53 protein-coding genes and 2 pseudogenes (2 of these 55 only partly in view) are annotated in these 55,515 nt (G+C 70.1%); 32 read left to right on the top strand and 23 right to left on the bottom strand.

Going from position 1 to position 55,515, the window contains the following annotated elements; all coding sequences use genetic code 11:
• The 3 genes from ilvA to ACIBBH_RS07785 form a co-directional block, all read left to right on the top strand.
• Window positions 1–792, top strand: partial view of a threonine ammonia-lyase gene (ilvA, locus tag ACIBBH_RS07775; protein ID WP_399403027.1) — the 3' portion only. 438 nt of this gene lie to the left of the window's left edge; the window shows 792 of its 1,230 coding nt (coding positions 439–1,230); its start codon lies off the left edge, out of view; the stop codon is at window positions 790–792.
• Between the two features lie 123 nt (window positions 793–915).
• A complete protein-coding gene (locus ACIBBH_RS07780; protein WP_399403029.1) occupies window positions 916–1,914 on the top strand; it encodes an ATP-binding cassette domain-containing protein in 999 nt (332 codons plus the stop codon).
• On the top strand, window positions 1,911–2,768 hold the full coding sequence (locus ACIBBH_RS07785; RefSeq protein WP_399403031.1) for an ABC transporter permease: 858 nt from the start codon (window positions 1,911–1,913) through the stop codon (window positions 2,766–2,768). Before ACIBBH_RS07780 ends, ACIBBH_RS07785 begins: the two co-directional genes overlap by 4 nt.
• A 70-nt stretch (window positions 2,769–2,838) precedes the next feature.
• Here the strand turns inward: ACIBBH_RS07785 and greA are convergent, their stop codons facing one another.
• Both greA and ACIBBH_RS07795 read right to left on the bottom strand, forming a co-directional pair.
• A complete protein-coding gene (gene greA, locus ACIBBH_RS07790) occupies window positions 2,839–3,339 on the bottom strand; it encodes a transcription elongation factor GreA (RefSeq protein WP_399403033.1) in 501 nt (166 codons plus the stop codon).
• Between the two features lie 168 nt (window positions 3,340–3,507).
• Window positions 3,508–3,906, bottom strand: a complete 399-nt coding sequence (locus ACIBBH_RS07795; protein WP_399403035.1) for a DUF4307 domain-containing protein — start codon at window positions 3,904–3,906, stop codon at window positions 3,508–3,510.
• 167 nt (window positions 3,907–4,073) lie between these two features.
• Here ACIBBH_RS07795 and mca point away from each other — a divergent pair, with 167 nt between their 5' ends.
• On the top strand, window positions 4,074–4,934 hold the full coding sequence (mca, locus tag ACIBBH_RS07800; RefSeq protein WP_399403645.1) for a mycothiol conjugate amidase Mca: 861 nt from the start codon (window positions 4,074–4,076) through the stop codon (window positions 4,932–4,934).
• Entirely contained in the window at window positions 4,927–5,151 is a 225-nt protein-coding gene (locus ACIBBH_RS07805; protein ID WP_399403037.1) for a hypothetical protein, read from the top strand. Before mca ends, ACIBBH_RS07805 begins: the two co-directional genes overlap by 8 nt.
• 45 nt (window positions 5,152–5,196) lie before the next feature.
• On the opposite strand, the pseudogene ACIBBH_RS07810 reads toward ACIBBH_RS07805, so the two are convergent.
• Both ACIBBH_RS07810 and ACIBBH_RS07815 read right to left on the bottom strand, forming a co-directional pair.
• A pseudogene (locus ACIBBH_RS07810) lies at window positions 5,197–5,816 on the bottom strand (tetratricopeptide repeat protein); the annotation flags it as partial.
• A gap of 74 nt (window positions 5,817–5,890) precedes the next feature.
• The gene (locus ACIBBH_RS07815) at window positions 5,891–6,286 is read right to left on the bottom strand and encodes a hypothetical protein (protein WP_399403038.1); all 396 of its coding nucleotides are present in this window, start codon (window positions 6,284–6,286) and stop codon (window positions 5,891–5,893) included.
• Window positions 6,287–6,375: 89 nt separating this feature from the next.
• On the opposite strand from ACIBBH_RS07815, the gene ACIBBH_RS07820 reads away from it, so the two are divergent.
• The 6 genes from ACIBBH_RS07820 to ACIBBH_RS07845 all read left to right on the top strand — a co-directional run bounded on the left by ACIBBH_RS07820 (window position 6,376) and on the right by ACIBBH_RS07845 (window position 15,714).
• Window positions 6,376–6,978, top strand: a complete 603-nt coding sequence (locus ACIBBH_RS07820) for an ArsR/SmtB family transcription factor (protein ID WP_399403040.1) — start codon at window positions 6,376–6,378, stop codon at window positions 6,976–6,978.
• Window positions 6,959–8,989 carry a thioredoxin domain-containing protein gene (locus ACIBBH_RS07825; protein ID WP_399403042.1) on the top strand — a complete coding sequence of 677 codons (2,031 nt, stop codon included), beginning with the start codon at window positions 6,959–6,961 and terminating at the stop codon, window positions 8,987–8,989. The genes ACIBBH_RS07820 and ACIBBH_RS07825 overlap by 20 nt, the downstream gene beginning before the upstream one ends.
• A gap of 212 nt (window positions 8,990–9,201) precedes the next feature.
• Window positions 9,202–10,470: a glycosyltransferase gene (locus ACIBBH_RS07830; protein WP_399403044.1), complete on the top strand. Its 1,269-nt coding sequence runs from the start codon at window positions 9,202–9,204 to the stop codon at window positions 10,468–10,470.
• Entirely contained in the window at window positions 10,467–12,119 is a 1,653-nt protein-coding gene (locus ACIBBH_RS07835; protein WP_399403046.1) for an ArnT family glycosyltransferase, read from the top strand. The genes ACIBBH_RS07830 and ACIBBH_RS07835 overlap by 4 nt, the downstream gene beginning before the upstream one ends.
• A complete protein-coding gene (locus tag ACIBBH_RS07840) occupies window positions 12,116–13,312 on the top strand; it encodes a glycosyltransferase (RefSeq protein WP_399403048.1) in 1,197 nt (398 codons plus the stop codon). The genes ACIBBH_RS07835 and ACIBBH_RS07840 overlap by 4 nt, the downstream gene beginning before the upstream one ends.
• Window positions 13,309–15,714 (top strand): galactose oxidase-like domain-containing protein, encoded by a 2,406-nt coding sequence (locus tag ACIBBH_RS07845; protein WP_399403050.1) that lies wholly within the window; start codon window positions 13,309–13,311, stop codon window positions 15,712–15,714. The genes ACIBBH_RS07840 and ACIBBH_RS07845 overlap by 4 nt, the downstream gene beginning before the upstream one ends.
• Here the strand turns inward: ACIBBH_RS07845 and ACIBBH_RS07850 are convergent.
• The 5 genes and pseudogenes from ACIBBH_RS07850 to ACIBBH_RS07870 form a co-directional block, all read right to left on the bottom strand.
• Window positions 15,698–16,021 carry a hypothetical protein gene (locus ACIBBH_RS07850; RefSeq protein WP_399403052.1) on the bottom strand — a complete coding sequence of 108 codons (324 nt, stop codon included), beginning with the start codon at window positions 16,019–16,021 and terminating at the stop codon, window positions 15,698–15,700. The genes ACIBBH_RS07845 and ACIBBH_RS07850 overlap by 17 nt on opposite strands.
• A gap of 47 nt (window positions 16,022–16,068) precedes the next feature.
• On the bottom strand, window positions 16,069–16,800 hold the full coding sequence (locus ACIBBH_RS07855; protein WP_399403054.1) for a Mut7-C RNAse domain-containing protein: 732 nt from the start codon (window positions 16,798–16,800) through the stop codon (window positions 16,069–16,071).
• A 33-nt stretch (window positions 16,801–16,833) separates the two neighbouring features.
• A complete protein-coding gene (locus tag ACIBBH_RS07860) occupies window positions 16,834–17,469 on the bottom strand; it encodes a TetR/AcrR family transcriptional regulator (protein WP_399403056.1) in 636 nt (211 codons plus the stop codon).
• Window positions 17,466–17,954, bottom strand: a pseudogene (locus ACIBBH_RS07865) (MFS transporter); the annotation flags it as partial. The pseudogene ACIBBH_RS07865 and the gene ACIBBH_RS07860, both read right to left, overlap by 4 nt.
• A gap of 41 nt (window positions 17,955–17,995) precedes the next feature.
• A complete protein-coding gene (locus ACIBBH_RS07870; RefSeq protein WP_399403057.1) occupies window positions 17,996–18,709 on the bottom strand; it encodes a hemolysin III family protein in 714 nt (237 codons plus the stop codon).
• A 347-nt stretch (window positions 18,710–19,056) separates the two neighbouring features.
• On the opposite strand from ACIBBH_RS07870, the gene ACIBBH_RS07875 reads away from it, so the two are divergent.
• Window positions 19,057–20,880 (top strand): phosphoenolpyruvate carboxykinase (GTP), encoded by a 1,824-nt coding sequence (locus ACIBBH_RS07875; RefSeq protein WP_399403059.1) that lies wholly within the window; start codon window positions 19,057–19,059, stop codon window positions 20,878–20,880.
• 333 nt (window positions 20,881–21,213) lie between these two features.
• Here the strand turns inward: ACIBBH_RS07875 and ACIBBH_RS07880 are convergent, their stop codons facing one another.
• The 3 genes from ACIBBH_RS07880 to ACIBBH_RS07890 form a co-directional block, all read right to left on the bottom strand.
• Entirely contained in the window at window positions 21,214–21,621 is a 408-nt protein-coding gene (locus ACIBBH_RS07880; RefSeq protein ID WP_399403061.1) for a hypothetical protein, read from the bottom strand.
• A 100-nt stretch (window positions 21,622–21,721) separates the two neighbouring features.
• Entirely contained in the window at window positions 21,722–22,933 is a 1,212-nt protein-coding gene (locus ACIBBH_RS07885) for a pyridoxal phosphate-dependent aminotransferase (protein ID WP_399403063.1), read from the bottom strand.
• Between the two features lie 73 nt (window positions 22,934–23,006).
• Window positions 23,007–23,660 (bottom strand): hypothetical protein, encoded by a 654-nt coding sequence (locus ACIBBH_RS07890; protein WP_399403065.1) that lies wholly within the window; start codon window positions 23,658–23,660, stop codon window positions 23,007–23,009.
• Window positions 23,661–23,892: 232 nt separating this feature from the next.
• On the opposite strand from ACIBBH_RS07890, the gene ACIBBH_RS07895 reads away from it, so the two are divergent.
• Entirely contained in the window at window positions 23,893–24,750 is an 858-nt protein-coding gene (locus ACIBBH_RS07895) for a serine protease (RefSeq protein WP_399403067.1), read from the top strand.
• 22 nt (window positions 24,751–24,772) lie between these two features.
• On the opposite strand, the gene ACIBBH_RS07900 is transcribed toward ACIBBH_RS07895, so the two are convergent.
• Entirely contained in the window at window positions 24,773–26,383 is a 1,611-nt protein-coding gene (locus tag ACIBBH_RS07900; RefSeq protein WP_399403069.1) for an amidohydrolase family protein, read from the bottom strand.
• A gap of 10 nt (window positions 26,384–26,393) precedes the next feature.
• Window positions 26,394–27,665, bottom strand: coding sequence for an amino acid deaminase (locus ACIBBH_RS07905; protein WP_399403071.1), 1,272 nt, complete (start codon window positions 27,663–27,665; stop codon window positions 26,394–26,396).
• 134 nt (window positions 27,666–27,799) lie between these two features.
• On the opposite strand from ACIBBH_RS07905, the gene ACIBBH_RS07910 reads away from it, so the two are divergent.
• The 5 genes from ACIBBH_RS07910 to ACIBBH_RS07930 all read left to right on the top strand — a co-directional run bounded on the left by ACIBBH_RS07910 (window position 27,800) and on the right by ACIBBH_RS07930 (window position 32,523).
• Window positions 27,800–28,948, top strand: a complete 1,149-nt coding sequence (locus ACIBBH_RS07910; protein WP_399403073.1) for a sugar kinase — start codon at window positions 27,800–27,802, stop codon at window positions 28,946–28,948.
• Complete coding sequence (locus tag ACIBBH_RS07915; protein ID WP_399403074.1) at window positions 28,945–29,730, top strand: IclR family transcriptional regulator; 786 nt, start codon at window positions 28,945–28,947, stop codon at window positions 29,728–29,730. Before ACIBBH_RS07910 ends, ACIBBH_RS07915 begins: the two co-directional genes overlap by 4 nt.
• Window positions 29,727–30,137, top strand: a complete 411-nt coding sequence (locus ACIBBH_RS07920) for a RidA family protein (RefSeq protein WP_399403075.1) — start codon at window positions 29,727–29,729, stop codon at window positions 30,135–30,137. The genes ACIBBH_RS07915 and ACIBBH_RS07920 overlap by 4 nt, the downstream gene beginning before the upstream one ends.
• A gap of 114 nt (window positions 30,138–30,251) precedes the next feature.
• On the top strand, window positions 30,252–31,727 hold the full coding sequence (locus tag ACIBBH_RS07925; RefSeq protein WP_399403077.1) for a GntP family permease: 1,476 nt from the start codon (window positions 30,252–30,254) through the stop codon (window positions 31,725–31,727).
• A 271-nt stretch (window positions 31,728–31,998) separates the two neighbouring features.
• Window positions 31,999–32,523, top strand: coding sequence for a hypothetical protein (locus ACIBBH_RS07930; protein ID WP_399403079.1), 525 nt, complete (start codon window positions 31,999–32,001; stop codon window positions 32,521–32,523).
• 15 nt (window positions 32,524–32,538) lie between these two features.
• On the opposite strand, the gene ACIBBH_RS07935 is transcribed toward ACIBBH_RS07930, so the two are convergent.
• From ACIBBH_RS07935 to ACIBBH_RS07950, 4 genes are all read right to left on the bottom strand, one after another.
• Window positions 32,539–33,882 (bottom strand): M14 family metallopeptidase, encoded by a 1,344-nt coding sequence (locus ACIBBH_RS07935; RefSeq protein ID WP_399403081.1) that lies wholly within the window; start codon window positions 33,880–33,882, stop codon window positions 32,539–32,541.
• Between the two features lie 236 nt (window positions 33,883–34,118).
• Window positions 34,119–34,856 carry a hypothetical protein gene (locus ACIBBH_RS07940; protein ID WP_399403083.1) on the bottom strand — a complete coding sequence of 246 codons (738 nt, stop codon included), beginning with the start codon at window positions 34,854–34,856 and terminating at the stop codon, window positions 34,119–34,121.
• Window positions 34,857–34,926: 70 nt separating this feature from the next.
• A complete protein-coding gene (locus ACIBBH_RS07945) occupies window positions 34,927–35,148 on the bottom strand; it encodes a DUF397 domain-containing protein (RefSeq protein ID WP_399403085.1) in 222 nt (73 codons plus the stop codon).
• A 10-nt stretch (window positions 35,149–35,158) separates the two neighbouring features.
• Window positions 35,159–36,010 carry a helix-turn-helix domain-containing protein gene (locus ACIBBH_RS07950; RefSeq protein ID WP_399403087.1) on the bottom strand — a complete coding sequence of 284 codons (852 nt, stop codon included), beginning with the start codon at window positions 36,008–36,010 and terminating at the stop codon, window positions 35,159–35,161.
• 201 nt (window positions 36,011–36,211) lie between these two features.
• On the opposite strand from ACIBBH_RS07950, the gene ACIBBH_RS07955 reads away from it, so the two are divergent.
• Window positions 36,212–36,616 (top strand): ATP-binding protein, encoded by a 405-nt coding sequence (locus ACIBBH_RS07955; protein WP_399403088.1) that lies wholly within the window; start codon window positions 36,212–36,214, stop codon window positions 36,614–36,616.
• 635 nt (window positions 36,617–37,251) lie between these two features.
• On the opposite strand, the gene ACIBBH_RS07960 is transcribed toward ACIBBH_RS07955, so the two are convergent.
• From ACIBBH_RS07960 to ACIBBH_RS07980, 5 genes are all read right to left on the bottom strand, one after another.
• Window positions 37,252–37,551, bottom strand: a complete 300-nt coding sequence (locus ACIBBH_RS07960; protein ID WP_399403090.1) for a DUF6881 domain-containing protein — start codon at window positions 37,549–37,551, stop codon at window positions 37,252–37,254.
• A 3-nt stretch (window positions 37,552–37,554) separates the two neighbouring features.
• Window positions 37,555–42,018, bottom strand: a complete 4,464-nt coding sequence (locus tag ACIBBH_RS07965; protein WP_399403092.1) for an HYD1 signature containing ADP-ribosyltransferase family protein — start codon at window positions 42,016–42,018, stop codon at window positions 37,555–37,557.
• 12 nt (window positions 42,019–42,030) lie between these two features.
• Window positions 42,031–42,522: a hypothetical protein gene (locus ACIBBH_RS07970; RefSeq protein WP_399403094.1), complete on the bottom strand. Its 492-nt coding sequence runs from the start codon at window positions 42,520–42,522 to the stop codon at window positions 42,031–42,033.
• Window positions 42,519–43,001 carry an SseB family protein gene (locus ACIBBH_RS07975; protein ID WP_399403096.1) on the bottom strand — a complete coding sequence of 161 codons (483 nt, stop codon included), beginning with the start codon at window positions 42,999–43,001 and terminating at the stop codon, window positions 42,519–42,521. The genes ACIBBH_RS07970 and ACIBBH_RS07975 overlap by 4 nt, the downstream gene beginning before the upstream one ends.
• A 66-nt stretch (window positions 43,002–43,067) precedes the next feature.
• On the bottom strand, window positions 43,068–44,774 hold the full coding sequence (locus ACIBBH_RS07980) for a chitinase (protein WP_399403098.1): 1,707 nt from the start codon (window positions 44,772–44,774) through the stop codon (window positions 43,068–43,070).
• A 250-nt stretch (window positions 44,775–45,024) separates the two neighbouring features.
• Here ACIBBH_RS07980 and ACIBBH_RS07985 point away from each other — a divergent pair, with 250 nt between their 5' ends.
• From ACIBBH_RS07985 to ACIBBH_RS08045, 13 genes are all read left to right on the top strand, one after another.
• Window positions 45,025–45,888, top strand: coding sequence for a hypothetical protein (locus ACIBBH_RS07985; RefSeq protein WP_399403100.1), 864 nt, complete (start codon window positions 45,025–45,027; stop codon window positions 45,886–45,888).
• 73 nt (window positions 45,889–45,961) lie between these two features.
• Window positions 45,962–46,663 (top strand): Flp pilus assembly protein CpaB, encoded by a 702-nt coding sequence (gene cpaB, locus ACIBBH_RS07990; protein WP_399403102.1) that lies wholly within the window; start codon window positions 45,962–45,964, stop codon window positions 46,661–46,663.
• 12 nt (window positions 46,664–46,675) lie between these two features.
• Complete coding sequence (locus ACIBBH_RS07995; protein WP_399403103.1) at window positions 46,676–47,926, top strand: CpaE family protein; 1,251 nt, start codon at window positions 46,676–46,678, stop codon at window positions 47,924–47,926.
• Complete coding sequence (locus ACIBBH_RS08000) at window positions 47,923–48,303, top strand: TadE family protein (protein WP_399403105.1); 381 nt, start codon at window positions 47,923–47,925, stop codon at window positions 48,301–48,303. The genes ACIBBH_RS07995 and ACIBBH_RS08000 overlap by 4 nt, the downstream gene beginning before the upstream one ends.
• Before the next feature lies 1 nt (window position 48,304).
• The gene (locus ACIBBH_RS08005; RefSeq protein WP_399403107.1) at window positions 48,305–48,652 is read left to right on the top strand and encodes a TadE/TadG family type IV pilus assembly protein; all 348 of its coding nucleotides are present in this window, start codon (window positions 48,305–48,307) and stop codon (window positions 48,650–48,652) included.
• Window positions 48,653–48,669: 17 nt separating this feature from the next.
• Window positions 48,670–50,007 carry a CpaF family protein gene (locus ACIBBH_RS08010; RefSeq protein WP_399403109.1) on the top strand — a complete coding sequence of 446 codons (1,338 nt, stop codon included), beginning with the start codon at window positions 48,670–48,672 and terminating at the stop codon, window positions 50,005–50,007.
• Window positions 50,008–50,015: 8 nt separating this feature from the next.
• The gene (locus ACIBBH_RS08015) at window positions 50,016–50,960 is read left to right on the top strand and encodes a type II secretion system F family protein (protein WP_399403111.1); all 945 of its coding nucleotides are present in this window, start codon (window positions 50,016–50,018) and stop codon (window positions 50,958–50,960) included.
• 16 nt (window positions 50,961–50,976) lie between these two features.
• A complete protein-coding gene (locus ACIBBH_RS08020) occupies window positions 50,977–51,864 on the top strand; it encodes a DUF5936 domain-containing protein (RefSeq protein ID WP_399403647.1) in 888 nt (295 codons plus the stop codon).
• Window positions 51,865–51,877: 13 nt separating this feature from the next.
• Complete coding sequence (locus ACIBBH_RS08025; protein ID WP_399403113.1) at window positions 51,878–53,293, top strand: sensor histidine kinase; 1,416 nt, start codon at window positions 51,878–51,880, stop codon at window positions 53,291–53,293.
• Window positions 53,290–54,030: a response regulator gene (locus ACIBBH_RS08030; RefSeq protein ID WP_399403115.1), complete on the top strand. Its 741-nt coding sequence runs from the start codon at window positions 53,290–53,292 to the stop codon at window positions 54,028–54,030. Before ACIBBH_RS08025 ends, ACIBBH_RS08030 begins: the two co-directional genes overlap by 4 nt.
• A gap of 92 nt (window positions 54,031–54,122) precedes the next feature.
• Entirely contained in the window at window positions 54,123–54,353 is a 231-nt protein-coding gene (locus ACIBBH_RS08035) for a hypothetical protein (protein WP_399403117.1), read from the top strand.
• On the top strand, window positions 54,353–54,961 hold the full coding sequence (locus ACIBBH_RS08040; protein ID WP_399403119.1) for a pilus assembly protein TadG-related protein: 609 nt from the start codon (window positions 54,353–54,355) through the stop codon (window positions 54,959–54,961). The genes ACIBBH_RS08035 and ACIBBH_RS08040 overlap by 1 nt, the downstream gene beginning before the upstream one ends.
• Before the next feature lie 35 nt (window positions 54,962–54,996).
• A protein-coding gene (locus tag ACIBBH_RS08045; RefSeq protein ID WP_399403121.1) for a hypothetical protein crosses the window boundary here: on the top strand, window positions 54,997–55,515 show its 5' portion. It continues 63 nt past the right edge of the window; only the first 519 of its 582 coding nucleotides appear in the window; it begins with the start codon at window positions 54,997–54,999; its stop codon lies off the right edge, out of view.

Consider the following 55,515-nt stretch of genomic DNA (forward strand, 5'->3'; position numbering starts at 1 on the left):
GAGACCGGCGCGGTGTTCATCCACCCCTTCGACCACCCCGACATCATCGCGGGGCAGGGCACGGTCGGCCTGGAGATCCTGGAGCAGTGCCCGGAGGTGCGCACGATCGTCGTCGGTATCGGCGGCGGCGGGCTCGCGGCCGGCATCGCGGTGGCGGTGAAGGCGCTGAGGCCGGACGTACGGATCGTCGGCGTACAGGCGGAGGGCTCGGCGGCGTACCCGCCCTCGCTCGCGGCCGGCCGCCCGGTGGCGATCGAGAACCCGGCGACGATGGCCGACGGCATCAAGGTCGGCCGGCCCGGTGACGTGCCGTTCGGGATCATCGGTGACCTCGTCGACGAGGTCCGCACGGTCACCGAGGACCAGCTGTCGGCCGCGCTGCTGCTGTGCCTGGAGCGGGCCAAGCTGGTCGTCGAGCCGGCGGGCGCGAGCCCGGTCGCCGCGCTGCTGAGCGGGCCGGGCGGTTTCGAGGGCCCCGTCGTCGCGGTGCTGTCCGGCGGCAACGTCGACCCGGTGCTGCTGCAGCGCGTCCTGCGGCACGGCATGGCCGCACAGGGCCGCTACCTGGCCGTTCGCCTGCGTCTCACCGACCGCCCTGGCGCCCTCGCCACGCTCCTCGGGGTGTTGTCAGTGGTGGACGCTAACGTCCTCGACGTGAGCCATGTACGGACCGACCCACGGCTGGGGCTCACGGAGGCGGAGGTGGAGCTGCACCTCGAGACGAAGGGCCCGGCGCACTGCGTCGAGGTCGGCCAGGCGCTGCGCGAGGCGGGCTACACGGTCATCGGCTGACGCGCCGACCGGCTCCCCACCCACGGGCCACTCGTTCGAGAAAATCCATTGAGGGACGCGATACATCGCGTTTACTGTGTGTCTCGCTCCTTCCGAAGCATCCCCAACGACGTGGAGACTCACATGCCAGGCGCCATCTATGCCGAAGGCCTGGTGAAAACCTTCGGCGACGTAAGGGCACTGGACGGCGTCGACCTCGATGTCCCCGAGGGCACGGTCCTCGGCCTGCTCGGGCCGAACGGCGCGGGCAAGACGACGACCGTCCGCTGTCTGACGACCCTGCTGCGCCCCGACAGCGGCCAGGCGGTCGTCGCGGGCATCGACGTGCTCAAACATCCCGACGCCGTACGCCGCTCCATCGGCCTCTCCGGCCAGTTCGCGGCCGTGGACGAATACCTGACCGGCCGCGAGAACCTGCAGATGGTCGGCCGGCTCTACCAGATGAGGGCCGGGGCGGCGAAAGCCCGCGCGGAGGAACTGCTGGAGCAGTTCAACCTCACGGACGCCGCCGACCGCCCCACCAAGACCTACTCCGGGGGCATGCGCCGCAGGCTCGACCTCGCGGCGGCCCTCGTGGTCTCCCCCCCTGTCATGTTCATGGACGAGCCGACGACCGGCCTCGACCCGCGCAACCGGCAGCAGCTCTGGGAGGTCATCAAGCAACTGGTCTCCGGAGGGACGACCCTGCTGCTCACCACCCAGTACCTGGAAGAGGCCGACCACCTCGCCCACGACATCGCGGTCGTCGACCACGGCCGTGTCATCGCCAAGGGCACCTCCGACCAGCTCAAGGCCCGCACCGGCGGTGAGCGTGTCGAGGTCGTGGTGCACGAGCGCGAGCACATACAGACCGCCGCCGAGGTGCTGCGCGGCTTCGGCAAGGGCGACACCACGGTCGAGGACCACACCCGCAAGCTCACCGTGCCCGTCACCGGCGGCGCCAAGCTGCTCGCCGAGGTCATCCGTGAACTGGACACCCGCGGCATCGAGATCGACGACATCGGACTGCGCCGCCCCACCCTCGACGATGTCTTCCTGTCCCTGACGGGACACGTGGCCGAGGCGAAGGACGAGGAGAACGGCGGCAGCGAGACCAAGCAGAGCAAGGAGACCGTGAAATGAGTGCCGTCACCGACGCCGTGCCGGTCGCGGCGCCCCGCAACGCCATCAGCCAGTCCATCCGGGACTCGCTGATCGTCGCCCAGCGGAACCTGATCCGCATGTCCAGAATCCCCGAAATGGTAATTTTCGGGCTCATTCAGCCGATCATGTTCGTGGTGCTGTTCACCTACGTCTTCGGCGGCTCCATGCAGATCGGCGGCAGCACCAGCGCGACCGACTACAAGAACTTCCTCATGGCGGGCATCTTCGCGCAGACCGTCACCTTCGCCACCGCCAGCTCCGGCGCCGGCATCGCCGACGACATGCACAAGGGCCTCATCGACCGCTTCCGCTCGCTGCCCATGGCGCGCGGCGCGGTGCTCACCGGGCGCACGCTCGCCGACCTGGTCCAGACGGCGCTGACCCTGCTCGTCCTCGCCATAGTCGCCCTGCTGGTCGGCTGGCGCGTCGGGTCGGACGGGGACACCAACGCCGCCAAGGTGCTGGCCGCCTTCGGTCTGCTGCTCCTGCTCGGGTACGCGTTCACCTGGATCGGCGCCCTGATCGGCCTGTCCGTGCGCACCCCCGAGGCGGCCACCTCCGGCGGGCTGATCTGGCTCTTCCCGGTGACCTTCATCTCCAACGCGTTCGTCGACACCAGCCACATGACCCCGTGGCTGCGCCACATCGCGGAGTGGAACCCCTTCAGCGCCACGGTCCAGGCCGCCCGCGTCCTGTTCGAAAACCCCGGCCAGTCCACGTCGCACGCATGGCCCATGCAGCACCCGGTGTGGGCCTCGCTGATCTACTCGATCCTGATCGTCCTCATATTCCGGACGCTGGCGGTCCGCAAGTACCGCTCGGCGACGGCATGACGGTGCCCCCGGCGTCGCGTGGACGCCGGGGGCAGGTCAGGGACTGTCGGACGGACCGGGCCGAAGCCTCTCAGCCCGAGTACGGCTCGGCCTTCAGGATCCGCACCGAGGCCTTCTTGCCGTTGGGCAGTTCGTACTCCGCGTCCTCGCCGACCTTGTGGCCGATGACGCCGGAGCCCAGCGGGGACTGCGGCGAGTAGGTCTCGACGTCGGCGCTGGCGTACTCGCGCGAGGCGAGCAGGAACGTCAGGGTGTCGTCCTCGTCGCCGTCGAAGGCGATCGTGACGACCATGCCGGGGGCCACCGCACCGTCCGTCGAGACCGGAGCCTCGCCGACCTTGGCGTTCTCCAGGAGCTGGGTCAGCTGGCGCACACGGAGCTCCTGCTTGCCCTGCTCCTCCTTGGCCGCGTGGTACCCGCCGTTCTCGCGCAGGTCGCCCTCCTCGCGCGCGGCCGCGATCTTGGCGGCGATCTCCGTGCGCGCAGGACCAGTAAGGTACTCAAGCTCATCCTTGAGCTTGTTGTACGCCTCCTGGGTCAGCCAGGTGACGTTCTCGCTGGTCTGGGTCACAGGGTGCTCCTCGTCGGTACTGGGAATACAAGCATCGCCCTACCCAGAAGAATGTTCCTCCATGGATGGGCGAAACCACGAGCCTAACAATTCAAGCGCCGAAGGGGGAGGACATAAGCCATCAGAATCGAGTGAACGCAGGTCAGACCCTACGTATTGCGGATGACGTCAGTCGGCGTGGCACCCGAGCAGCTCGGCCGTCGTGCCCTCGGACGTCGTGCGGAGCGTGACCACCTTGTCGATGCGCGTGGCGGAGCCAGTGAAGCGGAAGTCCGCCCGGCCGACCTCGGTGCCGTCGGCGTCCTGGGAGCGCAGGGTGCAGTAGCCCGAGGCACCGGAGTCCTTGTGGACCTCCAGATGCACCCTGACCGCGTCGTCCGAGGCCTGGAAGGTGATCACCTGCGCGCTGATCTCGTTCTGGCCGACGTAGTGGTAGGCGAAGTAGCCGACCAGGGCCAGCAGGGCCGCACCGAATACCACCGCGGCGACCTTGAGCCCGCGGTCGGCGCGCTCTTCCGAGGAGCGGCCGTAGCGGCCCTCGGGCAGCCGCGTGCTCGCCGTGCTCATGATCGTCCTCTCGGCAGGGGCGGGACAGGGGTCCCGAAGGGGCCTCCGGAGCCGGGCCCCGGAATTATTCGCCCCCCGATTCGGTCACTATAGAAGCCGCCGATCGCACCCGATGACCCGGGCGCCGACTGACTGAGGATTGAGTCTTGACTGACCAACTGCGACTGATGGCCGTCCACGCGCACCCCGACGACGAGTCGAGCAAGGGCGCGGCCACCATGGCGAAGTACGTGTCGGAGGGGGTGGACGTGCTGGTGGTGACCTGCACCGGCGGAGAGCGAGGCTCCATCCTCAACCCGAAGCTGCAGGGCGACAAGTACATCGAGGAGCACATCCACGAGGTCCGCAAGAAGGAGATGGACGAGGCCCGCGAGATCCTCGGCGTCAAGCAGGAGTGGCTCGGCTTCGTCGACTCCGGGCTGCCCGAGGGTGACCCGCTGCCCCCGCTGCCCGAGGGCTGCTTCGCCCTGGAGGACGTCGACAAGGCGGCCGGCGAGCTGGTGAAGCAGATCCGCTCCTTCCGTCCCCAGGTGATCACCACCTACGACGAGAACGGCGGCTACCCGCACCCCGACCACATCATGACCCACAAGATTTCGATGGTGGCGTTCGAGGGTGCGGCGGACACCGAGAAGTACCCGGAGGGGGAGTACGGCCCGGCGTACCAGCCGCTGAAGCTGTACTACAACCAGGGCTTCAACCGCCCGCGCACCGAGGCCCTGCACAAGGCGATGCTCGACCGGGGCCTGGAGTCCCCCTACGGTGAGTGGCTCAAGCGCTGGGACGACTCGGGCCACCGTGGCCGCACGCTCACCACGCATGTCCCGTGCGCCGACTTCTTCGAGATCCGTGACAAGGCGCTGATCGCCCACGCCACGCAGATCGACCCCGACGGCGGCTGGTTCCGGGTCCCGCTGGAGCTCCAGAAGGAGGTCTGGCCGACGGAGGAGTACGAGCTGGCGAAGTCCCTCGTCGATACCTCCCTCCCCGAGGACGACCTCTTTGCGGGCATCCGCGACAATGCCTGATATGAGCGCGAGCCTGGCACTGACGCACCTGATCCCCCTCGCCAAGGAGGTCGACCGGAACAAGGTCACCCCCGGCGTCCTCGGTTTCATCGTCTTCGCGGTGATGGCCCTGGCCGTGTGGGGCCTGATGAAGTCCATGAACAAGCACATGCAGAAGGTCGACTTCAAGGAGCCCGAAGCCCCGGAGCGGGAGGCGAAGCCCGCCGAGAAGGGCTGAGCCCGTGGCGTCGCCGTGACGGCAGCGCGGGGTGCAGCGCAGAAAGTCGCACAAGGCCAGGGCCTGCTGCGTACGTGCGTTGCCCGCGTCGACGACCGCCGGTTCCAGGCAGGTCCAGGCCTCGCCGTGGGCGACACCGATGCGCTGGAAGCCGACGCGGGCGTCGGCCAGGAGCCGGCGGGCGAAGCCGGAGTTGCGCAGGGAGCCGGTCTGGGCGGCGCGCTGGTCGTGGGTGACGCGGGCGGAGTGGTGGCGGGCGCGGGCCAGGCCGTAGACGTCGCGCATGCGGGAGAACATCGTGCGGGAGCGCTCCGGCTCGCGGACCGCCTGGTCCGGGTTGCCGGTCTCCTCCAGCGCCTGCCCCAGGTAGTAGACCGTCCGGGCCTCACCGCGGGCGTCCTCGTTCTCCCGGTGCCGGGCGGCCGCCTGGCGCAGACCCTCCATCGCCGGGGAGGCGTCGCCGTCGACCAGGCGGGCCCGGCCGGCTGGGTGAGGGCGCAGGCCTCGCCGCGGGCGTCGCGGGTGCGGCCGTAGCGGTCGAGGGCGGCCCGCAGCTCCGTCTCCGCGCGCGGTACGTCGCCCATGCGCAGCGCCGACGGGCCGAGCTGGAAGTGGGCCCGGGCCTCGCCGTGCACCGAGCCGCCCCCGCGGTACAGGACCAGGGAGCCCGGCCGCTCTGCCTCCGCTCGATGGCCGTCCCGCATGTCCCGTCCCCCTCCGGCGTCAACTCCTTTGGATATCAGTGTCCTTCGGGGGAGGCGGGAGAGCGGGAGGGGCGACGATCACGGAGTGCCAGGAGTACGCAGGCGGCGGCGAGCGCAGCCTCCGCCACCGCGCAGGCGACGGCCTGGAGCAGAGCCGCGCCCGACGGGGCCGTGGTGATGTCGAACCAGGCGTCGAGCACCGCGACGGTGGCGGTCGCGGAGGCGGTGAGGCGGGCGCGGGAGTCGCCGCGCAGGCCCAGCAGGGCCGTGGCGGCGCAGCCCGTGGCCATGAAGACGTCGAGGCCGATCCAGGCCAGGGACCAGTGCCGGACCTCCGTGTTCGCCGGGAGGGTGAGGCCGAGCACCACCATCCACGGTACGAGCAGGGCCGCGGCCGCGCCGAGCAGGATCGGGATCCGTTTCGTTCGCATGCCTCCACGCTAGACCACAGAGAATATTCTGCAAACAAAATTCTGCAGACGTCGCTCTGCGGAGTGACGCCGCGGGCTACCGTGTTCCCATGTCCGTCCCCGACCCCACCACCGCGCCCGAACTGACCAGCTTCGAACGCACCGCTCTCTACAAGTCCCTCGGCAACCCCCTGCGCCGGCGGATCCTCGACTACCTGGGCCGGCACGGCGAGGCGAACTCCACCGTGCTCGGCCGCGAACTCGGCGAGAGTTCCGGCACCACCAGCTACCACCTGCGCAAACTCGCCGAACAACGGCTCATCGAGGAGATCCCGGAGAAGTCCCGGGGCCGCGAGCGCTGGTGGCGGGCGCTGCCCTTCAGCCACACGACGCCCGACCCGGCCACGATGAACCCGGAGGAGTACGCGGCGGCCGAACACCTCGCCCTGCTGAAGATCGAGGTCGACACGGAACTGTTCCGCCGCGCCCACGAGGAGTACCGGGGTCCGCAGGGCTGGGCCCAGGTCCAGCGGCACGGCAGCTGGATGACCAGGGAGGAGGTGCTCGCCTTCATGCGCGACTACCACGAACTCCTGTCCCGCTACGGCCACACCCGCGAGGACGCCCCCGAGGGGGCGCGCCCGGTCAGTCTCCGTTTCTACGCCGTGCCGGACAGCGTGGGAGAGTGGAAAGGTGAACCGACTGGCCCATGAGACGTCCCCGTACCTGCTCCAGCACGCCGACAACCCCGTCGACTGGTGGCCCTGGTCGGCCGAGGCCTTCGAGGAGGCCCGCAAGACCAACAAACCGGTGCTGCTCAGCGTCGGGTACAGCAGCTGCCACTGGTGCCACGTCATGGCCCACGAGTCGTTCGAGGACCGGGCCACCGCCGACTACCTCAACGAGCACTTCGTCAACATCAAGGTCGACCGCGAGGAACGCCCCGACGTGGACGCCGTCTACATGGAGGCCGTCCAGGCGGCCACCGGGCAGGGCGGCTGGCCCATGACGGTCTTCCTCACTCCGGAGGCCGAGCCCTTCTACTTCGGCACTTACTTCCCGCCGGCGCCCCGGCACGGGATGCCCTCCTTCCGGCAGGTCCTGGAGGGCGTCCGGCACGCCTGGGCCGACCGTCGGGACGAGGTCACCGAGGTCGCCGGGAAGATCGTGCGGGACCTCTCGCAGCGGGAGATCGGCTACCAGACCACGCAGGTCCCCGGCGAACAGGACCTGGCCCATGCCCTTCTCGGCCTCACCCGCGAGTACGACCCGCAGCGCGGCGGCTTCGGCGGCGCCCCCAAGTTCCCGCCGTCGATGGTCCTGGAGTTCCTGCTGCGCCACCACGCCCGCACCGGCGCCGAGGGCGCCCTGCAGATGGCCCAGGACACCTGTGAGCGCATGGCACGCGGCGGCATCTACGACCAGCTCGGCGGCGGCTTCGCCCGCTACTCCGTCGACCGCGACTGGATCGTGCCCCACTTCGAGAAGATGCTGTACGACAACGCCCTGTTGTGCCGCGTCTACGCCCACCTCTGGCGGGCCACCGGCTCGGAGCTGGCCCGCCGGGTAGCCCTGGAGACCGCCGACTTCATGGTCCGCGAGCTGCGCACCGGCGAGGGCGGGTTCGCCTCCGCCCTCGACGCCGACAGCGACGACGGCACCGGCAGGCACGTCGAGGGCGCGTACTACGCGTGGACGCCCCGGCAGCTGGCGGACATCCTCGGCGCCGAGGACGCCGGACTCGCCGCCCAGTACTTCGCGGTGACGGAAGAGGGCACCTTCGAGCACGGACAGTCGGTCCTGCAACTCCCGCAGCGGGAGGGCGTGTCCGACGCCGGGAAAATCGCCTCCATCCGCGAGCGCCTCCTGCGCGCGCGTGCCGAGCGCCCCGCCCCCGGCCGCGACGACAAGGTTGTCGCCGCCTGGAACGGCCTCGCCATCGCCGCCCTCGCCGAGACCGGCGCCTGCTTCGACCGCCCCGACCTGGTCGAGGCCGCGGTCGGCGCCGCCGACCTGCTCGTACGGCTCCACCTGGACGAGCACGCCCATCTGGCCCGCACCAGCCGCGACGGCCGGGCCGGCGCCAACGCGGGTGTGCTGGAGGACTACGCCGACGTCGCCGAGGGCTTCCTCGCGCTGGCGTCCGTGACCGGGGAGGGGGTCTGGCTGGAGTTCGCCGGGCTGCTCCTCGACCATGTGCTCGCCCGCTTCACCGACCCCGGGACCGGCGCCCTGTACGACACCGCCGCCGACGCCGAGAAGCTGATCCGCCGGCCGCAGGACCCCACCGACAACGCCACCCCCTCCGGCTGGACGGCTGCCGCGGGCGCCCTGCTGGGCTATGCCGCCCACACGGGCTCCGAGTCCCATCGCGCGGCGGCGGAGAAGGCGTTGGGCGTCGTGAAGGCGCTCGGGCCGCGCGTCCCGCGGTTCATCGGATGGGGCCTGGCCGTCGCGGAGGCCCTCCTCGACGGGCCCAGGGAAGTGGCGGTCATCGGACCGGCCCTCGACGACCCGGCCACGAAAACCCTGCACCGTACGGCACTTCTGGGCACCGCCCCCGGTGCCGTGGTCGCCGTCGGCACCCCGGGGAGCGACGAGTTCCCCCTCCTCGCCGAGCGGCCCCTCGTCGGCGGTGAACCGGCGGCGTACGTCTGCCGTAACTTCACGTGTGACGCCCCGACGACCGACCCGGAGCGGCTGCGGGCGACGCTGAGCGGCTGAAACGACTGGAACCACTGAAAACCGAGATGTTCACTCTGTCGGGAATTGCGCAGGTGTTCGGGTAGATACCGCTTCCTGTACCACCGTTCCGAAACACACTATTTATAAGAACAGCGCTCCTGATTCACAGATCCCCCCTAACCTCTCCACAGTGACGCGACAGGTGTGACGCACCGTCGCGACAGGGGGACTTGGGATCTGGGGGGATCTGTTTGCTGACGTCTGTCTTCATTGCTGCCGTTTCACTGGCCCTGTTCTGGATGGCGGCCTTCACTCTGTGGTGGCAGATGCACGCGTGGCGTACGCCCGAAGTGCTCGCCTCCACCCGTTTCGGCAGACCGGACGGCGACGAACAACTGTCGTTCTCGCTGCTGTTGCCGGCCCGGCATGAGCAAGCCGTGCTGGACCACACCATTCAGCGGCTGCTGGAGTCGACACACACCGACTTCGAGATCATCGTGATCGTCGGGCACGACGACCCGGAGACCGCGGAGGTGGCCGACCGGGCCGCCGAGCGTGACCCGCGGGTGAGGGTCGTCGTCGACACCCACGAGAAGAAGAACAAGCCGAAGGCCATGAACACGGCGCTGCCGCACTGCCGCGGTGACGTCGTCGGGGTCTTCGACGCCGAGGACCAGGTCCATCCCGAACTGCTCGCCCACGTCGACCACGCGTTCCGGACGACGAAGGCGGATGTCGTCCAGGGCGGCGTCCAGCTCATCAACTTCCACTCCAGCTGGTACAGCCTGCGCAACTGCCTGGAGTACTTCTTCTGGTTCCGCTCCCGGCTGCACCTGCACGCGCAGAAGGGTTTCATCCCGCTCGGCGGCAACACCGTCTTCGTGCGCACCGACGTCCTCAGGGAGGCGGACGGCTGGGACCCGAACTGCCTGGCCGAGGACTGCGACCTGGGTGTGCGCCTGTCCAGCGTCGGCAAGAAGGTGGTCGTCGCGTACGACTCCGACATGGTCACCCGCGAGGAGACGCCCGGAAGCCTCATGTCGCTGCTGAAGCAGCGCACCCGCTGGAACCAGGGCTTCCTGCAGGTCTACCGCAAGAAGGACTGGAAGCAACTGCCGGGCTTCGGCCAGCGGCTGCTCGCCCGGTACACGCTGATGACACCGTTCCTGCAGGCCTTCTCCGGCGTGATCATCCCGCTCAACGCCGCCGTCGCGCTCTTCCTCGACGTGCCCGTCGGGATCGCCTTCCTCACCTTCCTGCCCCTGGTCACCGCCGCCGTCACCTTCGTCTTCGAGGTGGTCGGACTGCACGACTTCGGCATCCAGTACGGCCTGCGCGTCCGCTTCGTCCACTACGCGAAGCTCATCGTGGGCGGGCCCTTCTACCAGGTCCTCCTCGCCGGGGCCGCCGTCCGCGCCGTCTGGCGCGAGCAACGCGGCCGCAACGACTGGGAGCTGACCACTCACGTCGGCGCGCACCTCACCGCGGCCGAGACGATCCGAGAGGACGCTACCGCGTGACCTCCATCCTTCCCGCGGTGACCACTCCCAAGGTCCCCGCGCAACGCCGACCTGCACCTGAAACCCGTTCGACCGGTCGGACCATCCCGCCGGCCCGACTCCGCTCCTCCCGCCCCGACCTGCTCCTGTGCGCCGCCCTGCTCGCCGCGATCCTCGTCGTCCAGGGCTGGAACATCGCCGACTACCCGACCCTCAGCGACGACGAGGGCACCTACCTCGCCCAGGCCTGGGCCGTCCAGCAGGGCAAGGGCCTGGCCCACTACACCTACTGGTACGACCACCCGCCGCTGGGCTGGATCCAGATAGCCCTGCTCACCTGGCTGCCGTCCGCGATCGACCCCGGCGCCATGACCGTCGGCACGATGCGCGTGGCGATGCTGGTCGTCAGCGGGGTCAGCGCGGTGCTGGTCTACGTCCTCGGGCGACGGCTGTCCCTGCCCCGCTGGGCGGCCGGAGTCGGCATGGCCCTCTTCGGGCTCTCCCCGCTGTCCGTCGTCCTCCAGCGGGAGATATTCCTCGACAACATCGCCGTGATGTGGCTGCTGCTGGCGTTCTGCCTCGCCGCCTCGCCCAGCCGGCACCTCTGGCACCACTTCGGCGCGGGGCTCGCCGCCGCCGCGGGCGTGCTCACCAAGGAGACGATGCTTGTCGTCCTGCCCGCCCTGGTCGTCACCATGTGGCGCCACGGCCACCGCGACACCCGCAAGTTCGCCCTCACCGGCGCCGTCACCGCCTGCGTCCTGGTCGGCTTCGCGTACCCCCTCTTCGCCCTCCTCAAGGGCGAGCTGTTCCCCGGCAGCGGGCACGTCTCGCTCTGGGACGGCATCAAGTACCAGGTCTCCAGGCCGGGTTCGGGCTTCATCCTCGACCAGGCCTCCGGCTCGTACGGCGTTCTGCACTCCTGGCTGTACTACGACCGCGTCCTGCCCCTCGGCGGCCTCGCCGGCGCCCTGCTGCTCCTGGCCACCTGGCGCTGGTCGGTCACCGCCCGGGCCCTCGCCGGACCAGCCCTGGCCGTCGCGATCCTGGCCGCCGTGGCCATGCGGCCGGACGGCTACCTGCCCGCGATGTACGTCATCGGCGCCCTGCCCTTCCTCGCCCTCGTCCTCGCCGGTGGCGTCGCTTCCGTCACCCACGCCGTGCTGCGCCGGTGGCGGGCGGAGGGCGAGAAGCGGTACGTCACCGGCGGCCGGTACGTGCTCGCGGCCGTCCTCGCCCTCGCCGCCGGCGCCTACGTCGTACCGCACTGGTACGACGGCGACCGCACCGCCGTCACCGCCGACGCCAACGCCCCCTACCGGCAGGCCTCCCAGTGGCTCGGCAGCAAGGTCGGGGACCCGAAGGACACCCGGGTCCTGGTCGACGACGCGCTCTGGCTGGACCTGGTGCACGACGGATACCGGCCCGGGCTCGGCGCCATCTGGTTCTACAAGGCGGACCTCGACCCGGCGGTGACGAAGACGATGCCGCACGGCTGGCGGGACCTCGACTACGTGGTCGCCTCGCCGACGGTCCGGCGGGATGCCCGCGACCTGCCCAACGTACGGGCCGCCATCCGGCACTCCACCCCGGTCGCCACCTTCGGCACCGGCCCCGACCGCATCGAGATCCGGCAGATCCGGACCGCCGGCCCGGGAGGCGCCCGATGAGCAGCCACGAGTACACCGTCCCCGGCGAGCTGGGCGACCCGGCGGTACGGGCCTCCGAGGTGCCCGAGCCCGGTGCCGTCACCATCGTCGTACCGACCTTCAACGAGTCCGCGAACATCCGCCGGCTCCTCCACCAGATCACCGAGTCGGTGCCGTCCCGGCTGCCCTGCGAGGTGGTCTTCGTGGACGACTCCACCGACGACACACCCGACGTCATCCGGCAGGCCGCGCAGGACTGCCCCTTCCCGGTGACCGTGCTGCACCGCGAGGAGCCGGTGGGCGGGCTCGGCGGGGCGGTCGTGGAGGGGCTGAAGGCGGCCGGCTCGGAGTGGATCGTCGTCATGGACGGCGACTGCCAGCACCCGCCCTCCCTCGTCCCGGAGCTGGTCGCCACCGGCGAGCGGTCGAACGCCGGGCTCGTCGTCGCCTCCCGGTACATCAAGGGCGGCAGCCGGGCCGGGCTCGCGGGCAGCTACCGGGTGGCCGTCTCGCGCGGGGCGACCTGGCTGACCAAGTCCCTCTTCCCGCGCAGACTGCACGGCATCAGCGACCCGATGAGCGGCTTCTTCGCCATCCGGCGCAGCACGGTCACCGCCGACGTCCTCAAGCCGCTCGGCTACAAGATCCTGCTGGAGCTGGCCGTACGGAGCAGGCCGCGGCAGGTCGCCGAGGTGCCGTTCGTCTTCCAGGACCGGTTCGCCGGCGAGTCCAAGTCCACCGCCACAGAGGGCTTCCGTTTCCTGCGTCACCTGGCCGGGCTGCGGACCGCGTCCCCGGTCGCGCGCATGGTCGGCTTCGGCCTGATCGGCGCGAGCGGCTTCGTACCGAACCTGCTCGGCCTGTACCTCCTCACCGTCGCCGGCCTGCACTACGTGCCCGCCGAGATCCTCGCCAACCAGTTCGGCGTCGCCTGGAACTTCCTGCTCATCGAGCATCTGCTGTTCCGCGACCGGCGCGCACATCGCCGCTGGTGGGACCGGCTCGGCCGGTTCGCGCTGCTCGCCAACGCCGACCTGGTGCTGCGCATCCCGCTGATCGCGCTGCTCGTCGACCGGTTCCGGATGGGCGCGCTGCCCGCCACCGCCTTCGCGCTGGTGCTGACGTTCGTCCTGCGCTTCGTGGGGACCGAAGCGCTGGTCTATCTCCCGCGACGACGCCGTGGGAACCGTACGACCGCAAGGAGAGCCGTGTGAGTAGATACCGCAGACGGACCGCGCTGGTCGGGGTGGGCGCCCTGACCGCCGGTCTCCTCCTCACCTCGCCGCAGAGCGCCGAAGCCGCCAACCTCGTCAAGAACCCCGGCTTCGAGACCGCCAGTACCGGCGACATGCCGTACTGCTGGGAGAAGGCGGGCTGGGGCGACAACGACTTCGCCTACGAGACCACCTCCGACGCGCACTCCGGCGCGAAGGCCATGAGGGTCACGCTGACCCGCCGGGTCTCCGGCGACCGCAAGGCGATGCTCACCGAGTCCACCGACTGCGCGCCGGTCGTGAGCGCCGGCAAGCAGTACGACCTCGGGCTCTGGTACAAAACCACGACCCCGGACGCGAACATCACCCTCTTCCGGCACGACGCCATCTCCGGCTGGCAGTACTGGACCGACGTCAAGACCCTGGACATGGCGTCGGCGTGGGCACAGGCCACGGTCCGCACGCCCGAGGTTCCGGCCGGCACCGACCGCATCACCTGGGGTGTCTCCGTCTACGGCACCGGCTCGGCGACCACCGACGACTACACGATGGAGCAGGTACCGGACACGCTCCCGCCGGCCCGGTGCACCGGCACGAACGCCCAGTGCGCCGACGGCAGCTGGTCCGTCCTGCCGACACAGAACCCGGTCCGCTCCATGCACTCCGTCGTTCTCAGCAACGGCAAGGTGCTGCTGATCGCGGGCTCCGGCAACAGCGAGGAGCAGTTCGACGCGGGCACCTTCACCAGCGCCGTGTACGACCCGGCGAAGGGCACCTACAAGGTGATCCCCACGCCGAAGGACATGTTCTGCGCGGGCCACGTCCAGCTCCAGGACGGGCGGGTGCTGGTGATGAGCGGCAACAAGGCCTATCCGGTCGCGGGCGGGCACGGCTACGAGGGGTTCAAGGACTCGTACGTCTTCGACCCGAAGACCGAGACGTACAGCAGGACCAACGACCTCAACGACGGCCACTGGTACCCGTCGGCGACCGAGCTCGGCAACGGTGACGTGATCTCCTTCGGCGGGCTGCGGGAGGACTCGACCGGTTCGGTGACCGCCGAGTACTGGTCGGACGCCCAGCGGAAGTGGCTGGCGCTGTGGCAGGTGAACCAGACCTGGTCCTACTGGGGTCTGTACCCGTCGATGATCCTCATGCAGGACGGCCGCCTCTTCTACACGGGCAGCCATGTCTTCGGCAACAACATCCCCGGCACCGGCTCGGCGATCTACGACTACGACGCCAACACGATCACGCAGATCCCCGGCCTGCGGAACAAGGACGAGCGCGACCAGTCGGCGAGCGTGCTGCTGCCTCCGGCGCAGGACCAGAAGGTCCTCACCCTCGGCGGCGGCAACATCGACTCCAACCCGGACGCGAACCGGCTGACCGACATCATCGACCTCAAGCAGGCCGACCCGTCGTACGTCGCCGGGCCACCGATCCCGCAGGGCACGGTGGACCTGGGAGGCGGCAGGACCGCCGAGACCGGCAACCAGGGCAAGATGTACGTCTCCGCCGTGCTGCTGCCCGACGGCAAGGTGCTGGAGACGGGCGGCGCGCTGCACAACCGGGCCGACCCGGTGTACGAGTCGTCGGTCTACGACCCGGCGACGTCCGCCTTCGACCCGGTGGCCGCCGATCCGGAGGCCCGCGGTTACCACTCGTCCTCGTTCCTGCTGCCCGACGGCCGGGTGATGTCGACGGGCGACAACCCGGGCAACGGCAGCTGGAACCACAACGTGTCGATCTACACCCCGCCCTACCTCTACAAGGGCACCCGGCCGACGATCACCTCACTGATCAGTACCGAGTGGAAGTACGGCGACACCCAGCGCATCACCGTCGACCGCCCGATCGCGAAGGCGGAACTGATCCGCCCGGCCGCCGTCACCCACTCCTCCGACCCGAACCAGCGCTTCGTCGACCTGCCTCTGTCGGTGGACGGCGACAACGTCGACCTCAACGTCACGAGCAACCCCAACCTGGCCCCGCCCGGCTGGTACATGCTCTTCGCGGTCGATGCCGGCGGGGTGCCGTCGGTGGCGAAGTGGGTGCACCTGCAGGGCCCGGCCGCCCTCAGCGCCTCGGACCCCTCCGCCCACGTCCACTCCTTCGCCGACTCCCTCCAGGGCAGGGTCTCCGGCCCCGGCAAGAAGCGGGCGTCGCAGAAGGTCGGCACCACCCTCTCGGGCTGCGACCGGCACTACGGCTCGATCAACGTGTGCGTGCCGACCGTCTTCCCGCCGCAGGTCGAGAAGACGGCAGCGGCCCGCTGCGCCTGGCTCAAGCGGAACCACTACGGCCGCCTGAAGACCAACGGCAGGGACGACCCCCTGGGCCTCGACCCGAACGGGGACGGGCTGGCCTGCGGGAACGGGGATGTCAGGCGCCGTAGCTGAGGATCAGGAGGGACAGCAGAGCCTGGGCGCTCCACTGGAGCACCACGGCCCAGGTCCGCCCCGGGGTTCCACGGCCCCGGGGCCACAGCCCGGCGAGGACGCCCGCGGCGAGTGCCGAGAGGAAACAGCCGTACACGAGCGCCCCCGGTACCTGGGGGCACTCGTTGTACTCGACGCAGCGGGTGCCGCGCTCGCTCGAGAGCGCGGCGAGCGCCGAGAGGAGCACGCTGGGGATCAGCAGGACCAGTCCCCACGCCGACCACCGGGTGAGACGTCGATCGGCGGCCGTGCGCGGTGATGTCGTCATGGCCCCAGCCAACCGGCCCGGGCGGTCCCGGTGATCGGCCCGGACACTCAACCCTGCTGGGTACGCATGCTCAACGCGCGCTCCACGATGGCCTCCAGCTGGTCGTGGTGCGCGCCCTTCCAGTACGCGCGGCCGCACTCGGTGCACTGGGCGAAGACGTCGTAGGAGCGCTGGGTGCCGTGCTTGAGCTGGTCGGCCACCTCGTCCTTCGTGGCGTCCTTCAGCAGGCCGTTGCACGCGGTGCAGCGGGTCCACGGGCGCAGTTCGGGGTGGAAGCGGCCGAGGACGTCGCGGAGCTGGTCGTCGGGGCGGGTGCTGTAGACGTAGCCGCCCGCCCACAGTTCGCGGCGGCGCAGCAGGCCCCGGTCGCGGCTGAGCATGACCCGTTTCTCGGCCGCCGAGCGGGCGGCCAGCGCCGGGTCACCGATGTCCGTCGACTCGTACGCCGTGTCGACGCCGAGCAGGCGGAGGCGGCGGGCCAGGGTGCCGAGGTGGACGTCGAGGAGGAAGCGCAGGGGAGCGCCGGGCACCCGCTGGGGGCGCTCGACCGCTCGTACGTCCACCCGCTCGCCGGCCACCGGGACGTGCGAGGCCGGCACCTCCCGGCCGTTCACGACCAGCGCGCCGACCTCGGTCAGCGGGACGCCGAGGGACTCGACGACGTGGCCGAGCGTCGAGACGCCGTCGGTGGGCACCGGGGTGGCGCCCAGGCGGCGGGCGTGCGGGACGAACAGCCGCAGCTCGGCGGCGACTTCGACGTGGATCTCGGGACCGTTCACCTGGTCAGGATGGCACGGGAAGGCGGCCGGGCCTCAGCGGTTTTCGCCGGGGAGACCGTGTTCCATGACGTCCAGGGCGCGGTCCATGAGGTCCTGGAGCTCTCCCTGGCAGCCGTTCTCCGCCCAGTACACGGAGACCTCCATCAGCCCTCCGACGAGGGACATCGCCCGGACCCGGACCTCCAGGGCGTTCGGGTCCAGGCCGGTGCGGTCCGCGATGGCCCGGCAGAGCAGCCGGCCGGCGGCCGACATGCTCTCCATCATCCGGGAGCGGACCGCCGGCACCTCGGCCCCGAGGCGGGCCCGCAGCCGGGCCACCTCCGGGTCTTCCTGCATCCCCGCGGTGACGGCCTTGCGCACGACGTGCCGCAGGGACTCGGTCCACGGTTCGTCCGCGGGCCGGGCGCGCAGCTCCTCCAGGAGGACCGGGTCGTACTCGTCCGTGAGGACGATGTCCTCCTTGGTCGGGAAGTACCGGAAGACGGTCGACGGCGAGACCTCGGCCCGGTCGGCGATCTGCTCGATCGTGGTGGCGTCGTAGCCCTGCTCCTCGACCAGGGCGTACGTCGCCGTGCGGATCGCCTCGCGGGTCTTGATCTTCTTCCGCTCCCGCAGGCTGAGCCGGGGGCGGTCGGCCGGGGAGGAGGTGCGTGCCGTCATGGTGGTCATTGTCGGGCATCCGGCTCGGACGCGACCACGCGCGGGGCGGCGTCGACCGCGGCGGGCTCCCCGGAGGAGCCGGGTCCGGCCGGGGGCTTCGCGGGTGCGGGGGTCTTCGCGGCCCCGGTGGAGCCGTTGGGCAGGAACGCTCCGGCCAGGAGCGCGGTGACCAGGGAGGCGATGCCGCACACCAGCAGGACCAGGCCCATGCCGTGCACATAGGCGCCGTTCGCGGAGGCCGTCAGGTGGGGCGAGCCCGCCTTCTCGGCGACGATGTGCGCGGCGACCACCGACTCCCCGGCGGTGTGCGCGGCATCGCCGGGGAGCCCGGCGACGTCCAGCCGGTCGCGGAAGGCGCTCGCCAGCAGGCTGCCCAGCAGCGCGATGCCGATCGCGCCGCCGACCTGGCGCAGGGTCATCAGCAGCCCGGAGCCGCTGCCGGCCCGGTCGCGGGGCAGGGCCGCCAGCGCCCCGTCCATCGCGGGCACCACCGAGGGCCACGGCTGGGGAGCCGTGGCCACTGTGCGGGGGAGCGTCAGGGGTGTGTGTACGCCACCAGGGAGATGCCCACGTAGTGGACGGCGAAGGCGGCGAGGGTGAGGGAGTGGAACACCTCGTGGAAGCCGAACCAGCGAGGTGAGGGGTTGGGCCGCTTGATCCCGTAGATCACGCCGCCCGCGCTGTAGAGCAGGCCGCCGACGACCACCAGGACCAGGACGGCGATGCCCCCGGCGTGCAGGAAGTCGGGCAGGAAGAAGACGGCCGCCCAGCCCATCGCGATGTAGCAGGGGGTGTAGAGCCAGCGCGGGGCGCCGACCCAGAACACGCGGAAGACGATGCCCGCGGCCGCCGCCGCCCAGATGCTCCACAGCAGCCACTGCCCCTTGCCTCCCGGCAGGAGCAGCATGGTCAGCGGGGTGTAGGTGCCCGCGATGATCAGGAAGATGTTCGCGTGGTCGAGTCTGCGCAGGATGCCGTCCATGCGCGGGCTCCAGTCGCCCCGGTGGTAGAGCGCACTGACGCCGAACAGCAGGCAGGCGGTCAGTGCGTAGATCCCGCAGGCGATCCGGCCGCGGGTGGAGTGGGCGAGCGCGGTGAGCACCAGGCCCGCGATGAGCGCGGCCGGAAACATTCCGAGATGCAGCCAGCCCCGGAGTCTGGGCTTGACCGGGTGCGGCAGGGAGAGCGCGACGGGACCGCGGCCGGTGGCCGGCGGGTCCGTGGGTGCGTCGGGGACGGGCGCAGTCATGACCCGCATCGTACCTACGGAACCGTAAGTTACGGATGAGTGCGGGTCGGTGGCCGATCCGAGTGTCCATCGTCTCACGGGGAACCCGCGGGCGTAACGCAAAAAATCTCTCAGGCCAACCCAACGTGCACGTAAAGGATCCCGGAGTGATCCAGGGGTTATCCCGGAGGAGCGCGGATAACCGTGGCCTTCCTCACTTCGCTCACCTGTGAGGCCCTCTGGACAGATGCGCAGTACCATCGGATGATCAAATGAGTGCGGTCGGCACCGGATGAGCGGCTACGAAGCATCCGGGTCGCAGCCCCCACGGGGCCTCCAAGAAAAAAATCCCTCATTTAGGAGCAATCGTGGCGCGCGACATCGCGGCTCCCCCCGTCATCCCCACCAACCACCAGGAACTGATCTCGTGGGTGAACGAGATCGCCGAACTGACGCAGCCGGACAACGTGGTCTGGTGTGACGGATCCGAGGCCGAGTACGAGCGACTGTGCGAGGAGCTCGTAGTCAAGGGGACATTCAAGAAACTCGACCCCGTCAAGCGCCCCCATTCCTACTACGCCGCCTCGGACCCGACCGACGTCGCCCGCGTCGAGGACCGGACCTTCATCTGCTCCGAGAAGGAGGAGGACGCGGGCCCCACCAACCACTGGAAGGCGCCCGCGGAGATGCGGGAGATCTTCCAGGGCGAGAACGGCCTGTTCCGCGGCTCGATGCGCGGCCGCACGATGTACGTCGTGCCGTTCTGCATGGGCCCGCTGGGTTCCCCGCTCTCCGCGCTCGGTGTGGAGATCACGGACTCGGCGTACGTGGCCGTCTCCATGCGCACGATGACGCGCATGGGCCGGCAGGTCCTGGACGAGCTCGGGGACGAGGGCTTCTTCGTGAAGGCCGTGCACACCCTCGGCGCCCCGCTGGAGCCGGGCCAGGAGGACGTGCCCTGGCCCTGCAACTCGACCAAGTACATCTCGCACTTCCCCGAGAGCCGCGAGATATGGTCCTACGGCTCCGGGTACGGCGGCAACGCACTGCTCGGCAAGAAGTGCTACGCCCTGCGCATCGCCTCCGTCATGGCGCGCGACGAGGGCTGGCTGGCCGAGCACATGCTGATCCTCAAGCTGACCCCGCCGCAGGGCGAGTCGAAGTACGTGGCCGCGGCCTTCCCCTCGGCCTGCGGCAAGACCAACCTCGCCATGCTGGAGCCGACCATCTCCGGCTGGACGGTGGAGACGATCGGCGACGACATCGCCTGGATGCGGTTCGGCGAGGACGGCCGCCTCTACGCCATCAACCCCGAGGCCGGTTTCTTCGGTGTCGCGCCCGGCACCGGTGAGCACACCAACGCCAACGCGATGAAGACGCTGTGGGGCAACGCGGTCTTCACCAACGTAGCGCTCACCGACGACGGCGACGTGTGGTGGGAGGGCATGACGGAGGAGCCGCCGGCCCACCTGACGGACTGGAAGGGCAACGACTGGACACCGGAGTCCGGGACCCCGGCCGCCCACCCCAACGCCCGCTTCACCGTCCCCGCTTCGCAGTGCCCGATCATCGCGCCGGAGTGGGAGGACCCCAAGGGCGTGCCGATCTCGGCGATCCTCTTCGGCGGGCGGCGCGCCAGCGCGGTGCCGCTGGTGACGGAGTCCTTCGACTGGAACCACGGCGTCTTCCTCGGCGCCAACGTGGCCTCCGAGAAGACGGCGGCGGCCGAGGGCAAGGTCGGCGAACTGCGCCGCGACCCCTTCGCGATGCTCCCCTTCTGCGGCTACAACATGGGCGACTACATGGCCCACTGGGTCCACGTGGCCAAGGACAAGGACCAGTCCAAGCTGCCGAAGATCTACTACGTCAACTGGTTCCGCAAGAACGACGAGGGCAAGTTCGTCTGGCCCGGCTTCGGTGAGAACAGCCGCGTCCTGAAGTGGATCGTGGAGCGCCTGGAGGGCAAGGCGGAGGGCGTCGAGACCCCCATCGGCGTCCTGCCGACGCGGGAGGCCCTGGACACCGACGGCCTCGATCTGGCCGACTCCGACCTCGACTTCCTCCTCACGGTCGACAAGGAGGTCTGGCGCGAGGAGGCGGCCCTCATCCCCGAGCACCTCAACACCTTCGGCGGCCACACCCCGAAGGAACTCTGGGACCAGTACCACGCCCTGGTGTCCCGCCTGGGCTGACCAAGGCTCCGCGGTCGACCCCGACTTGCCCTGACCTGCGACGTCGTCCTGGTCGGCCGCGGTGACGCTCCGCCGGGGCCGGATGCGCGACAACGCCGTCGCGGGTCCGGCCCGCCGGCGTGTGTGCGTTGTGCGCGGGCGGTCGCGGGTTGGGGTTGCCCGCGGTTCGGCACCGCCCAAGGCCGCTGCTGTGGCTGAGTGCCGTCGCGGCGGATCGGAGTCGCACACGCCGCCGGCCGAGCCGGCCCGAGCCCACGCAGTGCTGTGGCGCCCGGTCCGCGCGTCGCTGCGGGTGCACGCGGACCGGGGCCGATCAGGGGACCCCGGCAGGGGTCAGTGGGTGCCGCTCAGTTCCTGCGCGGCGGCGTGCGCGTCCATGCGCTCGGCCGAGAGGATCGCCGCCGCCGTGTCGGCCCGGGAGGCGGCGACGACGAGGGCGCGGCCGGCGAGGGCGTGGGCGCGGTGGTGGAGTGTCGACGGATCCGTGACGGTCGCCGTGGACGCGCGTACCGGCGTACGTCCGCCGCGCAGTCGCGACACCTGCACGGCGAGCCGCTCGGCCGCCGTGTCCAGGTCGGCCGACGGGGTCAGCGCGCGCAGTTCGTCCGTGACGGCGAGGAGGGCCGCGAGGTGGCCGGCGAGCTGGATGTCCAGTTCCTCCTCGCGCGACCGGTGGGGGAAGTTCGAGGTGGTGCCGGCCATCGTGCTGTGGACCGACTTGGTGCGGATCGGTTCGTACATGGGAGATGGCCTCCTGTGCTCTGGCAGGAAGCCATCCTAGCTTAGATTTCGTCTAAAGTTGACCCCGATCACGGATCGCGCCCCGCCGGCTACCGGTGGACTACGGCTGGCTGTATCCGTCCAGGAAGGTGCCGATCCGGGTCACCGCGTCCCGCAGGTCGCCGACCGAGGGCAGGGTCACCACCCGGAAGTGGTCCGGTTCGGGCCAGTTGAAGCCGGTGCCCTGGACCACCATGATCTTCTCCTGGCGCAGCAGGTCCAGGACCATCCGCCGGTCGTCCTTGATCTTGAACACCTGTGGGTCCAGGCGCGGGAAGAGGTACAGCGCCCCCTTCGGCCGGACGCACGTCACGCCCGGGATCTGCGTGAGCAGGTCGTAGGCGACGTCCACCTGCTCCTTCAGCCGCCCGCCCGGCAGCACCAGGTCCTTGATGGACTGCCGTCCGCTGAGCGCGGCCACGACCCCGTGCTGGCCCGGCATGTTCGCGCACAGGCGCATGTTGGCCAGGATCGTCAGGCCCTCGATGTAGGAGCCGGCGTGCGCGCGCGGGCCGGAGACCGACATCCAGCCCACCCGGTAGCCGGCCACCCGGTAGGCCTTCGACATGCCGTTGAAGGTGAGGGTCATCAGGTCCGGGGCGATGGCCGCGGTCGGCGTGTGCGTCGCGCCGTCGTAGAGGATCTTGTCGTAAATCTCGTCCGAGCAGACCAGCAGGTTGTGCCGGCGGGCGATGTCGGTCAGGCCCCGCAGCATCGCCTCGTCGTACACCGCGCCCGTCGGGTTGTTCGGGTTGATGATGACGATCGCCTTGGTGCGGTCGGTGACCTTGCGCTCCACGTCGGCGAGGTCGGGCATCCAGTCGGACTGCTCGTCGCAGCGGTAGTGGACGGCGGTGCCGCCGGACAGGGACACGGCGGCGGTCCACAGGGGGTAGTCCGGCGCGGGTACGAGGACCTCGTCGCCGTCGTCCAGCAGGCCCTGCATCGCCATCACGATCAGTTCGGAGACGCCGTTGCCGATGAAGACGTGCTCGACGTCCGTCTCGATGCCGATGGTCTGGTTGTGCATGACGACCGCCCGGCGGGCGGCCAGCAGGCCCTTGGCATCGCCGTAGCCGTGTGCCGTCGAGACGTTGCGGAGGATGTCCTCCAGGATCTCCGGCGGGCACTCGAAGCCGAACGCGGCGGGGTTGCCGGTGTTGAGCTTCAGGATGCGGTGCCCCGCCGCCTCGAGCCGCATCGCCTCCTCGAGTACCGGGCCCCGGATCTCGTAACAGACGTTGGCTAGCTTGGTCGACTGGATCACCTGCATGTCAGGGAGCTTACGGCCCGGTAACGCCCGCAGGGCCGTGTTTTCCGACACGTGAGACGGCCGCTTTGGTCCGTTATCGCCGGTAGCTGTCCCAGGAGGCCCACCAGTACCTAGAATCGCGGGCCATGTCGAGCCCCGCCCAGCCGCAGCCGGAGAGCGAGCCCCTGCCGCCACCGAACGTGTACGTCCCGTCGGCCGAGGCGGCTCCGGCGTACGAGGAGTACGCCGATCCCGCGGCCGCCCATGGCTGGCAGAACGCGTACGACGAGACGCGCGAACTGCCGGTGATCACCGGGGAGGGCCCGTCCGGCGGGGGCCGGGCGGAGCGGCGCCGGGCCGCCGGCCGCGGCTCCCGGAGGCGGGCGGCTGACCGGCGTGCGCGGCGTGCCGCGGTCACCGCCGGGGCGGTGGGCGTGATGTCCCTCGCCGCGGTGATCGCCGGACTCTCCTTCTCGGGGTCGTCGAACGCCCCGCAGGGCCGGCAGGGCGGCACGTCGCCGACGTCGGGGGACACCGCGCCCGCCACGGAGTCGGACTCCCCGGGCGAGTCCTCCGGCAGCGGGAGCGCGCCCATCCCGAAGCCGACCGGATCGGACGTCGTGGAGGCGGGGGCCACGGCCTCCCGCAGTGCCGAGCCGGCCGTCGCGGCGCGCTCCGCGAGCCCCGGCGTCACCTCCGCCGCCCCCTCCGGCTCCGTGCCTACCGCCTCGGCCACTCCGACGTCCACGGCCTCCGCCCCGGCGGACGCATCCGCCCCGGGCAACCCCAGGGGGCATGGCAGAGGGAATACCAAGGGTCCCAAGTAGGCCTGTTTCGTGGTGGGTTGACCGGCGTGTGGCACGCGCCGCATTGCATGCGGCTTATTGCCGTCCCCTCTCGTTCAGATCACAATGCCCATGACAAGACGGCAGGCGGCCGGAAGATCTCCGGTCGCTCACGTCTGCAGAGGGGACCCCCACATGAACAAGCCTCTCCTTGCCACGCTCGCGACCCTGGTGATCACCGGGGCGGGCATGGCACCGGCGGCCGCCGCCACGGCGGCCGAGGGCGCCACCGCGGCCAAGAGCGCGGCGCCCTCGATCAAGGCCGTCAACTTCGCCGGCACGGTGTCGCTCAGCAACTGCTCCGGCTCGGTCATCCGCTTCCCCAACTCCGCCGACAGCGACCCGGCGCTGGTCATGACCAACGGCCACTGCCTGGAGACCGGCTTCCCGGAGCCCGGCGAGGTCATCGTCGGCCAGTCGTCCAGCCGGACCTTCGGCCTGCTCAACTCCTCGGCCACCAGGGTCGGCACACTGCGCGCCGACAAGGTGGCCTACTCGACGATGACCGACACCGACGTCACGATCTACCAGCTCACCACCACGTACGCGAAGATCAAGAGCTCGTACGGGATCAGCGCGCTGACGCTCCAGGACACGCACCCGGTCGCCGGTACCGCCATCACGGTCGTCTCCGGCTACTGGAAGCGGACCTACGCCTGCAACATCGACGGGTTCGTGTACCGCCTCAAGGAGGGCGGCTGGACCTGGAAGGACTCGGTCCGCTACACCTCCGCCTGCCAGACCATCGGCGGCACCTCGGGCTCGCCGGTCATCGACAACGCCACCGGGAAGGTCGTCGCTGTCAACAACACCGGCAACGAGGACGGCGGGCGCTGCACCGACAACAACCCGTGCGAGGTCGACGCCGGCGGCAATGTGACCGTCCGCGAGGGCATCAACTACGCCGAGGAGACCTACAACATCCCGGCCTGCTTCACCACCGGTAACAAGCTGGACCTCACCCTCAGCGGCTGCACCCTGCCCAAGCCGTGACAGGGGCATGACGGGAGGGCGGTCACCGGGGAGTCCGGCGGACCGCCCGGCCCGCCAGTACGTCCGTCCGGCGGCCGTCCTCGATCACGAACCGGCCGTCGACGAGCACGTGCGGGATGCCGACGGGCAGCGCGCGCGGCTGCTCGAAGGTGGACCCCGCCGCGACCGTCGCCGGGTCGAACAGGACCAGGTCGGCGCGGTGGCCCTCGCGCACCAGCCCGCGGTCCGGCAGGCGCAGCCGGGCCGCGGGCCGAGCGGTGAGGTGGGCGACGCACTCCTCCAGGGACAGCACGCCCAACTCCCGTACGTAGTGGCCGAGGTAGTGCGGGAAGGTGCCGTACGCGCGCGGATGCGGCTTGGCGCCCTGGAGGATGCCGTCCGAGCCGCCGGTGTGCGTGCGGTGCCGCATGATGGCCCGGACGTTCTCCTCGTGTCCGACGTGCTGCAGGATCGTGGAGCCCAGCCGGTCCCCGATCAGCAGCCGCCGGGCGGTGGCCCACGGGGTCTCGCCGCGCAGCCGGGCGGCCTGGAGGACGGTGCGGCCCACGTGGTCGGCGAGGGCGGGGTCGCTCACGCCGGAGATCTCGATGGTGTCCCACTCGACGGGCACGCCGTGGCAGCCGTCGGAGCCGGTGACCTCCAGGTCGTGCCGGATCCGCTCGGCGGTCTCCTCGTCGGCGAGTCGCGCGAGGACCTTCTCCGGGCCGCCCGCGCTCGCCCAGCTCGGCAGCAGCGCGGCGAGGGTCGTACAGCCCGGCGTGTAGGGGTAGGTGTCGAGGCTGATGTCGGCACCGGCGGCGAGCGCGTCGTCCAGCAGCGCCAGCAGATCGGCCGCGCGGCCCTTGTTCACGCCGAAGTTCATGGTGGCGTGGGCCAGATGGAGCGGGCAGCCCGCCTTCCGGGTCAGCTCCACCATCTCCGCGTACGCCTCCAGCGCGCCCGCCCCGTACGAGCGGTGGTGCGGGCAGTAGTAGCCGCCGTACGAGCCCACCACCCGGCACAGCTCGGTCAGTTCGGCGTCGTCGGCGTACATGCCGGGCGTGTAGGTGAGCCCGGACGACATCCCGACCGCTCCCTGCTCCATGCCCTGAGCGGCCAGCTCCCGCATCCGGCCGATCTCCTCCGGCGTCGCCGGGCGGTCCTCCCAGCCGACGACGAGCGCGCGGACCGTGCCCTGGGGGATCAGGTAGGCCGCGTTCACGGCGATGCCCCCGTCCAGGCGGTCCAGATACTCGCCCACCGTCCGCCAGTCGAAGTCGATGTCGTCGCCGTACCCGTTCCAGCCGGTGATGGCCCGGCGCACCCCGTCGAGCGTGCGGTCGTCGACCGGCGCGTACGACAGCCCGTCCTGGCCGATGACCTCCAGCGTCACGCCCTGCGCGGCCTTCGCGCTGTGGTCGGGGTCGCGCAGCAGGGCGAGGTCGCTGTGGGCGTGCATGTCGATGAAGCCGGGGGAGAGGACCAGACCCTCCGCGTCCAGTTCCCGCACGGCGCGCGGGCGTTGGCAGCCCGCCGCCGCGGCCTCCTTGACGATGGCGGCGATCCGGCCGTCGTCGATCACCACGTCGGCGCGGTACGACGGCTCTCCGCTGCCGTCCACGACGTCGGCGTCCCGGATGACGAGGTCTTCCACGGGTGGCCTCCTAGAAGAACGTGCGGATGTAGTCGACGACCGTGCCGTCCGCCTGGGCCAGCGGGATCAGCGGCCACTTGTCGAAGGACGTGCACGGGTGGGACAGGCCCAGGCCCAGCCAGTCGCCGACCTCCAGATCGGCCTCGGGGGTGGTGCCGAGCCAGGCGTGCTGGTCGGACATGCCGGTGACCGAGACACCCGTGGCGGGGCGTTCGACGCCGTCCCGGCGGACGACCTGGGCGAAGGGCAGGTCGATGTCGTAGGCCGCGTCCCGCTTGCCCGCGTTCACGAAGGCCTGCTCGGCGGACGGGCGGGACACCACCTGCGCCCACAGGCGGAACGCCGGTTCGAGGGCGCCCTCCTCGGGGACGCGGTTGAAGGGGGTGACCTTCCGGTAGTGGCCGTCGTCGTGCGAGACGTACGCACCCGAGCGCAGCAACTTCAGCACCGGCAGGGAGAGTCCGGGGATCCGCGCGAAGGCGTCGGCCACCGCGTCGAACCAGGCGCTGCCGCCCGCGCTGACCACGATCTCGTCCAGGCCGGCCCCGGCGAACCGCCCCGCCTCGTCGAAGCCGGCGGCCAGCGCGACCAGCCGCCGCAGCCAGGCGGCCACCCGCTCCGGATCGGCCCGCGGCACCTCGCCCTCGTAACCGGCGACCCCGGCCAGCCGCAGGGTGGGTACGGCGGCCACCGCGTCGGCGACCGCCGCACACTCCGCCTCCGTGCGCACCCCGGTCCGGGCCCCCTCCCCGGCGGCCAGCTCGACCACCACGTCCACCGGGCGGGCGGCACCCCGCAGTGCCGCGTCCATCAGCTCCGCCCCGCGCACGGAGTCGACGTAACAGACGAAGCGGAAGGACGGGTCGGCGTCCAGCTCGGCGGAGATCCAGCGCAGGGCCGCCGGGTCGACCAGCTCGTTGGCGAGGAACACCCGCTGGACCCCGAACGCCCGCGCCACCCGCACCTGGTGCGGCACCGCGAGCGTGATGCCCCAGGCGCCGTGGTCGAGCTGGCGCCGGAAGAGCTGGGGGGCCATGGAGGTCTTGCCGTGCGGGGCGAAGGCGAGGCCGTGGCGGGCCGCGTACGCCTCCATGAGCCTCAGATTGTGCTCCAGGCGCTCGGCGGACAGGGCGAGGAGCGGGGTCGTGAAACCGTCGGTGAAGAGGTTCCGGCGCTGGGCGGCCAGCTCGCCGACGGTGAGGCCGTCGGCGTCCGGCGGGAGGCCCTTGAAGCGGTGGTCGACGCGTTCCTCGGCCAGGCGGGCGAGCGCTTCGGTGCTCATGAGGCCTCCTGAAATGGTGTGTTGCATTCTGTGCAACGTTCGTTGCGCATATCGCTTACCGCTGTCTAACATCTCGGCCAACGCCGGGTCAACGACGGCCGCCACCCCACCCGGACCGAGGAGCTACGACGATCGTGACCACCACCGGACCCCGCAAGGCCCCCGACGTCGTGGACGTCGTCGCGCTCGGCGAGTCCATGGTCACCTTCCTGCCCACCCGCCCCGGCCGCCTCGCGGACGTGCCGTCCTTCGACCGCGCGATCGGCGGCGCCGAGTCCAACGTGGCCTGTGTGCTGGCGTCCGCCGGACACACCGCGCGCTGGGTCAGCCGGGTCGGCGTGGACGGGTTCGGGGATCACCTGGTCGAGGCGGTCGGGGCGTACGGCGTCGAGGTCACCGCCGTACGGCGGGACCCGGCCCGGCCGACCGGCGTCTACTTCCGCACCGCCGGCGACCGGGGCACCGACGCCCACGAGGTGGCGTACTACCGGGCGGGATCGGCAGCCTCGGCGATGTCGGTGGACAACGTGGACCTCGACGCCGTGCGGGCGGGACGCGTGCTGCACCTGTCCGGGATCACGGGCGCGCTGTCCGGGGAGTGCCTGGAACTGGTGCGGGAACTGACGGCGCCGAGGACCGGCGGACCGCTCGTCTCCTTCGACGTCAATCACCGGCCCGGGCTGTGGGACGGCACGGAGGCGCGGGTGCTGCTGGAGCTGGCCCGGGGCGCGGACATCGTCTTCGTCGGCGAGGACGAGGCGGAGGAGGCGTGGGGTGTCCAGGGCGGCCCGTCCGCGATCCGTGCCGCGCTTCCGGAGCCGGAGGTGCTGGTGGTGAAGCAGGGGGCGCGGGGGGCGACCGCGTTCGTCGGTCCGCCGGCGTGCGTGCCGACCGGGACGGCACCCGCCGGGAAGAGCGGCACCCCGCCGGCGCCGGGCCGCGCGACCCGCCTCCGAGCCGCGACCGCGGGCACCTCACGGCCGGCCACCTTCGTCCCCGCCCTCACGGTCGACGTCGTGGCGACGACCGGTGCCGGCGACGCCTTCGCCGCCGGGTTCCTCTCCGCCACCCTGCGCGGACTCCCCGCCCGCGACCGGCTCCGGCACGGCCACCTCATGGCCGCCGCCGCCCTCACCGTCCCCGGCGACCTCGCCACCCCTCCCTCCCGCGACCACGCCGACCGGCTGGCCGCCCTGGACGAGCAGGCGTGGGGGAGACTTCGACTCGGCCCCGGCTGGACGCACGCCGTTGACTGGGCCGACGAGGAGGTACGTACGCCATGAGTCAGACCGTCGACCGCGCGCTGAGCATCCTGCCGCTGCTCGCCGAGGGCCCCGCCGACCTCGGCCAGGTCGCCGACCGCCTCGGCGTGCACAAATCGACGGCCCTGCGCCTGCTGCGCACGCTCCACGAGCACGGCCTCGTCTACCGCCAGTCCGACCAGCGCTACCGCCTCGGCGCCCGCCTCTTCGCCCTCGCCCAGGAGGCGATGGAGAACCTCGACGTCCGCGAGATCGCCCACCCCCACCTGGCCCGGCTGAACGAGAGCTGCGGGCACACCGTCCACCTCGCCGTGTACGAGGAGGGCGAGGTCCTCTACATCGACAAGGTGGACAGCCGCTACCCCGTGCGCATGTACTCGCGGATCGGCAAACCGGTGGCCATCACCGTCGCGGCCGTGGCGAAACTCCTCCTCGCCGACCTGCCCGAACCCGAGCGCCGCGCCCTCGCCGAGAAGCTCGACTACCCCCTCTACACACCCCGTTCGACCCCCAACGCCGCAGCCTTCCTGCGGGAGCTGGAAAAGGTCCGCGAACAGGGGTGGGCCACCGACCTCGGCGGCCACGAGGAGTCCATCAACTGCGTCGCCGCACCCATCCGGGGCGCCGACGGCCGGGTGGTCGCCGCGATGTCGCTCTCCGCGCCGAACGTCGTCGTCACCGCCGACGAACTCCTCACCCTGCTCCCGCTGGTGCGCCGTACGGCGGACGCGATCAGCGGCGAGTACTCCGGCAGGACACCCGTGTCCGACCCCGTACCCCACCCAGACAGGGACACCGAATGACCGAGAAGACCGCGCTCACCCCGAAGACCCATACCGCGCCGCCGGCGAAGTTCTCGCACGGCGTGCGGAAGGGGAACATCCTCCAGGTCGCCGGGCAGGTCGCCTTCCTCCCGGCCGAGGAGGGCAAGCCCCGCACGCTCGTCGGCCCCGGCCTGCGCGAGCAGACCCTCCAGACCCTCGACAACGTCAAGGCCGTCCTCGACGAGGGCGGTGCCTCCTGGGACGACGTGATGATGATCCGCGTCTACCTCACGGACACCGGCCACTTCGCCGAGATGAACGAGATATACAACGCCTACTTCGAGCGGCAGGGCCTGACCCAGCCGCCCGCCGCCCGTACCACCGTGTACGTCGGCCTGCCCGCCGGGCACCTCATCGAGATCGACGCGCTCGCCGTACTCGGCTGACGCTCCCTCACCATCCGCACGTCGTAACCGGCACGGCACCCCACCACCCCCGGGGAGCCGTGCCGCGATTCCCCCTGCCCGAAAGCATCATGCCCTTAACCAGAGGACCCCCCGATGTCCCATCCGCTCGCCGCAACCGCCCCCGCGACCCCACCCCACACCGGAGGCCTGCTCCTCCTCGTCGACGGCACCACCGGACTGCTGCTGGTCGCCGCCCTCGGTATCGCGCTCCTGCTGTTCCTGATCATCAAGGCGAGACTCCAGCCCTTCGTCGCCCTGCTCGCCGTCTCCATAGCCGTCGGCCTGCTGGCCGGCCTGTCGGTCACCGAACTCTTCGGCACCGTCCAGCGCTCGGACGCCGTCTCCACCATCGAGTCCGGCATGGGCGGCATCCTCGGCCACGTCGCGATCATCATCGGGCTGGGCACCATGCTCGGCGCGATCCTCGAGGTCAGCGGCGGCGCGGAGGTGCTGGCGTCCCGGCTGCTCGGCCTCTTCGGGGAGCGGCGCGCCCCGCTCGCCATGGGCCTGACCGGCCTGATCTTCGGTATCCCGGTCTTCTTCGACGTCGGCATCTTCGTCCTCGCGCCGATCGTCTACGCCGCCGCCAAGCGGTCCGGCAAGTCCATCCTGCTCTACTGCCTGCCCCTGCTCGCGGGCCTGTCGATGACCCACGCCTTCCTGCCGCCGCACCCCGGCCCGGTCGCCGCCGCCGGTCTGCTGCACGTCCAGCTCGGCTGGATCATCCTCATGGGCGTCGTCTGCGGCATACCGGCCGTGCTCGCCGCCTGGGCCTTCTCGGCCTGGATCGGCAGGCGCATCTTCGTCGCCGTACCGCAGGACATGGTCGAGGCCGCGGACGAGGCGAAGCGCGCGGTCGTCGAGGAGCAGCGGCGCGCGGGCGTCGAGCCGCGGGAGGAGCCGGTGCCGCTCGGCACGGTCCTCGGCATCATCGGCACCCCGCTGGTGCTGATCCTCGCCGCCACCTTCTCCTCCGTCGCCCTGGACCCCTCCACCGGCCGCTCGGTCATCGAGTTCTTCGGACACCCCTTCGTCGCCCTCACCATCGCCCTGCTGCTCGCCTACTACCTGCTCGGCATCCGGCGCGGCTGGTCCCGCAAGTCCCTGGAGACGGTGTCGACCGCCTCGCTGAAGCCGGTCGGCAACATCCTGCTGGTGGTCGGCGCGGGCGGTGTCTTCGGCGCGGTCCTCAAGGCCAGCGGTGTCGCCCAGGCCCTGTCGGACACCTTCCACGACGTCGGCCTGCCGATGCTCGTCCTCTCCTACCTGATCTCCGTGGTGCTGCGGGTCGCGCAGGGCTCGGCGACGGTCGCGATCGTGACGACGGCGGGCATCGTGGCGCCCCTGCTGTCCGAGGGCGACCACTCCCAGCCCTTCGTCGCCCTCGTCATCATCGCCATCTCGGCCGGCTCCATCTTCGCCTCGCACGTCAACGACGGGGGCTTCTGGATGGTCGCCAAGTACTTCGGCATCACCGAGCGGGACACGCTGAAGACGTGGACCGTGCTGGAGACGGTGCTGTCGGTGGTGGGGTTCGCGGTGGCAGGGGCGCTGAGCGTGTTCGTGTAGCCGCGGGCAGGATGGTTGTCTGCCTCGGTCCAGTGACCTGCTCCCGCGCGACGGCGACGGCCGGGGCGACGATCTCGCCCTGGCCGCCGAGGCTTGGAACCGTCCCAGTCCCGCGCCTCCGTCATGGCCACCGCCAACGACATCCGCAGCCTGCCGCCCGAACTCCTCCGCGAGGGACGGTACGCGTCATTTCGGACGAGTGACCCGGGCGAACCCGGGTGAATGGTGGGCTGGCTGGTTCCGGCACAGGAATGTCGTCCATACTTCCGCCGTGGAGCAGCGCATAGGTTCGAGCAGCCAGCCCCTGGAGGGCGCCGGATTCGACCCGGCCTTCGTTCCCGGGCTCACCTCGCCTGCGGCGGGGCAGCCGGAGGACGCCAAGCCCGAGGTGACGTCCAGTCCGACGAAGGCGGAGTCGCAGTCGGAGCCGGAGCCGGAGGTTCCGGCGGAGCCCGCCGCCGATGACGCGACCGAGGAGGAGGACGAGACCCCCGAGGGCCCCGTCTTCGAGGCCTCCGACCGCCGCGCGAAGATCGTGGCCGACCACCGGGGTGTCCGTCTCCGCCTCGACGAGGAGGCATGCGAGTTCCGCTGGGACGAGATCGGCGCGGTCGAGACGGAGATCCCCCGCTTCGGCAAGCGGTACACCGTCACGGTGCACACTCCCGACCGCCGCTGGTACCCGATCGAGATCGAGGCGACGGCCAGGAGCCGCTTCAAGGAGTGGGACGAGCAGCTGGACGCGGTGCTGGACGCCTACTTCGAGGAAGACACCGAGCCGATGGAGACCGACTAGCGACCAGGATCTCTCCTAGCTGCAGTACTGGGCTTCCTTCCCGATGGACCGGTACATGCAGTCCGCGTTCTCCAGCAGCTGGAACACCGCGTCCTTGTTGCGCGAGGTCTCCCGCTCGATCACCTCGTCGGGCGGGTAGAACCCACCGCCGAAAGCGGACGTCGGGTACATCTCGAAGGTGTAGTCGAAGATCTTCTGGCTGCCCCACAGGTAGTCGTCGATCGACCCGTCCGTGATGTAGAGGTCGCTGGACTGCTCCGCCGTGTACCCGTTGCTGGCGGCCATCTTCTGTCCCACGGCCTTGAAGGCGGCGGCGTCGTCCGCCGTCATCCCGGTGGCCGTGTCGGAGTACGTGTACCCGAACGGCCACAACACCAGTTCGCTGTACGTGTGGAAGTCGATGCCCGCCTTGATCTGCTGCTTGCCGCCGACGACCCGGCCGCGCACGAAGTCGGCGACCACCTTCACCTCGGGCGCGGACTCGGCTGCGGCCCCCCGGTAGGTCTCGGACGACGTCGACCCCGACGAGCCGCCGCAGCAGCCCCACTTGTAGTTCCAGTTCCGGTTGAGGTCGGTTCCGACGTACGACGACCCGGAGTTGGGCTGCCGGTTCTTCCGCCAGGACCGGTACGACCCGGTGGCGATGTCGTACTCCCCGCCGTCCGGGTTCAGGTCCGGGACGATCCATATCTCCCGGCTGTTGACGATGCCGGTGACCCTGGAGTCGGTCCCGTACCCGGCGCCCAGCTCCCGCAGCAGGTACAGCGCCATCTCCACGGTGAGGTGCTCGCGGGCGTGCTGGTGGAAGGTGAGCAGCACCTCGGGCTCGTTCTCGTCGGTGCCCACGTTGTCGCTCACCTTGATGGCGACGATGTCCCGGCCCTGGTACGACCTGCCGATCACCCGCTTGCTCATGATGCCCGGGTAGGCGGCCAGCCGCTGGTCGATCTCCGTGTTCATCTCGGCGTAGTTGTGGTACTTCGAGTCGGCGGTCGGAAAGTCGTACAGCCGCGCCCCGGACCGCTCCGGCGCCGCCCCCAACGGGGTGACGCTGTAACCGAGTCGGCGCAGCTCACGGATCTGGTCCGCCCGCCCGGAGACGACCACGGTCTCCTCATCGGCCTCGTCGACCGTGACGCCGGCCGCCTGGATGGCGGTACGGGTAACGGGGGTCGTGCTCTGGTGGATCTCGTACTGCCGGATGTCGTCGCCGGAGGGCGCGACCCTCCTGGCGCTGTCGGCGCTGGCGTCGGTGGCCGTCGACCAGACGGGAGCGGCGAGGGCGAGGGCCAGCAGCGCGCCGAGCCCGGCGATACGTCTGCTGCCGCGCGCGCCTGAGCCACGGGTGCGAAGTCGCATGAACTCTCCTTGGGTCTCCAGGAATTCCGGGATCGCCGGAATGTGGGGAGTGGAGCTGGGAGCTGGGGGGTGTGCTTCAGTGCGACGTGCGGGTGGGGTGCGGACCGGGGGCGGGGTCTGCTGTGCGTCCGCTGTGCCGGTCGGCGCTCCATGGTCCAGCGATGTCATGGTCAGGTCAAGTAACGATAAAAGGGTCCGACCGGAAACCGCCGAGTGCGGTCTCCTCGAACGGTGGTCTACGGAACGAGGCTCGGACGGCGCCGCTCGACGCGGTCGAGGTCGCCGCCGAGCAGGTCGGAGTGACTGATGCAGAAGTCCCCGTTGGCCAGTGCCTGCCCGTCGCCGTAGTAACGGCCCACGACCGTGCCGGGAAGGAAGGCGCGCAGGCTGTGCCGCATGCGGGCCGGGTAGGCGACGGGGGCGCCCCAGCCGTCCGGGGCCTGGTCGGTGGAGAACAGCACCCAGTGGTCCACGGGGACGTCGGCGTCGAGATCCGGCGCGCCACCGGTGTGACTGTCCAGGGCCGGCAGGGTCAACTGGTCGGGGTCGTGCGGCGAATACCAGACCAGCAAGGGCTTGGCCCGTTGCGCATCGGCGTTGTCGAAGCAGCAGACGGCGATGGTGTGGTCGGGGAAGTGCTCGGCGTAGAAGCGCAGGAGCTCCGGGTTGAGCCGGGGTCGCCGATGCGGGGGCACTCGATGGAGCGTGGCGGGTATCAAGGTGGGGTCGGAGGCGAGCAGCACGGTGTAGACATCGTGCTCGAAGACCTGCACGGGCTCCGGCCCCGCGCCCATCCACGCGATGCCGTCATCCTCGGCGTCCGTGGCTTCGACGGCGTCGACCATCCGGCGCAGGATGTCGTCGCTGCGTCCGGTGGAGACGAACTGCTGAGGCGCGACCTGCCGCGTGGGCAGGTGCAGCAGCATGGCGTTCGGCCCGTCCGCCAGGTTCACGGCGGTGTTCTGATACCCCATGACATGAATGAGACCGTGCACGGGGTGATGCAGCCGCCCGCAGTACAGGATGGTGCCGGAGAAGGCGGCGTCACCGGTCGAGACGCACATACGGGTCCGCCGCGGAGGGGCTCTGCTTCAGGGCCTCGATGAAGGGGGTGAAGGCGCCGGCCGGGAAGGTGAGGGTGGCTCTGGCCGGGGCCTTGGAGTCGCGGATGGCTATGTGAGTGTCGATCTCAGCGATCTCGACGCAGGTGTTGCCATCGCCTCCGCCGGAGTACGACGACTTCTGCCAGCGGACGGCCTGGGTCATGCGGGTGCCCTCACATTTCCTTCGTCATGCGGTGGATGAAGTTCCGTGACTCCACGGGCTGTAGTGCTGCCTTCCCCACCTTATGGAGCATGGCGCGGAAGCGCGCCAGCTGAGATTCGGCATCGATGAAGGCCGTGCCGTGCGGAGCGTCGCGCAGCACCGTATCCAACTGGGGGAGCGGGCCGCCCACGTACATCATCTCGATCCCCGCCCCGGCGAATCCCTCCTGCGACAACGGGATGACGCGCACCGTGGCGTTTCCGCGCTCGATCGCCCGCAGGACTTCCAGGAGTTGCGCACGGGCGGTACGGCGATCCGACACCAGGATGCGTAGTGCCGCCTCATGGATGATCGTCTCGTACGGGATGGGGACGTCACGCTCCAGTACGAACCTGCGCCTCATCCGGTGCTCGACGCGAGGTCTCAGCTCGCTCTCCGGCAGTTCCGGGACCATGTAGCCGAAGACGGCGCGGGCGTAGTCCGGGGTCTGGAGCAGCCCGGGCACGTGGCTGGTGACGATCTCACGCAGGAACGTGCCGTGATACTCGGTCTCGGCTACATCCAGGAACACCGGCGGGAGCACGCCGCGATACTCCTCCCACCAGCCATGCGTGCGGTCGGTGGCCATCGAGACCAGAGCCTCGATCAATGTTTGGTCGGCACAGGCATAGTGGGCCGCGAGACGTCGTACCCGCTCCTCACTGACGCCCGCGAGACCCGCCTCGACCTGACTCATCTGGGCGGAGGTCGAGCTGAGCAGGGCCGCCACCTCGCGTGCCTTCAGACCGGCCGCCTCCCGCAGCCTGCGCAGCTCGACACCCAGACGCACCTGCCGTGCGGTGGGTTGGCTTCTCGGTGCCACGTGCCCTCCCAGCCCTTAACAGGCTTGCCTGTCTGCCTCGTTCGGGGCCAGGTTACGCGACCGGCTTGCGTGAGCAAAAATTTATGCTCTACGGTCAGTGACGTAGCGCACACACAGCGGAAGCGCACCGCTCCGCCCTGCCATGGCGGCTGCGGCAATGCCACCGCGCGCCGATCACCCTCACCTATTGGGAGTTGACGCATGCCCGAAACCTGGGACTACACCCTCTTCATCCCGAACGACCCCAGAGCCGTCACCGTCTGCCGCCGCACCCTGCGCCTGATCCTCACCCTGCACGGCCTGATCGGCCTGGTCGACACCGCGGAACTCCTCGCGACGGAGCTGGTCTCCAACGCCGTACGACACACCAAGGGACCGGCTGCGCTCCGGGTCCGCCGCACCCCGCAGGGCGTGGTCTGGATCGGGGCCTGGGACTCGGATCCCGAGCCGCCCCCTCCGCCCCGACCGCTGGACCAGGCCGCCGAGCTGGAGGACGGGCGGGGGCTGGGGCTGGTGAGGGCCTGCGCGCAGTACTGGGGCTGGCAGCCGTCGGCGCGGTTCGGGGACCGGGGGAAGTACGTGTGGTGCGAGCTGGAGACGGCGTGAGGCGCTGCACCGGGTCTTCCGGGGACCCGGCTGGGCGGGGTCGGTCACCGGAACGGAACGTTGAGCCAGGGACTGTCGGGCTCGGACATCAGGATGCGATGGGCTGCGACCAGGTCCTGGTGCCAGTTCCAAAAGCGGCAGGCGGCTGACCGAATGATGAAGACGCACGTGGCACCGGGGCTGGCCTGCCCCGTCTCATTATTTTCGCGTCGGAGTCTTTCCGGGATCGGGATCTGCTGGAGACGCAGGATGATGAGCTCGAAATACGAAAGTGCCTTGAGGTAGAATTTAGCGCCGTGGTGTGCCCGTCAGGGCGTCAGTGGATCAGCCGGCCAAGGAGACCATGTTCTCGGCGAATGGCATACGGGGGCGCCGGGGAGGAGCCGCGAGCGGACCCGGGTGTCTCAACATGAGCGCCGCCCCGTTAATGAAACGGGGGGCGGTTGGCCGAGGCTGGGCGAGAAGCAGGAGGAGGTGCATTGGGTCGGGCGTCGGATGAAGCGACACTCTCAGATGAAGTCTGTACTCCCCTGTGATCGCCCGCTGGCCAGACTGAGCCGTGCCGCGCCATCTGAGAACCGATGCAGGCTGCTGTCATTTCTGAGTCGCGGACAGGACGGAATGCAGGTCTTCTCTCAGGAAGAGCGGGAATTCCCGGTGGACCATGAGGCCAACTGCCATACCTGCTCGAATTCTTCTTGGCTGATCAAAGCGGCGGAAAATTCTGGCTGGCTAGCCACATCTTCGATGGCGCCCACGGGGATTTCACTCAAGCCGATTTCTCCAGACTCGTGGAATTTATCAGATTTCAGTATCCGTCCGTCCCGATAAAGCTGGATCTTGCGTACTTCGTACCCATCGCTCCCGATCTCGCTATAAAATGCCGTCGGCTCGGATTCAAAATCGTGCAACCAGTCGACCTTCCAATATTTCATGACTCAGCTCTTTCCGTGACTGACAATGCGACCCGTTACATCGAGCGGCCCCTGGTTGTGTATCACGTAGACGTCAGGTCGCTCAACTGACCGCATGACCTCAAGTCCACGGACGTCTACCTCTATGTAGTGAGTGAACTTGTGCCCGGCCCAGGGTAGGCGGACGAAGGCGTATGAAAGCTGTCCTCGGGTTTTCGTTCCAGGTTGTATGTCGGAAAGATACTGCCCATCCCCGAAGCGTGCATCGTTGACATTGTTTGCTTTCAGGGATGCGCGTAGCTCATTGCTTTCGAGGATCCCGTTGTATCCCTTTTCATTTGTGTAGTGATACAGAGTCCTCAGGTCTTCGTCAGGGACTCTTTCCGTGCGGTGAGGGCATTCTACCGGTGCCAGTCCCAGAGGATCTCCCCACCTGTGAGGATTTGGAACGTAGGTATCCGGATTGGGTGATGGTGCGAGCCCAAAAGGGTCAGGAGTGAGGTATCGGGCGGTTTCAGGGTCGTAGTGGCGGAAGTAGTTGTAGTGCAGGCCGGTTTCGGGGTCGTAGTACTGGCCCGGGAACCGTAAGGGCGTGTAGGCGGTGCTGTTGGCCGCCCACGCCGTTGTCCCCCACAGCCTGCTTCGGGTACGCCAGGCGATGTCACCCTGTTCATCGATGAGTTCGTTCGGCGTGCCGACCAGGTCGGTGACGATGGCGAAGAAGCGGGAGTCGATCTCCTCCTGGGGGGCGTCGGCCGCGGTGATGCGTTCCGTTTGGGACAACGGCCGTAGGCCCTGGTGGTCCCAGGTGAGGGTGACCGGGTTGGGGAGGTCGGGGGACGTGGTGGTCTGTTCGCAGAGGGTGGTGCCGTCCCAGGTGAAGTCCACCCTCTCCAGCACCGTTTCGCCGTCGTCCGCCAGGCGGAGTTTCGCCGTGCGCCGGCCCAGGGGGTCGTACGTGTAGCGCCAGCGGGTGCCGTCGGGGTTCACCACCGAGGTCAGGCGGTCCTCGGCGTTCCATTCGTAGCGCCAGGTGTCCGGTTTGCGGGACAGCCGGGTTTTCTGGCGGAGGGTGATGCGGCCCAGGGCGTCGTGTTCGTAGCGGACGTTGCCGGCTCGGGTGATGCGGGTGCCCACGTAGGAGCGCGCACCCGTTGCCTCGCCGCCCGGGTGGTCCGGCGGCCAGGACGCCTGGGTCTGGTTGCCTGCCTCGTCGTAGGCGTACCGCTCCGTCCAGTTCGCCGCATGGACGGCTGTCACCCGTCCCGTCGTGTCCAGGTCGAAGCGGCGGGAGCCGGTGAGTAGGTCGTCGACGCCGATCAAGTTACCGTCGGCGCGGTACGTGTACGTCCGGTGCTGGACCGTGCGGCCCCCGGCTCCCGTCACGGACTGGGCGGTCAGGCGGCCCAGGACGTCGAAGGTGTGCTGCAACGCGATCGTTCCGCCGATGCGGCGGGTCAGCTCGCGGCCCGCCTCGTCGTACGTGAAGTCGATCGCACGGCCCGAGGCCACCATGCCCGTGCGGCGCCCGCAGGCGTCGTACGACCACGTCGTCCTGGCCCCCATGGGCGTCGTACGGCCCGTCCGGCGGCCCAGCGCGTCGTACGTGTACGTCAGCGTCCGGCCGTCAACCGTCTCCGAGTGCAGCCGGCCGTAGCGGTCTCTCAGCAACGTCAGCGTCGTACCGTCCGGGCCCGTCGCCTGAGCGAGCTGGTCGGTCAGGTCGTAGGCGTGCACCGTGACCTGGCCTGCCGCGTCCTTGCGGAGCACCTGGCCCAGCTCGTTGCGCTCGAAGGACACCGCCTCGCCGAGCGCGTTCCGCCGCCCCGTGAGGCGACCGGCCGCGTCGTACTCGTACGTCAGCGTGCGGTCGTCGAAGTCCGTCTCCGCCACCAGGCGGCCGGCCGCGTCGTACGCGTACGTCCACGTCAGGCCCTGCGGGTTCGTGACCTCCGTCAGGCGCAGTTCCGTGTCGTGGGTGAACTCGTAGCGGACGCCGTCCGGGCCCGTCCGTGCCGCCAGCAGGTCGAAGTGGGTGTACTCGAAGTGGGAGACGCCACCCAGAGGGTCGGTGTGACTGGTGCAGTTGCCCTCGCCGTCGTACGTCCAGGACTCGGTTGTTCCGTCGGCGGCGGTACGGCGGGCCAGGTGGCCCTCCACGGTCCACTCCAGGCGGGTCACCGCCCCTGTCGGGTCTGTGAGTGTGACAGGTCGGCCGAAAGCGTCACGTTCGTAGCGGGTGACCGCGCCGAGCGGGTCTGTGACCTCGATGGGGAGGCCGGCCCGGTCGCAGCGGACCGTCGTCGTGTGGCCGAGGGGGTCGGTGACCGCGGTGAGGTGGCCTGCCTCGTCGTAGGTGAAGCGGGTGGTCTGGCCCGTCGGGGCGGTGACCGACGTCCTGTTGCCACGCTCGTCGTACGTCTGGCGGACGACCGTGCCGTCCGGGTTCACCACCGACACCGGCAGGCGAAGGGCGTTGTACTCGGCCCGCGCCTCGCGGCCGTCCGGGCGAACGACGGATATCAGGTTGCCCGTCTCGTCGTAGCGGAAGGACGTCGTGTGGCCCAGCGGGTCCGTCCGGGACAGCAGGCGGTTGTAACGGTCCCGCTCGAAGAGGGTGACCGCGCCCAGCGGGTCGGTCTCCGCGACCACCTGGCACAGCCCGTTCACGAGGTAGCGGTGCACGTGTCCGGTGCCGGTGGTGGCCGTCGTGGTGCGCAGCCCGGTCTCCGGGTCCCGTTCGCCGTAGTCGAGGCGCAGGCTCATGTGGCCTTCGGCGCCGCCCTCGGCGACGCAGCGGTCGCGGTCGTCGTACTCGTACGTGTAGCCGCGGTCGTTGGTGTCGGTCCAGGAGGTGATGCGGCCCGCTTCGTCGTATGTGAAACGCAGCGGCAGGCCGGAGGAGTTGACGACCTCGGTCAGGTCGCCCGCATCCGAGTAGCCGTACCGGATCAGCTCCTCGTCGCCGCCGTCGGAGGCGGCTCCGACCAGGTGCAGGGCCGTGATCCGGTGGTCCTCGGTCGTGATCCGGACGCGGTGGCCGCCGCTGTGCGCCAGTGCGGCCGGGGCGCCGTCCGTGTCGTACTCGAAGGTGATCCAGTTGCCGTTGCGGTCGTCGACCTGTTCCAGCAGGGCGTGGTCGTCCGCGTGTGCGGTGAAGTGCCAGACCCGGCCTGTGGGCGGGTCGGACACGGTGTAGCCCTCCCGCTCCGCCCGCAGTGGCCAGCGCGGACCCTCCGTCGGCAGCGTCGCCTCGCCGGGCCTCGGGTGGGGATAGACCAGGATCAGTCCGTCCTCGTGGACGAACACGATGCGCTCGGCCTCGATCTCCAGGCGCTGATCGGCCGTGGACGACCACGAGGGGCCGAACCAGCGGCCGGCGCGATAGCCGGACTCCGCGCGGCGCTTGAACACCAGCGGCAGCACGCCGGGCAGGGCGAGGTCGGTCTGCGGGAGGTACATCTTGCCCGTGGCCAGGTCGACGGGGTCGGTGGGGTCGTGGTGAGCGGCCGGGCTGTTGTTGCTGTGGCCACCCGGTTCGCCGCCGTCGACGTGATCGCCACCCGTGCCGAGCCCGGTCGCCCGGGCAAGCGCGTTCGGCCCGTCGAGACGTCGTGCCAACGCCCCGCCCGCGCCACGCAGCGTCGCCCCGCCCACCGCACCGGGCGCGAAATACCCCAACATCCGCATCGGATCCTTCTCGAACTCGTCCCAGGTGTCGGAGACGCCCTGGTAGACGTTCTTCGAGAAGGCAACGGGGTCCTTCGCCGCCGTGATGCCGCCGTCGAGGGCCATCGCCCCGTCGTGGAGATAGGAGCCCGGCTCCCTCAGCAGACGGCCGGGGTCGACCGTGAGGGCGAAGTCGGTGACGTCCTTCACGGCCTCCTTCACGCCACCCCTGAACCGGGCCCAGCCGCTCGGCCGCTTCGGCGCGTTCTCTGCCGCCTTGTGCAGCGAGCGCTTGGCGGCACTCGCGGCGTCCTCGACATCGCCCTGCGCGGACTGGATCATCCCGACGAGCTCGGTCATCAACGTCGTTCCGGGGTCGTCCTCGGGCGGCTTGGCCGCCGTTGTGTCGCCGGACTTCACCGCCGCGTTGTAGTCGTCCACAGCCTTCGCGTACATGCGCGACAACTCGCGCGCCGCGGGGGCCTCGTGCTCGATGATCCGTTGGGTCAGACGCTGGGCGTCGTCGAGGACGTCCCGGTAGGCCAGCACCGCCAGGCTGGCCGTCACGAACGCGTCCAGCGCCTCGTCGAGCTCCTTCGGCAGCCGTTTGACGACCTCCCTGAACGTTTCGGCTGCCTCGCCCTGCCAGGAGTCGGTGTTCAGCTTGCGCAGCCGTTCCGCGCCCGCGCCGAAGCGGGCCGCCGCGCCGGCCAGCTTCTTGATGAGCTGGTCCAGTTCGGTCGGCTTGCCCGGCACCCAGTCCTGGACCGTGTCCTCCGCGGTGATCCACAACCTGCGGAAGAAATGTTTCCCCGTCATCGCGTGACTGCCCTACTCCTGGCCCGGACCCTGGTCCTGAGCCTGCTGCGGGCTGTCGACGCGCTCACTGAACTGTTGCTGTTTGCCCGTGATGCCGTACCCCTCCAGCCACGTCGTCACGGGGTGGTCGTCCTTGTACTCCTTCTCCAGCCTGACCATCATGATTTCGTACGCCACCTTCGTCTCGGTGACGAGAAACGTGTTGATCGTCGAGCTCAGAGCGGAGACGATCACGTCCGCGTCATCGGCGATGCAACCGAGGCCGTGGCACCACTTGTCGAGGAAGGTGTTGACCGCGTCCGTCACGTCGTTCGCGCCGGTCTTGTCGAGAGTGTTCAGCGCGGCGAACTCGAAGCGCTCTTCCGCCCGGTCGCCGGCGAGCTTCCGGGCCGCCGCGGTCGACTCCTCCAGCGGCTGGGCGATCGACTCCAGGAACTGCACTTCGTACTTGAATTCGCCGCCGTCCGCGCCTTTGGGAATGAGCCAGCCCTGACCGCCGCTCACGACACCTTCCCCCGATTCACTTGATTCCGATACGAGATGCGCAGCACCGGCTCGACCCCGGTGGCCGCCGACGCCAGCCGCACAGCGTGCTCCGCGGCCGGATCCAGCCATACGTCGAGCCCCGTCGGCAGCAGATCGAGCACGTCGGCACCGGTGGTCGAGAACCAGGCGCCCTCGCCCGCGAACAGCGAGAACTGCTCCAGCGACGAGAAGACGGGCACCAACCGGGCCGCCGGGGGCGTCGGTTCTTTCGGCAGCGTCCCGTCGACCAAGTCCAGGAGCCGGGAGCGGGGCCCCGGACCGCCGTCCCCCGCCACGGCCTCCGGCACTGTCACTGCCAAGAACCCTGGTTCTTGAGGGCGTTCGCAGTACACCCGGGCCCGGAGGAATGCGTTGAAGACGTCCTGCGGCGGAGCGTGTCCCTCCCGCGCCCGCCGCACGACGTCGACCAGGTCGACGGCATCCCCCTCCGTACGCATGTTCCCAAACATCACACGAGGCGGTTACGGATTGCAATGCGGCATCACGCCACCACCCGCACGGCGCTACGGCAACCCGTGCACATGCGCCCCGACCGCGCTCGACCAAGCGTTCCCCGACGCCGCGTCCCAGTTGGTGGACCAGGTCATCGCGCCCCGGAGGGCGGGATAGGTCTTGGAGGGCTTGAAGGAACCGCAGCCGGTGCCCTTGGTCAGGCAGTCCAGCGCGTTGTTCACCACCGTCGGCGAGACGTACCCGCTGCCCGCCGCGCGGGTCGAGGCCGGGAGGCCGAGGCCCACCTGGGAGGGGGACAGGCCGCCCTCCAGTTGGATGCAGGCGAGGGCGGTCAGGAAGTCCACCGAGCCCTGGCTGTACACCTTGCCGTCGCAGCCCAGCATCGAACCGCTGTTGTAGTACTGCATGTTGACCACCGTGAGGATGTCCTTCACGTTCAGGGCGGTCTGGAAGTAGGCGTTCGAGGTGGACTGCATGTCGATCGTCTGCGGTGCCATGGTGAGGACGAGCGACGCGCCCGCCTTCGACGCCAGTGCCCGCAGCGCCTGGCTCATGTACGTCGCGTTGAGGCCGTTCTCCAGGTCGATGTCGACGCCGTCGAAGCCGTACGTCTGCATCAGGGAGTACACCGAGTCGGCGAAGTTGGCCGCCGAAGCCGAGTCGCTCACCGACACCGTGCCGTTCTGGCCGCCGACCGAGACGATGACCTTCTGCCCGGCGGCCTGCTTGGCCCGGATGTCTGCCTTGAACTGGTCGACCGTGTAGCCGCCGAGCCCCGCCGAGTCGAGGTTGAAGGTCACCGCGCCCGGCGTCGACGTCGCGTCCGCGAAGGCCACCGCGATGATGTCGTAGGCGGAGGGGACGTCGGAGAGCTTCTGGACCGTGGCCCCGTTGTTGAAGTTCTGCCAGTACCCCGTCACCGCGTGCTTCGGCAGAGTGCCCCCGCCACCTCCCCCGCCCGACGCCGCCGTCGTGGCCGTCACCGCCGCCGACTTCGCCGACTCGCCCGCCGAGTTGGTCGCCGTGACCTGGAAGGAGTAGGAGGTCGAAGCCGCGAGGCCGGTCACCGTCGCCGACGTCCCCGACACCGACGCCACCTTCGTACCGCCCCGGTAGACGTTGTAGCCGGTGGCCCCCGTCACCCCCGACCACGCGAGGGACACCGACGAGGACGTGGTACCCGACACGCTCAGGCCGCCCGGCGCGGCCGGGACCGTCGGGGCCGGGTCGCCGCCTCCGCCGCCGTCGGGGCCGTGGACCGAGACGTCGTCGGCGTAGTACGCGGCCTGGCCGTACCAGCCGTGGGTGTAGACGGTGACCGAGGTCGTCGACGCGCCCGTGGTGAACGTCGTCGACAGCTGCTTCCACGACGTCGAGTCCGGGGTCCAGGCCGACACGTCCGTCGTGCCCGTGCCGGTCACGCCCAGATAGGTGTAGCCGCCCTGCGCCCACGCGCTCAGGGTGTACGTCGAGTTCGGCTTCACCGCCACGGTCTGGGTGCACCGGGCGTTGTCCTGCCCGGCCGGCGTCGCCTTCAGCGCGGCCGTGCCGCCGTGTACGGGGGAGGTGACCGTCGTACCGCTGTTCGCGGAACAGGTCCAGTTGCTCAGGCCGGACTCGAAGCCGGCGTTCTTGACGTTGTTCACGTCCGCCGCGGACGCGGGGGTGGCGGTGAGGCCCGCGAGGGAGACGGCCAGGGCGAGGGTGCCGCAGGCGCCCCAACGGATGGGTCGGCTGGGTCTGGTAACGGGAGGCATGGACTCCAAGTTGGTCCAGACCAATATGACTGTCAATAGGTCCAGACCAAATCGAGGGCGGGCGGGATGCTCAACACATCCCGATTTGACCGGTGTTGCGCAACGGCAGTTCCTGCCCGGCTGCCCAAACGCTGTTCTCCGGCCAGAGCGGCGTGGTTACAGTGCTCACGTAGTCACGCAATGAAGTCGTCTCGGCGCAGGGGAGTAACAGTCGCCCGGGCCGACGGGTGTGAAGAGCGGGGAGCTGCGCGTGCCAACTGCCATTGCCGTGACCAGCGCCGACATGGCGCTGCCGCCGCAGGACGAGCGGACCGTGCCCGCCGTCGTGCTCCGGGACCTGGACCAGCGACCGCTCGAGCAGGCCCTGGCCGAACTCCAGGCGCTCGTCGAGCAGCACGGGCACGTCATCGTCGTGTCGTCGCGGGCCGCGCCCGAAGGGGTGACCCGGCGGCTGCACACCCTCCGCTCCCTCATGGAGAGCGACCGCATCGCCCTGTTCCGGCCCGAACTGCCGCCCCTCGGCATCGCCGTCCTCGCCCGCCAGCTGCGGCAGCTGGCCTCCTGCGACCTCAGCCCGGGGGTGCTCGCCTCCGCCGGCCGGCTGCTCACCCACTACATCCACGCCGGCGCGGTTCTCGGCTCGGTCGCCAAGCTGGACCGCGTTCCGGTCGGCCTGAAGGCGCACGCCAAGTCCTGGGTGCCCGGCAGTCAGTTCGCGGTCGTCGCCCACCCCGAGCCGCAGTTGGCCCGGGTCGGGCCCGACGCCACCCTCACCGGCCCGGAGTTCAGCACCTGGATGCTTGTCGCCAAGGGGCAGTTCCAGTCCGAGTGGGCCGGGAGCGCGCTGGGCAGGTCCTGGGGTGTGCACGGGATGCGCGAGGTGCCGCTGCCCGCCGAGTCACCGGGCTGGTGGGGGACCGGGAAGGTGGTCGAGTTCTGCAGCTATCTCGCCGATCTGTCCGTTCTCTACCAACTGGTCACCTCGGTCCGGCAGAACAGCTGTCACTGGTGCGGCATCGACGTCATCGGTGACCGCTGCGTCTTCTGCTCCGCCACCCCGCCCGTGTACGAGGCACCCGCCCCCCGGGCGCTCGCACAACGCACGCCCGCCTGACAGGCAACCCGTACCGCCCCGCTCAGCCCCTCGACCCCGCTCGACCGATTCCCCCAATGAGGTTGCACGGTTGATGAACTCCCGTCAGCGCCGCGGCGTGATACTCCTGATCCTGTCGGTCCTGTGCGCTCTCGGCGCGTTCGCCGGCGTGCTCTCCGTCATCGATGACGTGCAGTCCAAGGTCGGGCCCGAGGTCACCGCGTACCGGGTCCGGTCCGAGGTGGCGCCTTACACGACCCTGAACGCGGGGCAGTTCGAGAAGGTCAAGATGCCCGAGCGGTGGCTGTCGCCCAACGCGGTCACCAGCCTCCGCGAGATCCAGGGCAAGATCGCCGTGACCACCCTGCGCAAGGGCTCCCTGCTCCAGACCGACATGATCGTCGACCAGCCCGCGCTCCGGGCGGGCCAGCAGGAGGTCGCGATCATGATCGACGCGGCCACCGGGGTCGCCGGCAAGATCACCCCCGGCTCCCGGGTCAACGTCTACGCCACCTTCGAGGGCAAGAAGGAGAGCGACCCCGACCAGTCGAAGATCATCGTGACCAACGCCCGGGTCCTCGACGTCGGCAGACTGACCTCCCTGGAGCCCGACGACAAGAACCAGCAGCCCACCGACGCCGTCCCGATCACCTTCGCGCTGTCCACCGTCGACGCCCAGCGCATCACGTACGCCGAGTCGTTCGCCCAGCGGGTCCGGCTCGCCCTGGTGGCCCCCGGCGGCGAGACCACCGTCCCCGACAAGGACCGCACGTACGAACTCGCGACGGACAAGTGAGAGGCGGCCCGCATGCCCACCAGGATCCTCCCGGCGGTCGGTGACGCGGACGCCGTCCGGACCCTCACCACCCTGCTCAGCCAGCTCCCGGACGCCGAACCCGTCCCACCGGTGGCCGACTCCACCCAGCTCGTCGACACCCTGGCCCGCCTCGCCGCCGAATCCGTCGACGAGCTGCCCGAGGTCGTCGTCGTACACGAGCGGATCGGCCCGGTTCCGGCACTGGAGCTGATCCGCGAAGTCGCCCTGCGCTTCCCGGCCGTCGGCGTCATCCTCGTCACCTCCGACGCCGGCCCCGGCCTGTTCGCCGCCGCCATGGACTCCGGCGCCCGCGGCCTGGTCACCCTCCCGCTCGGCTACGAGGAACTGGCCATGCGGGTCCAGGCCGTCGCCCAGTGGTCCGTCGGCGTACGACGCCATCTCGGCCACGGCCCCGACGTGCTCGGCGGCGCCGGCGGCACCGTCGTCACGGTCAGCGGCGCCAAAGGAGGCGTCGGCGCCACCCTCGCCGCCATCCAGGTCGCCCTCGCGGCCCAGGCGTCCGGCCGCCCCACCGCGCTCGTCGACATGGACCTGCAGACCGGCGACATCGCCTCCTACCTGGACATCCAGTTCCGTCGCTCGGTCGTCGACCTGGCGACCATCACGGACATCTCCCCGCGCGTCATCGCCGACGCCGTCTTCCGCCACGACACCGGTCTCGCCCTGCTGCTCGCCCCCGGCGAGGGCGAACGCGGAGAGGAGGTCACCGACCGCGCCGCCCGCCAGATCGTCAGCGCCCTGCGCTCGCGCTACGAGGTCGTCGTCGTCGACTGCGGAGCGCAGCTCAGCGGCGCCGGCGCGGCCGCCGTGGAGATGGCCGACACCGCGCTGCTCGTGACCACCCCGGACGTGGTCGCCGTCCGCGCCGCCAAACGCACGGTACGGATGTGGGACCGGCTGCAGATCCGCAAGGCCGAGGAGACCACGGTCGTCGTCAACCGCCACACACGCGGTACGGAGATCCAGCCGCCGCTCATCCAGCGCATCACCGGCACCGCGCTGGCCCGCACGGCCGTCCCCGCCAACTTCAGGGAACTCCAGGCCGCCGTGGACGCCGGGCGCGTCCACGAACTCGACGCCAAGAGCACGGTGAAGCAGGCCCTGTGGGCCCTCGCGGGGGAGCTGGGCCTGGTCAGAGCGCCGGACGGCGCCCGGCGCTCCCGGGCGCGCAACGACCGGGGACCGGTGGGCCTCCGGCGCCGGAGGGAGGCGGGCGGGTGAGACGACCGGAGGGCGATCGGGGCCAGGTCAGTATCGAGTTCCTCGGCATGACACCGCTGATCCTGCTGACGCTGGTGCTGATGTGGCAGTGCGTGCTCGTGGGGTACACCTTCACGCTCGCCGGGAATGCTGCGGACGAGGCGGCCCGGGCGGGGACGGCGGCGCCGCCGGCGGGATCCCGCCAGAGCGCCTGTGAGCAGGCGGGCCTGAAGCACCTGTCGGCGGCATGGAGGGGGGACGCGTCGGTGAAGTGCAGCCCGGCCGGTTATGTGACCGCCGACGTCGAGATCAAGGTTCCCGTGCTCTTCCCGGGCCTGATCTCCTTCCCCGTCACGGTGCACGGCCACGCGGGCACCGTGGAGGAGGTGAAGCGCTGAGATGCCGTACGACCGCCAGGGCCGCCGCGACCGGGGGCAGGTCGCCATCGAGTACCTCGGGTTCATCCCCATCCTGCTCCTCGTCGCCATGGCCGGCATCCAGATCGGGGCGGTCGCCTATTCCGCCGAGCAGGCGGGCACGGCGGCCAGGGCGGGAGCCCGCGCCGCCTCGTTGCGGCAGGACGTCGGACAGGCGTGCAGGGACGCGGTCAGCGGTGGGCTCACCGTGGGGTGCGTGTCCTCGGAGCAGGGCGAGACGGTCACCGTCACCGCCACCGTCCACATCCCCAAGATCGTCTGGGACCTCGGTGACGCCCACAAGTCCGCCACCATGCCGATCGACCACTGACCGAGGAGCACCCACCCATGAGTCTCCGCGCACGCATCAGCACCCCCGAGGAGCACGGCAGCCGGGGCGAGGACGGCCACCTGGTCGCCTCCTACCGGGCCAAGCTCCTGGAGGAGATCGACCTCGCGGAGATGAGTTCGCTGGCAGCCGCCGAGCGCAGGGCCCGCCTGGAGCGGGTGCTCGGGCACATCATCAGCCGCGAGGGACCGGTCCTGTCGACGGTGGAGCGCTCCCAGCTGATCCGCCGGGTGGTCGACGAGGCGCTGGGCCTCGGCATCCTCGAACCCCTCCTCGAAGACGCGTCCATCACGGAGATCATGGTGAACGGCCCGGACGCGATCTTCGTCGAACGCGGCGGCCGGGTCGAGCAGTTGCCGATCCGCTTTGTCTCCCAGGACCAGCTGATGCAGACGATCGAGCGGATCGTGTCGACCGTCAACCGCCGGGTGGACGAGTCGAACCCGATGGTCGACGCCCGCCTTCCCTCCGGCGAGCGCGTGAACGTCATCATCCCGCCGCTGTCGCTGACCGGCCCCACCCTCACCATCCGGCGCTTCCCGCGCTCCTTCACCCTCCAGGAGCTGATCGGCCTCGGCTCGCTGGACGAGCACATGGTGTTCCTGCTGGCGGGCCTGGTGCAGGCGAAGTTCAACATCATCGTCTCCGGCGCCACCGGCACCGGCAAGACGACCCTGCTCAACGCCCTGTCCGGCCTGATCCCGGCGCACGAGCGCATCATCACCATCGAGGACTCGGCCGAACTCCAGCTCCAGCAGTCGCACGTGGTCCGCCTGGAGTCCCGCCCGCCGAACGTCGAGGGCAAGGGCCAGGTCACCATCCGGGACCTGGTCCGCAACTCCCTGCGGATGCGCCCCGACCGGATCGTGGTCGGCGAGGTCCGCGGCGGCGAGTCCCTCGACATGCTCCAGGCGATGTCGACGGGCCACGACGGCTCCCTCGCCACCGTGCACGCCAACAGCGCCGAGGACGCGCTCACCCGCCTCCAGACCCTCGCCTCCATGTCCGACGTGGAGGTCCCCTTCGTCGCGCTGCACGACCAGATCAACAGCGCCGTCGACGTCATCGTCCAGCTCACCCGCTTCGCCGACGGCGCCCGCCGCATCACCGAGATCGCCCTGCTGGACAGCCACGGCGGCGAACCGTACCGCCTGGCCACGGTGGCCCGTTTCGACGCGCGGCCCATGACCCCCGACGGCCGGGTGTACGGCACCTTCCAGTACTTCCCGCTGCCGCGCCGCACCGCCGACCGCCTCTACATGGCGAGCCAGCCGATACCCCAGGCCTTCGGCGTCGCCCGCACGCTGGACCAGCTCACCACCCGAGAAGCCAGGTAGGTAGGCCCATGGATCTCCACACCCTCGTCACCCTCACCACGGGCCTCACCCTGCTGACCGGTGTCCTGACCGTGCTCGGCCTGCACGCCTACGCCACCGGCCGGGCCCAGCGGGCGGAACTGGTGGAGCGGCTGACGCACACCGGCCAGATCCCGGTCACCGGCCGCCGGCGCCGCTTCCGCAACCTGGACCGCAGGCTGCGCGGCACCCGGTTCGGCAGGAAGCTGGAAATGCGTCTGGCGGCGACCGGCCTGGACGTCACCCCTGGCGAGTTCTTCGCGTACATGCTCGCCACGGTGGCCGCCCTCTGGCTGATCGGCCAGGCCACCCTGGCCCCCTTCTTCGGCCCGCTGGCCGGGCTGCTGGGGATCTGGGCCGCGTGGCAGTTCCTCAACTGGCAGCGCCAGAAACGCATCGAGCGCTTCATCAACCAACTCCCCGAACTGGCCCGCATCCTGGCCAACGCCACCCAGGCAGGACTCGCCCTGCGCACCGCCATCGGCATGGCCGCGGAGGAGCTGGAGGCCCCGGCGGGCGAGGAACTCGCCAAGGTCGCCGACCAGTTGGCGATCGGCCACTCGATGGACGACGCCCTCGGTGAACTCGCCGACCGCCTCCCCTCCCGCGAGCTGGTCGTCCTCGTCACGACGCTGGTCCTGTCCAACCGGGCGGGCGGCCAGGTGGTCAGCGCGCTCCGGAACCTGACCGAGACGCTGGAGGAGCGCAAGGAGACCCGCCGCGAGGTCCGCACCCAGCTCTCCCAGGTGACCATGACCTCGTACGCCGTCCCCGTCCTCGGCATCGGCGCCCTGTTCCTGATGAACGGCGTCAAGGACGGCGCCCTGGACCGCATGACCGGCTCGCCGGTCGGCCAGGCCTGCGTGCTCATCGCCTTCGCCCTGTACGCGATCGGCTTCGTCCTGATCCGCCGCATGAGCCGAATCGACGTGTGAGGGGATGACCGTCGACATGGGCCTCCTCCTCGCACTCCTCATGGGCCTGAGCGTCCTGGGCGTCTTCACCGGCATCCGCATGTACCGCGCGGACGCCGAACTGCCCGGCGACCTCGCGCTGGCCCTGGAGGTGGGCGCGACCCGCACCGGCGCCGCGAACTCCCTCATCGACCGCATGGGCATGCGCTACGCCCCCACGGTCCTGCGCGTGATGGGCCCCAGGCAGGTCGCCAGGTACCGCCGCAAGATCGACCTCGCGGGCAACCCCGGCGGCCTGACCATCGACCGCTACGCGGCGCGCAGGGCGGTGTACGGGGCTCTGGGCGGCGTCGGCTTCCTGGTGATGCTGATGCGCGGCAACTGGTTCGTGGCCCTGCTTCTGCTGGCCTTCGGCGCGTTCTGGACGGAGGTCGGTATCTGGTCGGCGATCCGTATCCGCAAGGACGTCATCGAGCGGACCCTCCCGGACTTCCTGGACGTGCTCGCGGTCGTGGTGAGCGCGGGGCTGGGCTTCCGCCAGGCCCTGGACCGCGTGGCCTCCCGGTACGAGGGCCCCTGGGCGGACGAACTCCGCATCACCCTCCGCCAGATGGACCTCGGCGTGAGCCGCCGCGAGGCCTTCGCCGAACTGCGCCGCCGCAACGACTCCGAACAGGTCGCGATGTTCGTCACGGCGTTGCAGCAGGGCGAGGAACTGGGCGCGCCCATCGTCGACACCCTGGTCGCCCTCGCCAAGGACATGCGCCGCACGGACGCCCAGAACGCCCGCCGCAAGGCCGCCCGCGCGGTCCCCCGGGCCACCCTGATGATCACCACGTTCATGGTCCCGGCCACCATGCTCCTCCTCGCCGCGGGCCTGCTCCTGGGCTCCGGGGTGGACTTCGGCTCGATCACCGGGAAGTAGGCGGGGCGGGGTGATGGCGATGGCGACGAGGCGCACGGCGCCGGCGAGCACGGTTCCGGAGGCCGCCGACGGCGATTGGGCCCCACAGGGGCCGTCCGCACCCGACAACGAAAGCAGCACGGGTGGTGCGGATGGAAACCCGCATCCGGCCGAAGGCCGGATGCCCCCCCACTCACCCACACCCGAGAAACTACAGCTACGCGCCCTACAGGCGATGTGCCGCCAGGTGTTCGGCTTCCGCCTGGCCATGATCGCCCTGGCCGCCCCCGCCGCCCTCCTCAACGCCGCCCCCGGCCTCGGCGCCCGCCTGGTGGGCGCCGCGGTGGTGGTCACCTTCATGGCCTCGTACGTCCTGTTCAGGGACTGGGAACGCTTCGGCCCCCTCCTCCTCCGCCACCCCACCCTCCTCGCGGCGGACACCCTCTTCGGCTCCCTGCTCCTCGTCTCGGCCGGCCCGGACACCACACTCGCGTACGTCAGCGTCTGCACCCCCCTCCTCGCGGGCCTGGTCTACAGCTGGCGGGGAGCGGCGTGCTTCGCCTCTCTGCAGGCCCTGATCCTGCTCCTGGTCCACGCCACGCTGAAGGCGGACCACGAAGCGGAGCTGGCCGAGTCGTTGCTGCTGCCCGGCCTCTGCGTCATCACGGGCGCCCTCGGCTCGACACTCCGCAACCTGATGCTCCGCTTCGGCGCGGCCACCTGGGCCCTGACGACGACCCAGGCCCGCCTGGCGGTAACAGAGGCCGTAGGCGCCGAACGAGCGCGCCTGGCCCGCGAGATGCACGACTCGGTGACCAAGACGCTCTACGGTGTGGCCCTGGCCGCGGACGGCCTGGCGGCCTCGGCGACGGCGGACCGCAGGGACCCCGCCGCGCTCCGCGAGCAGGCGGAACTGGTGGCCCGCTCGGCACGCAGGGCGGCGACCGAGGCCAGGGAACTCCTCACCGACCTCCGCCGCCAGACCGACCCCGCCCACGGCACGGACGTCCTGACGGAACTCGCGGCCCGGACACGGGACTTCGCGGCCCGCACAGGGGTCCGGGCGACGTACCACCCCCCGGGTGAGGACGAACTCCCACCCATCCCCCCGGCGGTGGCCCGCCAACTCCTCACGATCGCCTCGGAGGCGATGGAGAACGCCCACCGCCACGGCGCGCCCACGCACGTGGAAGTCCGCGCGGGAGCAGACGGCGACATCCTCCGCCTCACCATCTACGACGACGGCTGCGGCCTCCCCCCGGACACGACCCTCGAACACCTCCGCCACACCGGCCACTTCGGCCTGCTCGGCATGGTGGAACGGGCGGCCTCGGTAGGCGCCCGCATCCGCATCGGCCGAGGCGGCCACCCCAAGGGTACGGAGGTCCGCCTGGAACTCCCGCTGGCGGCCCTGACTCCCGCAACGCCCTGTCATCCCCAGGAACCATGAGAGGAGGCACCCCGATGTCACCCACCGCACCGCTCCGGATCGTGGTAGCCGACGACAACCCGGTGGTCCGAGCCGGCCTGACCGCCCTCCTCGCCGGCCGCGAGGACACCACGGTGGTCGCCGAGGCCGCCAACGGCCGCGAGGCCTGCGACGCGGCCCGCCACCACCGCCCCGACGTCATCCTCCTCGACGTCCGCATGCCCGGCATGGACGGCCTCTCGGCCCTTCCCCACCTCGTGCCGCTGGCCCCGGTCATGATGCTCACGTACAGCCACGAGTCCCAGACAGTCCGGGAGGCGGTACGGCTGGGCGCGGGCGGCTACCTGGTGCACGGCGAGTTCACCGTGGAGCAGCTGGTGACGGCGGTCAGGGACATCAGAGCGGGGAGGCCACACTTCACGCGGACGGCGGCGGACGCACTGTCACGGCAACCGCGCCGACACCACGCAACTGCACATGCAACCCCGCAACGTCCTGTATCCGCAAGGAAAATTTCTTCGTCCCGCCTTTCGCAACTGCAATCCAATATGGGACAGTCAATGAGGTCGCGGTTCCGACTGAGCACGAGGGAGGCGGAGATCATGGACCTCATCGCCACCGGCATGAACAACCAGCAGATCGCCGCCACCTGCTTCATCAGCGAGAAGACGGTCAAGAACCACATCAACCGCATCTTCGCCAAGCTCCACAGCACCAGCCGCTCCCAGGCCGCGGCCAAGTGGCTGGGGGTGGCGTGAAGTGCCCCGGGATTGGGCCCTGGGGCCCTGGGGAGACCGGGGTGTCCGGCCGTACGGTGCCCAGGTCGGAAGCGAACCCGGAAGGGAACACCATGAGCGACCTGATGCTGAAGACGGCCGTGGCGACCAAGGTTCGCGTGAGCGGCTGGAAGAACACGACGGCCGAGGCGATGCGGCGACGGGCGGGGGACCGGGGGCAGACGGCGGTCGAGTATCTGGGGATCATTGCGGTGGTGGTGGCGATCGTGTTGGCGATCACGGGTACGGACATCGGCAAGACGATCCTCGACAAGATCAAGGCGAAGATCACCGAAATCACCTGATGCCTCGGCGCAGGTTCAGCGACGCAGGGCAGGCCTTCCCCATCTACATCACGGTGGTGGCGGGCCTGCTCTTTCTCGCGTTCGCCTACCTCGCGGTGGGCCAGGCCGCGGTGAATCGCAACGGTGCCCAGACAGCTGCGGACGCAGCGGCTCTGGCAGCGGCCCAGAACACACGGGACCAGTTGGCGGGGAAGTGGGTGGAGGCCGTACTCGATCCGACCAAATGGCAGGACATCTTCGACGGGAATGTAGCGGTCGACTCCTCCTGCTGGCGGGCCTATCAACTCGCCTCGCAGAACGACGCACACGTAGAGGGCGGCTGCCCGCCAGCGGGGCCGCTGGGCGTCACGATCCAGGTCAAGTCGAACAAGCCGGTCGGAGATTCCGTTGTCCCAGGTACCGAGCGTGTATACGCAGAGGCGTCCGCCACGGCCGTGATCGAGTCGCTCTGCACGTTCCCGCCACTCGGCGACGACGCCGGGGACAAAGCGCTGCCGCGACTCACCTGCAAGGACAGGAGCGGGGACAGGAACTGGGACCTCAACCCAGACGATCTCACGGATCTCCCGGGGCCCGAGGATCTCTTTGATGTCCACCTGGCCGACTGACCAAGCGAACGATGAGTGAAGAGGGACGCAGAGCGATGAGCATTCGGTTCACTGCGAAGGCCCGCAGGGGGATGGTCGCAATGACCGTCGCGACCGGTCTGGCCATCGGTGTGGCTGGTTGTGGCGGTGGTGGTAGCGACGACAAGAAGCCGGAGACATCTGCTTCAGCTTCCAAGGGCAGTGGATCCGAGCCGAGTGCTCAGGAAGGCCAGTCGGACGACCCCTTGGCCGAGCTTCGGGGTCCGGACGGGCTGAATCTGAAGATCACCTCGGCCGAGCGGGACGCCGGTGGCTTCGTCACCGTCAATGCCGAGCTGAAGAACGACGGTAGTAAGGACGCCGTGCTGTCGTCCCAGCTCACCGGTAACGAAACCGAGATCATGAAGAACGGCCAGTCCTTCGGCGGTGCCTCTCTCGTCGACTCCAAGGGGAAGAAGCGCTACTACGTCCTCCGGGACACGGACGGACGCCCGCTCACCACTACCGGTGTGCAGACGATCAAGGGTGGGGACTCCGTTCCCATCTTCATGCAATTCCCAGCACCTCCGGCGGGC

The organism is Streptomyces sp. NPDC051636 (genome assembly GCF_044453765.1).
Classification (GTDB): Bacteria; Actinomycetota; Actinomycetes; order Streptomycetales; family Streptomycetaceae; genus Streptomyces.

Bases quoted from the DNA above. Each gene is read 5' to 3' on its own strand.
- ACIBBH_RS07780 (WP_399403029.1), top strand. From the start codon at position 916: ATGCCAGGCGCCATCTATGCCGAAGGCCTGGTGAAAACCTTCGGCGAC.
- ACIBBH_RS07785 (WP_399403031.1), top strand. From the start codon at position 1,911: ATGAGTGCCGTCACCGACGCCGTGCCGGTCGCGGCGCCCCGCAACGCC.
- ACIBBH_RS07795 (WP_399403035.1), bottom strand. From the start codon at position 3,906: ATGAGCACGGCGAGCACGCGGCTGCCCGAGGGCCGCTACGGCCGCTCC.
- mca (WP_399403645.1), top strand. From the start codon at position 4,074: ATGGCCGTCCACGCGCACCCCGACGACGAGTCGAGCAAGGGCGCGGCC.
- ACIBBH_RS07805 (WP_399403037.1), top strand. From the start codon at position 4,927: ATGCCTGATATGAGCGCGAGCCTGGCACTGACGCACCTGATCCCCCTC.
- ACIBBH_RS07815 (WP_399403038.1), bottom strand. From the start codon at position 6,286: ATGCGAACGAAACGGATCCCGATCCTGCTCGGCGCGGCCGCGGCCCTG.
- ACIBBH_RS07820 (WP_399403040.1), top strand. From the start codon at position 6,376: ATGTCCGTCCCCGACCCCACCACCGCGCCCGAACTGACCAGCTTCGAA.
- ACIBBH_RS07840 (WP_399403048.1), top strand. From the start codon at position 12,116: ATGAGCAGCCACGAGTACACCGTCCCCGGCGAGCTGGGCGACCCGGCG.
- ACIBBH_RS07850 (WP_399403052.1), bottom strand. From the start codon at position 16,021: ATGACGACATCACCGCGCACGGCCGCCGATCGACGTCTCACCCGGTGG.
- ACIBBH_RS07860 (WP_399403056.1), bottom strand. From the start codon at position 17,469: ATGACCACCATGACGGCACGCACCTCCTCCCCGGCCGACCGCCCCCGG.
- ACIBBH_RS07870 (WP_399403057.1), bottom strand. From the start codon at position 18,709: ATGACTGCGCCCGTCCCCGACGCACCCACGGACCCGCCGGCCACCGGC.
- ACIBBH_RS07880 (WP_399403061.1), bottom strand. From the start codon at position 21,621: ATGTACGAACCGATCCGCACCAAGTCGGTCCACAGCACGATGGCCGGC.
- ACIBBH_RS07885 (WP_399403063.1), bottom strand. From the start codon at position 22,933: ATGCAGGTGATCCAGTCGACCAAGCTAGCCAACGTCTGTTACGAGATC.
- ACIBBH_RS07895 (WP_399403067.1), top strand. From the start codon at position 23,893: ATGAACAAGCCTCTCCTTGCCACGCTCGCGACCCTGGTGATCACCGGG.
- ACIBBH_RS07905 (WP_399403071.1), bottom strand. From the start codon at position 27,665: ATGAGCACCGAAGCGCTCGCCCGCCTGGCCGAGGAACGCGTCGACCAC.
- ACIBBH_RS07915 (WP_399403074.1), top strand. From the start codon at position 28,945: ATGAGTCAGACCGTCGACCGCGCGCTGAGCATCCTGCCGCTGCTCGCC.
- ACIBBH_RS07920 (WP_399403075.1), top strand. From the start codon at position 29,727: ATGACCGAGAAGACCGCGCTCACCCCGAAGACCCATACCGCGCCGCCG.
- ACIBBH_RS07925 (WP_399403077.1), top strand. From the start codon at position 30,252: ATGTCCCATCCGCTCGCCGCAACCGCCCCCGCGACCCCACCCCACACC.
- ACIBBH_RS07935 (WP_399403081.1), bottom strand. From the start codon at position 33,882: ATGCGACTTCGCACCCGTGGCTCAGGCGCGCGCGGCAGCAGACGTATC.
- ACIBBH_RS07940 (WP_399403083.1), bottom strand. From the start codon at position 34,856: ATGGGGTATCAGAACACCGCCGTGAACCTGGCGGACGGGCCGAACGCC.
- ACIBBH_RS07945 (WP_399403085.1), bottom strand. From the start codon at position 35,148: ATGACCCAGGCCGTCCGCTGGCAGAAGTCGTCGTACTCCGGCGGAGGC.
- ACIBBH_RS07955 (WP_399403088.1), top strand. From the start codon at position 36,212: ATGCCCGAAACCTGGGACTACACCCTCTTCATCCCGAACGACCCCAGA.
- ACIBBH_RS07960 (WP_399403090.1), bottom strand. From the start codon at position 37,551: ATGAAATATTGGAAGGTCGACTGGTTGCACGATTTTGAATCCGAGCCG.
- ACIBBH_RS07965 (WP_399403092.1), bottom strand. From the start codon at position 42,018: ATGACGGGGAAACATTTCTTCCGCAGGTTGTGGATCACCGCGGAGGAC.
- ACIBBH_RS07975 (WP_399403096.1), bottom strand. From the start codon at position 43,001: ATGCGTACGGAGGGGGATGCCGTCGACCTGGTCGACGTCGTGCGGCGG.
- ACIBBH_RS07980 (WP_399403098.1), bottom strand. From the start codon at position 44,774: ATGCCTCCCGTTACCAGACCCAGCCGACCCATCCGTTGGGGCGCCTGC.
- cpaB (WP_399403102.1), top strand. From the start codon at position 45,962: ATGAACTCCCGTCAGCGCCGCGGCGTGATACTCCTGATCCTGTCGGTC.
- ACIBBH_RS07995 (WP_399403103.1), top strand. From the start codon at position 46,676: ATGCCCACCAGGATCCTCCCGGCGGTCGGTGACGCGGACGCCGTCCGG.
- ACIBBH_RS08005 (WP_399403107.1), top strand. From the start codon at position 48,305: ATGCCGTACGACCGCCAGGGCCGCCGCGACCGGGGGCAGGTCGCCATC.
- ACIBBH_RS08010 (WP_399403109.1), top strand. From the start codon at position 48,670: ATGAGTCTCCGCGCACGCATCAGCACCCCCGAGGAGCACGGCAGCCGG.
- ACIBBH_RS08015 (WP_399403111.1), top strand. From the start codon at position 50,016: ATGGATCTCCACACCCTCGTCACCCTCACCACGGGCCTCACCCTGCTG.
- ACIBBH_RS08020 (WP_399403647.1), top strand. From the start codon at position 50,977: ATGGGCCTCCTCCTCGCACTCCTCATGGGCCTGAGCGTCCTGGGCGTC.
- ACIBBH_RS08025 (WP_399403113.1), top strand. From the start codon at position 51,878: ATGGCGATGGCGACGAGGCGCACGGCGCCGGCGAGCACGGTTCCGGAG.
- ACIBBH_RS08030 (WP_399403115.1), top strand. From the start codon at position 53,290: ATGAGAGGAGGCACCCCGATGTCACCCACCGCACCGCTCCGGATCGTG.
- ACIBBH_RS08035 (WP_399403117.1), top strand. From the start codon at position 54,123: ATGAGCGACCTGATGCTGAAGACGGCCGTGGCGACCAAGGTTCGCGTG.
- ACIBBH_RS08040 (WP_399403119.1), top strand. From the start codon at position 54,353: ATGCCTCGGCGCAGGTTCAGCGACGCAGGGCAGGCCTTCCCCATCTAC.